The organism is Acidocella sp., assembly GCF_036489515.1.
Lineage (GTDB): Bacteria > Pseudomonadota > Alphaproteobacteria > Acetobacterales > Acetobacteraceae > Acidocella.
Genome location: NZ_DASXFO010000005.1, coordinates 1 through 57,127, shown reverse-complemented (window position 1 = coordinate 57,127; position 57,127 = coordinate 1). Strand labels below are relative to the sequence as shown.

Genomic DNA, 57,127 nt, shown 5'->3' with positions numbered 1-57,127 from the left:
GGATTGTTCATGTATACCGGTGCACGCGGCGCGATCTGCTTGAACCGCCCACGTTTTGGCCCGCCTCCCTGTGGCCGGGAGCCAGACGCCGCCGGCGCCGCGTCCGGCGGCGACGCCGCGTTCGTCTGGTGTTTGCGCGGCGTGTGGTGCATGTGCGGAGCACTAAAGCGGATGGACGAAGATGACTGACTGGACCGACGGCTACCGGGCTGATGCGACCTACACCACGGAATTTTACCGCCACATGACGCCGGCCTGGCTGTCGCTGGCCACGCTGCTGAGCGGGCACCGGCCGCCGCGCATCGATCGCCGGTTCCGCTGGTGCGATCTCGGCTGCGGTCAGGGATTTACGGCGCTCGGTGTGGCCGCTTGTCATCCGCAGGCGGAGGTGTTCGCCTTCGACTTCAGCCCGGCGCATATCGACAATGCGCGGACCATGGCGGAGCAAGCGGGCATCGGCAACGTGGTGTTCGCCGAGACCTCCTTCGCGGAGCTGGCGGCGGCGCCGCGCGAGGCGTTGCCGCAGATGGACTTCATCGTGCTGCAGGGCGTATGGAGCTGGGTGTCCTCGACGCAGCGGGCGCTGCTGCTCCAGTTCATCCGCGACCGGCTGGCGCCCGGCGGTGTGGTGTATCTGAGTTACAACGCACTCGCTGGCTGGGCGGCGATGGTGCCGGTCCAGCGGCTGATGCGGCTGTACAGCGAAATCCGGCCCGGTCCGGTCGAGGAGGTGATCTCAGGCGGGCTCGGCTTCCTGAACGAGCTGATCCGCAGCGATGCCGCCTTCTTCGCGCATAATCCCCTCGTGGCGGCGCGGCTGGACTATTTGGGCAAGAAGGACCCGCATTACCTGGCCCATGAGCTGCTGCACGCGACCTGGGACCCGATGTCACCTGACGCCGTGGCGCGCGACCTGGCGGAGGCGAAATGCGGCTTCATCGGCAGCGCCACGCTGCTCGAAAATTTTGACGCGCTGTCCGTGCCGCCGAACATCGCCGCGACCATCGCGCAGACGGGAGATGCGCGCATGAAGGAGGCGCTGCGTGATCTCGGCGCCTCACGCACCCTCCGCCGTGACCTCTTTCGCCGCGGCGCCGAAAAGCCGCTCGAGGGCGAGGTCACGGCGCTGCTCGACGAGATCGTGCTCACGGATTTTTGCGGCAAGGACGAAGCGGACATCACCATCGCCACCGGTGGCGGCACCAGCCGGACGCTCGACAGCAATGTCTACGGTGCGGTACGGGGGCGGCTGCACGCGGGGCCGCTCTCCGTGGGAGAATTGCGCCGGAACCTCGGTGACCTGGCCACGACCAGGGAGGTTGTCAGCGTGTTGTGCGAGACCGAGCTGGCCCATCCGCAGCTGCCTCCACAGACGCGGGCGCAGATGGCGCGGGCTGCCGCGCTCAACCGCGTGATCGGCCAGCATAACCGCCACGGGGGCGCCCTCAAATGTCTGGTGGCGCCAAAACTCGGCACTGGGCTGCCGGCGGACACGTTCGAGACGATGGTGTTCGAGGAGTTTTCCGCCGGGATGCCGGATGATCTGGCGCCGGCCATCGACCGTCTGATGGCAATGCTCCTGGCGCGCGGGCTGCTGCCGCAGCAGGACGGCAAGCCAATCGATCCGGCCGGCATGCGGGCCACGCTGGGCCAGGCCCTGGAGCGTTTCATCACCACGCGCCTGCCGGTCTTCCAGCAGGTCGGGATTGTCCCCGAAGCCGCGGCGGAACCCGGACAGGCGGCGTCTAAGGCCCGGAAACGCTCTCGCTTTCTTGGAGAGAAGAAAGCGGCCGCTTTTTAAAAAAAGCGGCGCAAAAATTTTGTTGTGCTGGACCATGTGCGGTGCCGGCAACACGCCCATGGCCCAGCATTCAAAAAGTAGCCTTCCCTCATTTACGCCCGGCGTGCCGAGCCGTCATGTGCCGGGTTGCCGACCTCGTGACGGATTGCCGCCGCAAGTTCGGGATTGGCCCGCCGGATCTGCTGGATCCGCAGCGCGGCGGCGGGGCCGGGGGTTGGGGTGCGTTCCCACAACTCCAGAAACAGAAAATCCTCTGCGACGCGTTGGTCCCTGGTTGAGGAGATCACCGTTTTCAGAGTTGCCGTCAGGGAAATGTCTGCATCAGCTGTCTTGTCGCCGGACCTCGTCATGCATCTGTCCTTCCGAAAAAGCTGCCGATTTGTTCTGAGCGTCGCTCCGATGCGTCTTCATGCTCGCGGACGCTCAACGCTGATCAACTTCTTATCCGACTCGACAGGCAAACGGTGTGAAGAATAGATGATCGATTAGTACTTGGTCTGTGCGGCGCGAATGGCCGCCCATCCTTGCCATGCGAGCGAATGGCACTAATAGAGGGCCCCATCGTGGCCGCCTTTCTGGTTTGGCGGGGCGGAACAAAGGGCAGCGCATGAGTTATGCGGTAAAGGAGATATTTCTCACCCTCCAGGGCGAAGGCAGCAACGCGGGGCGGGTCGCGGTGTTCTGCCGCTTTGCGGGTTGTAACCTCTGGTCGGGGCGTGAGGAGGACCGTGCCGACGCGGTCTGCCGCTTCTGCGACACGGATTTCGTGGGCGTGGACGGGACGGGCGGCGGCCGTTTCGGCGAGGCCGCACAGCTGGCTGAGGCGATCGCCGCCGCTTGGGTGGGCGGGCCTAAAAACCGGCTGGTGGTGCTCACCGGCGGCGAGCCGCTGCTGCAGGTCGACGCACCGTTGATTGCGGCGCTGCACGCGCAGGGCTTCGAGATCGCGGTGGAGACCAACGGCACGATCGTGCCGCCGGACGGGCTCGACTGGATCTGCGTCAGCCCCAAGGCAGACGCGCCTTTGGCGGTGCGCAGCGGGCATGAGCTCAAGCTTGTCTTCCCGCAGGAGAAGGCGTGGCCAACGCGCTTCGAGGCGCTCGCTTTCCAGCATTTTCTGCTGCAGCCGATGGATGGACCCGAGCGCCAGGCCCATACCGAGGCGGCGATCGCGTACTGTCTCGCCCATCCAAACTGGCGCCTCTCGGTGCAGTCGCATAAATTTCTGGGTATTCGTTGATGTATGAGTTGAGTAAGCAGTTCCGTTTCGAGGCGGCGCACACCCTGCAGCGGGCGGTCGACGCGGAACCCAGCCGGCGCATCCACGGCCATTCCTACCGGGCGGAGGTTGTGCTGCGCGGCGTGCCGGACCCGCAGACCGGCATGATGATCGATCTGGGCCAGCTGGCCCGTATGATCGAAGAGGTGCGCGACGGGCTGGACCACCGCTTCCTCGACGAGGTCGCCGATCTTGGCCCCGCGACGATGGAAAATCTCGCCTCCTGGATCTGGCGCAAGCTGGTGGGCGGCTGCCCTTCCTTGTTCAGGGTCACCGTGTATCGCGACAGCGAGGGCGATACCTGCAGCTATTTCGGCCCCGATGCCGGCCTGCCGCCCGTGAACGCGGCGGCTCCCAACACCAAGGTATAAACAACCTCCTCCTTTAGGTAGGGCGCGTAAGCTGTACGGGGCGATTGGCCACCTACAAGAGTGGAAAACGCGTCCTTTTGTCTAATGGCGTCCGGTTGGCCGGCGGCGTTAGCATTGATCATTGATTACAGGCTTGAAGCCCGGTCAGTGGCGTTTGATCCACCGCCTTTTGCAGAAGTTTGTCGCTCCACGAGGGCGACCGCGCTGCCCGGCACCACGGAATTCTTGGATATTGCGGTCCGATCCGTTTGCGGGCCGCCGCTTGACGAGAGGGACCCCATGACCGCTGAGATCATCGCCTTCCCGGTCCGGCGCGCCGCGGCGCCAACAGCGGTGCAAACCGGCGGCGACAGTGTGGCGTTCGGTCCGTTCCGGCTCTGGCCGGCGGCGCGGCGGCTGGAGAAAGCCGGCCGGCCTGTGTCCTTGGGCGGGCGGGCTCTGGACATTCTCGTGACGCTGACCGAACGGCCCAGCGAGGTCGTCTCCAAACAGGAGCTGATGCGGCGGGTTTGGCCCGGTATCGCCGTCGAGGAGTCAAATCTCCGCGTCAACATCGCGAGCCTGCGCAAGGCGTTGGGCGATCAGACGGAGACGGCGCGGTTCATCGCCAGCGTGCCCGGACGTGGCTATTGTTTTGTGGCACCGGTTGCGGCCGCGTTCGATGCTCCGACGCATTCAAATATGGATGCCGCAGCCGCGCTCACGCTTCCGGCCGGGCTCGGCGTGGACCAGTTCTTGCAGGCCATCGCCGCCCAGCTGGGCGCGGGACAAGTCGTGAATATCGTGTTGACCAACGAGCAGGTCCTGCGGGTCGAGGGCACACACGCCGGCTATCCCTGATTAAGGGAAGTGGCCGCTTTTTAAAAAAAGCGGCGCAAAAACTTTGGCTCCACTGGGCCATGGGCGTTGTCGGCGACAACGCCCATGGCCCAAATTAATAAAGTTTTTTGCTACTTTTTGTTCACAAAAAGTAGCCTTCTCCTTTGCTTCTTTGAGCAGGTCAGGCCGCAAAGCGGTGCAGGACGACGCCTTCCAGCGGATCGGCCTGGGCGGTCCAGGGGGCGGCTTCGAGCGCGTGGGCGGCCTGGGCGTAACCGGCGTCCCAGCGCGCGCTTATGCTGCCGGCGCTGAAATCGAGGTCCTTGGCATAGTCCTCATCCGGCAAGGAAGGCGCCAGCAGGGCCACCACATGCATCCGGGTGAGGCAGCCATAGCCTGCCAGTTCGCGGATTTCGGGGCTGGCGCGCTCTGCGGCGGGGAGCCGGCGGGCCAGCTCGGCGATGACGTGGCGCAATTTGTGGATCTGCTTCTGCCGTGCCACGTGGCTGCGCGAACGGCTGGCATATTGCACGTCCTTTTGCCGGTTGAGCACTTCGGCGATGCTGTGCGGCTCCGCGCCATCGGGGTTCCACACATGCACCGAGAAGATCAGCGAGTCGCGCCGCGGATTGTCGTCAAAAATCGCTTCCAGCGGGGTGTTGGAGAGGATGCCGCCGTCCCAGTACAATTCGCCGTCGACGCGGACCGGTGGGAAGGCCGGCGGCAGGGCGCCGGAGGCGAGCACATGCTCGATCCGGAAGGTGATCTCGCGGCTGTCGAAATAATGCATCTGCGCGGTGCCGACATTGGCGGCGCCGACCGAGATTCTGGGCCTCCGCCGGTTGAGCCAATCGAAATCGATGAGTTCGGCCAGGGTCTGGCGTAAGGGCGCGGTGCTGTACAGCCCGGCCTCTTCCGCCGCCAGAGGCCAGAAGTCGCCGAACATGACCGCCGAGTTGGGGACAAAAAATGCGCCGAGCCCCTGCATCATGGTCAGGAGCCGCGCCATTTTTCCGCCGCCGGGGCAGGCGGCGATCAGGTTGGCCGGCTGGCTGTAGCCGATCCGCTGCCAGAAGCTGCGCAGCCGCTCGACCCGGTCTTCCGGCGCGTTGCCGGCGATCAGGCTGGCATTGATCGCGCCGATCGAGGTGCCGATCACCCAGTCTGGTTCAATTCCAGCCTCGTGCAGGGCCTGGTACACGCCGGCCTGGTAGGCACCGAGTGCGCCGCCGCCTTGCAGGACCAGAACAACCTGGCCAAATCCAGCGGTCAGTTCCGCTGACATGCTGTCTTAGCGGCGCGGCTACGGCGTGGTGATATAGGTTCGCAGCGACGTCACTTCGAACTGCGCTTCCTCCAGCAATTGTTTGACGACGTCGCCGATTGAGATCAGGCCGACCAACTTGCCCTCGTCGATCACGGGAATGTGGCGCGTGCGGTTCAGCGTGATCATCTCCAGCACGTCGCCGATCTTGTCGTCGAGCGCGCAGGTGGAGACAAGGCGGGTCATCAGCGTTTTGACCGGCATCGTCAGCAGCGCCGGGCCGTGTTCGATGATGCCGCGGATCACGTCGCGCTCGGAGATGATGCCGACGAGATGATTTTCGGCGTCGACCACCGGGGTGGCGCCGATCCGGTGCGCGTAGAGGAGTGCCGCGAAGGAGGCGATGCTCTGTTCCGCCACGGCAGTGACGACTTTGTTGCCTTTGTATTTGAGGATCGATCTGACACGGGTCTCCATGAACGGCTCCTGGTCGTTGCGGATATGATTTTGATTTTTGCCGTTCGTCTCGGTGGACGAAGCTTTGCGTCCCGAGGCAAACGGGAATGAAATTTATAGCGCGCTTCGCGGTCAAGCCGATATTACTTTGGGTTAATAGAAAAAAAGGCAAGCAGCCGCTTTTAAAAAAGCGGCGCAAAAATTTTTGTTGTGCTGGGTCATGGGCGTTGGCCCCGACAACGCCCATGACCCAGCATAACAAAGTTTTTTTGCTTCTTTTTGTTCACAAAAAGAAGTCCTTCCCTTCCTTACTTCGCGGCGAGCGTTTTCATCCTGCTCGGACGCTGCGGTGCAAAAATATCGCCGGCGCTGCGCGTGGTCTGTGGCACGAAGCTTAAGCCCGCCACGGTCTGCTGCACGCCGGCGATCATGGGCGCGGGATAGACGCCGAGCCAGACGAGCAGGACGAGCAGCACCGCCACGGTCGCAGCGCCGAGACGTGCGCGGGCCGGGACTGCGGGGCGCTGGGGCAAGGGGGATAGCATGACGACGATGATGCGCAGGTAGTAATACAGGCCGATCGCGCTGCCGATGATCAGCGCCGCCAGCGGCAGCACCAGATGCGTGCCGACACCGGCGGCGATGACATAGACCTCGGCGATAAATCCCATGGTAGGCGGCAGGCCGGCGAGCGAGAGCAGCATTACGGTGAAGGCGCCGGCGAGCCAGGGGCGCTCCCACATCAGGCCGCGATAGGTTTCGAGCTGGTCGGCATCATGGCCGCGATCGGGCTGCGACAGCAGTGTGATGACGCCGAACACGCCGGTCATCGTCACCGCGTAGGCGGCGAGATAGGTGAACGCGGCGGCCAGCGCGGTGACGCTGCCGGCGAGCAAGGCGACCAGCACATAGCCGACATGGGAGATCGAGGAATAGGCGAACAGGCGTTTCAGATTATCCTGCAATAGCGCCAGCAGATTGCCCGCGAGCATGGAGACGATGGCGATCAGCGAGAGCACCCACAGCAAGGACGGCGCACGGTAGCCGTCCAGCAGCACGAAGAAGCGGAACAGCAGCGCGAAAATGGCGATTTTCGACACCACGGCGACCAAAGCCGTCACCGGGGCCGGCGCGCCCTCATAAATGTCCGGCGCCCACATGTGGAACGGCACCAGCGAGAGTTTGAAGCCGATGCCGGTGAGCAGCAGTGCGAAGCCGGCATAGGCATAGATGTCGCCCGCGGGCGCAGAATTCCAAAGCTGGCCGAGGGCGGCGAAGGACATGGTGCCGTAATCCAGATAGATCAGCGCCATGCCGAAGAGCAGGAAGGCCGAGGAGACACCGGCGAGGATGAGATATTTGAGCCCGGCTTCCAACGCGAGCTCGCGCCGCCGGGGATAGGCGATGAGGCCGATCAGCCCGATGCTCAGCGTCTCCAGCCCCAGGAAGAAGGCGGCGAAATGCAGGCTGGCGAGCAAGGCTGCGGCGCCCAGCGCGGTGAGCAGGAGCAGCAGGTAATACTCGTCATAAGGCCCGTCCTGCATGCGTTCGAGATAACTGTAGGAGAGCACCAGCACGGCGAGCGTAGAAGTGAGGACGAGGAACAGAAAAAACAGCGTGTAGCCGTCGACCAGGAAGAGCGGGGTGACCATGACCGTTTCGGCGGGCAGGGCCAAAAGGATCGAGGCCAAAGCGGCGATCAGCCCCGCGGCGCTGACGATGGCGGTGAGGCGATGGTCGCGGCGCCAGGCGATCAGCAGCATCACGATCACCGGCGTTGCGGAAAGGATGAGGAAGGGCAGGGCGGAAACACTCATCACGGGGCTCCGTCGGCGAGTGTGGTGACGGCGCTGGCGCGCAGCGCCGCCAGGCTGGGGGCGGCGGTATCGACCACTTTCTGCGGGGCGACGCCGAGCCAGATGATGGCGACCGCCAGCGCGCCCATGACGGCGATGTGGCGGGCGCGCAGATCCGGTGCTGCGACATCGCGCGGCTTCCCATGGAAGGCGCGTTGTACCAGCAGCAGCGCGTAGGCGGCGGCGGTGACGGTGCCGAACGCGCCGATCACGGCAAACACCGGCTTCACCTGATAGGTGCCGAGCAGGACCAGAAATTCGCCGATGAAATTGCCGAGCCCGGGCAGGCCGAGCGAGGCGATGGCGAAAAACATGCCCCAACTGGAGAGGCGCGGCAGGCTGTTCCAGAGCCCGCCAAGCTGGGCGAAATCGCGCGTGTGCAGCCGCTCCTGCAGGGCGCCGGCGAGGATGAACAGTGCGCCGGTGCTGATGCCGTGGGCCAGCATCTGCACCACCACGCCCTGCAGCGCTAAGGTGTTCCAGGCATAGATGCCGAGCAGGACGAAGCCCAGATGGCTGACGCTGCTATAGGCGACCAGCCGCTTGAAGTCCGACTGACCAAAAGCCAGCAGCGCCCCATAGATGATGGCGATGACGCCCAGCAGCATGGCGGTGGGCGCGAACGCCATCGCCGCGTGCGGGAACAGCGGCACCGCGAAGCGCAGCAGCCCGTAGGCCCCGGTCTTCAGCAGCACGCCCGCGAGGATGACGCTGCCGGCGGTTGGCGCCTCGGTATGCGCGTCGGGCAGCCAGCTATGGAACGGCACGGCGGCGAGTTTCACGGCAAAGGCGATGAAGAAGCCGAGCATGATCCAGAATTCCGTGGACCAGGCCATCTTCGTGCCGAGCAGCGCGAAATAGTCGAAGGTGAACACGCCGGTTTCGGACTGGTGCACGAAGGCCAGCGCCAGGATGGCGACCAGCATCAACAGCCCGCTGCCCTGGGTGAAGAGAAAGAATTTGATCGCCGCGTAGGTGCGGCGCTCATGCCCCCACAAAGCGATGAGGAAATACATCGGCACCAGCATCACTTCCCAGGCGAAGAAGAACAGGAACAGATCCAGCGCCAGGAACACGGCGATGGTGCCGGTGAGCGACATCATCAGGTTGAAATGGAAGAAGCCGGTGCGTTCGGTGATCTCGCTCCAGGAGATGACGACCGCGACGATGCCGAGCAGCAAAGTGAGCAGCACCAGCAGCAGGCTTAGCCCGTCCAGCCCCAGCTCGAAATTGATGCCGAGTTGCGGGATCCAAGGCAGGTTCAGCCGGTCGAGCCAGGCGCCGGAGGGCGCGCCGCAGGCCAGCGCCAGCACGGGCAGATCCAGGATCAGCGCGCCCAGCGAGACCCAGCGCGGCGCATCCGGGTAGCGCCCGCCGCACGCCCAAGCGAGCGTGCCGCCGAGGCCGGGGATGAGGATGAGCCAGAGCAGCATCATCGCAGCACCGCGACGGCGATGGTGACCACCGAACCCGCGGCGAGCCAGCTCGCGTACCAGCGCACCTGCCCGGTCTGCAGTGCGCCCAGACGGCGATGCAGCCAGCGGCAGGTCCAGGCGATGCCGGTGTAGAAACGGTCGATGACGTCATGGCGGTTGACGCGGACCAGCGCCAGGAACGGCGCCACCACCAGGGCGTGATACAGCTCATCGAACGCCCAGCCGCCGTAGAAAAAGTTGCGGCAGGCGGCGATGGCGGGGCGCGCCGCCCAGGCGGCGAAGCGTGGGCCGATGCGCCAATACAGCGCGTAAGCGAGGCCGAGGCCGAGGAGTGAAATCGCCGAAGTGAACAGGATCAGCGTGACCGGGGCGGGCGGTGGGGCGGCGCCAAAGACCGGCGCCAGCAACCGGGAGAATATTTTTGCTCCGCCCAAAACGGGGGGTGTTTCCACCAATCCGCCGACCAGCGCCAGCACCGAAAGCGCGGTGAGCGGCAGGGCGACGCGCCAGCCATAACGGCCGGAGACTTCCGTTTTTGCCGTACCGAAAAACACCACGAACACGGCGCGGAAAATATACAGCGCGGTGACGAAGGCGGTGACGATGCCGCCCAGCCAGAGCAGCCGGGCCGCCCCGCCCGGCGCCCAGGCGGCGGCGAGGATCGCATCCTTGCTGTAGAAACCGGCGGTGATCAGCGGGAGGGCGGCGAGCGAGGCGCTGCCGATGAGAAAACTCCAGAAAGCGAGCGGTAGGCGTGTGGCCAGCCCGCCCATGCGGAAAATATTCTGCTCGTGATGCAGCCGCATGGTGATGGCGCCGGCGGCGAGGAACAGCAGCGCCTTGAAGAAAGCGTGCACCATGAGATGAAAGATCGCCGCACTCCAGGCGCCGACACCCAAGGCCAAAAACATGTAGCCGATCTGGCTGACGGTGGAATAGGCGAGGATGCGCTTGATGTCGCTCTGGTTCAGCGCGGCGAAGGCGGAGACCAGCAAAGTGATGGTGCCGATGACGCCCACGGCGGCGAGCACGGCGGGGGCGAGGAGAAACAGCGTGTGCGTGCGGGCGATGAGATAGACGCCGGCGGTGACCATGGTCGCGGCATGGATCAGCGCGCTGACCGGCGTGGGGCCGGCCATGGCGTCCGGCAGCCAGGTCTGCAGCGGCACCTGCGCGGATTTGCCGATGGCGCCGGTCAGCAGCAAGGCGGCGGTGAGCGTCGCGGCGAGAGAGCCCACAGCCCACGAGTTTGGCGCCTGGACCAGCAAGGTTTGGATCTGCAGCGTGTGCAGCTGCGTGAAGAGGAGAAAGAGAGCCAGCATGAAACCGACATCGCCGATGCGGGTGACAATGAACGCCTTGCGCGCTGCCAGGCCGTTCGCAGCATCCTGGTACCAGAAGCCGATGAGCAGATAGCTGCACAGGCCCACACCTTCCCAGCCGACAAAGAGCGCCAGAAGGTCGCCGGCCAGCACCAGCACAAGCATCGCTGCGACGAACAGATCCATATAGGCGAAGAAGCGGTTATAGCCTTCGTCTCCTTCCATGAATTCGGCTGCGTAGAGCAGGATCAGGCTGCCGATGATGGTGACGATGAGCATCATCACCAGTGAAAGCGGGTCGAGATAGAGGCTGACCGTCGGCGCGAAATTGCCGATATGGACCCACTGCCAGAGCGTCAGCGCCACGCTTTGCTCTTGCTGGTTGAGAAACGTGATGGCGATGAGCGTGGCGATGACGGCGGAAAGCACGACGGCGCCGACGCCGACCAACGCGATGTTCCGTTGCGACATGCGGCCTTCGCTCAGGACCAAAATCGCTGAGGCAAGGAGAGGAAGGGCCGGGACCAGGAGCAGAATCATGGCGCGTCACCCGTGCATGAGGTTGGCGGCGTCGGCGTCGAGCGTCGTCAGCCGGTGTCGGATGCGGATGATCACGGCCAGGCCGACGGACACCTCGGCGGCGGCGAGGGTGAGCACGAACAGGAACATCACCTGCCCGTCCGCCTGGCCCCAGCGGGCGGCGGCGGTGATGAAGGCGAGCCCGGCGGCGTTCAGCATGATCTCGATCGACATCAGGATGAACAGCAGGTTGCGCCGCACCAGCACGCCGGTGACGCCGAGCGCGAACAGAATAATGGCCAGGAACAGCGCGTGTTGCACGGGTACGGTCATCATGACGCGATCCCCCGCTCGCCATGGGCGATGCGATAGGCGCCGACCAGGGCGGCGAGCAGCAGCATCGAGGCGAGTTCGACGCAGAGCAGATAGGGGCCGAACAGCACGATGCCGACCTGCTGCGGCGGCACCACGTTTTGCGCCAGCGGCCAAGCCGTGTGGTGCGCGAGGGTAAGCAGCAGCTGCAGGGCGAGAATGGCGGAGAGGATCGAGGGGCCGATCCAGATCTGCGGCACGATCCATTGCGCCTCGCGCCCCTCCGCCTTTTCCCCGAGATTGAGCATCATCACCACGAACACGAACAGCACCATGATCGCGCCGGCATAGACGATGACCTCCAGCGCCGCGGCGAAGCCGGCGCCGAGCGTGTAGAAGACCACCGCCACGGCGAGCAGCGAGACGATGAGATAAAGCAGCGCATGCACGCCATTGGTGCGGGTGATGGTGAGGAGTGTGGCGACCAAGGCGATGAAGGCGGCGATATAGAAGGTGGTGTTCACGGGCTTGCTCCTCACGGCAGCAGCGAATGAATGTCGACCGGCGGTCGCTCATGCTCCGCCTCGCCCTTGTCCTTGCCGGGAATCGCGAGGCCGGAGACGCGATAGAAATTATAGCCCGGATATTTGCCGGTGCCGTTGATGAGCAGATCCTCCTTCTCGTAGATCAGGTTCGGCCGCTCATATTCGGACATCTCGAAATCCGGGGTGAGCTGGATGGCGTTGGTCGGGCAGGCCTCCTCGCAAAAGCCGCAGAAAATGCAGCGCGAGAAATTGATGCGGAAATATTCCGGATACCAGCGTCCGGCCTCTTCGGTTTTTTGCAGGCTGATGCAGGCAACCGGGCAGGCCACGGCGCACAGATAGCAGGAGACGCAGCGTTCCGCGCCGTCGGGATCGCGGCTCAGCACGATGCGGCCGCGATAGCGCGGTGCGAGATACGGCTTCTGCTCGGGATATTGCACGGTTTCGCTGCGGTGGAAGAGGTGCAGAAACGTCAGCCAGAGTGTTTGCAGCGCGCTGAGCATGAAACCCTCCTATCCCCCGGACCAGGCCAGCATGATCGCCCCGGTGGCGGCGATGTTGAGCAGAGAGAGCGGCAGCATGAGCTTCCAGCCGAGCGCCATCAGCTGGTCATAGCGCGGCCGCGGCAAAGCGGCACGCAGCAGGATGAAGAAGGCGACCAGCACGGCGGTTTTCACAAAGAACCAGAGCAGCGGCGGGAGAAACGGTCCCTGCCAGCCGCCCAAGAACAAGATCGTGATCATTGCCGCGATGACCAGGATGCCGACATATTCGCCGATGAAGAACATGCCGAATTTCATGCCCGAATATTCGGTATGAAACCCCGCGCCGAGCTCGTTCTCGCCTTCCGGAAGATCGAAGGGCAGGCGGTGCGTTTCGGCGATGCCGGCGATGAGGAAGACCACAAACCCCAGGAATTGCGGCAGGATGAACCAGACATGGCGTTGCGCGCGCACGATGTCGGCGAGGCTGAACGAGCCGGCGAGCATCACCACGCCGATCAGCGACAGGCCCATGAACACCTCGTAGCTGACCAGCTGCGCGGTCGCCCGCATGCCCCCGAGGAGCGAGAATTTGTTGTTGGATGCCCAGCCCGCGAGCACCACGCCATAGACGGAGAGCGAGGTCACGGCGAGAAAGAACAGCACGCCGATATTGAGATTGCCGACGATGCCGATGGACGGCGTGACCGGCACTACCGCGAAGGCGAGCAGCGCCGTCGCCATCACCATCGCCGGGGCCAGCACGAAGACGGTGCGGTCGGCGAAAGGCGGCACCCAATCCTGCTTGAAGAGAATTTTCAGCATGTCCGCGACCACTTGCAGGGAGCCGAACGGACCGACGCGGTTGGGGCCGCGGCGGTCCTGCCAGAACCCCAGCAGCCGCCGCTCAATCCAGGTGAGCAAGGCAGCACCTATGACCAGGGCCAGAAGGATGCCGATAATGTCGAGCAGGTTGAGCAGGATGATGATCATGGCGCCGCGTCTCCCGCATCGGCACGCAGCGTCGCCCGCACGGGGCCGGAGAGCCAGGCTGTCTGCGGCCAGCCGGCGCTGACCAAAGCGGTGCCGGCTGGCAGATCGGTGACGATGGTGACGCTCAGGCGCAGTTTTTCTTCACCGATTGAGATCTCTGCCGCGGCGCTCTGGTGCAGGCCGAGCGCACCGGCGTCGGCTGGGTTCAAGGAGAGTGAAGCGGCGGGAATAAGTTCCGCAACGGAAGGGGCGCGTGCAGAAAGTTCATCGCTGCCGAAAACATGGTGCTGCGGCAGGACCAAAAGCGCGCCGTTCGCATGGTCCGGCGCGGCTTCCGGAAGCGAGAGCGGCGTGGCGGCCCGTCCGTCGAACAGCCTGGTGCCCGCCGGACCGCCCTGCATCGCCCCGGTCTCCTCCTGGAATTTGTGCAAAGACTGTCCGGAATTCCAGCCGGGCGCCCAGAAATAGGGGATCAGCGCCGCCGGCATGGCGCCGTAATAGCCTTCCATCGTGCCGGTGAACGGTGCCGCCTCCGGCCGGAAAGCCTGCGGCTCGTGCACGGTGCGCGCGGCATCCACGGCGGTGCGGCCGGTATAGCGATGCGGCTCGCTGCGCAGGCGCCGCCCGGCGACGCGGAAGCCGGCGCCCGGGGCAGCGTCGACGATGCCGGCAAATTCCGGCAGCGAAGCGGCGAGTTTTTGCATCACCACGTCAAAATGTTGCGCCGGGAAGGGGTGGCCGATGGCGGTGGCGATGTCGCGCAGCCAGATCCAGGCAGGGGCGGCTTCGCCCGGAGGTGCTGCGACCGGAAATCCACGCTGCGCCCGCCCTTCGGCGTTGACATAGGTGCCCTCGCATTCGGCGAAATTGCCGCTGGGCAGAAGAAAATCCGCCCGCGCGGTGGTCGGCGTCGCCATATGGTCGAGCACCACGAGCGGTTTTTTGGTGCCGGACAAGGCGGCGACTTCGTGCGGGGGGGCGCGGCGAGACAGGTCGTTCTCCAGGACGATGACGGCGGTATCGGGCTCTGCCGCCGCGCGCAGCGCCGCTTCGACATTTTGCGCCTGCATCATCGCGAGCCCGAGGCTGTTGCATTCGGCGACGGCGAATGCCACGCGCGCTTCGATGTTTTGAGCCCGCAGCGCCTGCACGATCATCGCCGCCATGGCGGGCAAGTCTTTCATGCCGAGCGCGCAGCCAGCGACGATCACGGGATTCTTGGCCGCGCGCAAAACCCGGGCGATGTTTTGGACAGAGCCCTCGCCCTCTCGGACGGATGTGATCGCCTCGTGCAACGCCCGCGCAAAATCAATGTTTTGCGCCGGTGTCATGCGCAGGACCGAACAGGCGATGTCGTCCAGCTGCGTGGGGAAGGGGGAGACGATGAATAGCGGCGTTCGCGTCTCCTGCGCCGCCGTGCGGATCGCCGCGTCCTGCCAAAGGGAGAGTTTCAACGTTTCAGCAACTTCGTGCGCGGCGGTCCGCGCGGCCTGGCGCAGCGCCAGCGCCAGGCGCGGCGCGGTGTTGGTGACATCCTCGCCCAACACCAGAACGGCATCGGCCGTCTCGATCTCGGCCAGGCGCGCGGCCGGCAGTCCGGCGCGGTAGGCTGCGAGGATTTCCGCGAGGCATTCCGCCTCCGCGGCGGCGATGCCGGCGAAGAAGGAGTCCGCGCCGACCAGTTCGCGCAGGCAGAAATTCGCTTCCAGCGAGGCGCGCGGCGAGCCGATGCCGATGGTTCTGCTCCTCCCGTGCAAAGCTGCAGAAAGCTGCTCGAGCACCAGTTTTTTTGGTGCGGCCCGGACCACGCCCAAACCATCGCGCATCATCGGCACGTTGGGGCGATGCGCATCGTTGGCGAAACCATAGCCGAAGCGGCCGCGGTCGCAGAGGAAGTAGCCGTTCACCTCCTCATTGAAGCGGTTGAGTATGCGTCGCAACTGGCCGCCGCGCTCGCTTACCTGGGTGTTGCAGCCATGGCCGCAATGCACGCAGATGGCGGGCGCGCTGCGCAGATCCCATTTGCGGTTATAGGCGGCGGAGAGCGTCTTGTCGGTGAACACCCCAGTCGGGCAGACTTCCACCAGATTGCCACTGAACGGGCTTTGCAAAACCCCATCGGCGTCGCGGCCGAAATAGACGTCGTTATGGGCGGCATAGACGTCGAGATCCTCGCCGCCGGCGTAGTCGCGGTAAAACCGCACGCAGCGATAGCAGGCGATGCAGCGGTTCATTTCATGCTTCACGAAGGGGCCGAGATATTGGTTGCGATGCGTGCGCTTGGTGAAGCGGTAGCGCCGGCTGGCATGTCCGGTCATCACCGTCATGTCCTGCAGATGGCATTCGCCGCCCTCTTCGCAGACCGGGCAGTCATGAGGATGATTCGTCATCATCCATTCGATGACGCTGGCGCGGAACGCTATGGCTTCCGGGTCCGCCACGGAAATGCGGGTGTTATCGGCGGCGGGCGTCATGCACGCCATGACGATTCTGCCGTGCTGATCTTCAGGCGCAGAAAATTGCTTGACCGCGCATTGCCGGCAGGCGCCGACCGAGCCCAGCGCCGGGTGCCAGCAGAAATAGGGCAGGTTGATGCCGTGCGCGAGCGCCACCTGCAGCAGATTGTGCCGTGGATCGGCCTGAAAATCCCGCCCGTCGATCTGGATGCGCGCCATACTCAACTCCACGGACAATGTTGGTCGTGAACATGCTGTTCAAAATCGGCACGGAAATATTTGAGCCCGGTGGCGAGTGGCGCCATCGCCCCCGGCGCATGCGCGCAAAAGGTGCGGCCGGGGCCGAGCAGGCCGACATGCTCTTCGAGAATCGCGAGATCCTCTTCCGCCCCCTGACCGGCCTCGATGCCGGCGAGCAGACGCTCGACCCAGGGCAGGCCGTCGCGGCAGGGCGTGCACCAGCCGCAGGATTCCTGCGCGAAAAAATGTTCGAGATTGCGCAGCATGCCGACCGGGCAGGTGCGCTGGTCGAGCACGATGGCCGCCCCGGTGCCGAGCCGGCTGCCGCATTTTTCCACCGCGGCATAGTTCATCGGTACGTCGAGATCGGCCGCCATGATGAAGCCGGTGGAGGCGCCGCCGGGTAGAACGGCGCGCAACTCGTACCCGTCCTGCATGCCGCCGGCATGCTCTTCCAGGATCTCGCGCAGCGGCGTGCCCATCGGCAGCTCCCACGTGCCGGGCCGGCGTACGCGTCCGCTGGCGCCGAAAATCTTCGTGCCGCTATCGGTGTCCTTGCCGAGGCCGATGAACCACGCAGCACCATTATTGACGATATGCGGCACATTGCAGAGGGTCTCGACATTGTTGACCACGGTCGGCCGTCCCCACAGGCCGCTGATCTGCGGGAAGGGCGGCTTGGCGCGGGGGATCGCGCGCTTGCCCTCCAGCGCCGTGAGCAGGGCCGTTTCCTCGCCGCAGATATAACGTCCGCCGCTGGTGTGCAGATGCACAGAAAGGCTGAATGCCCCGCCGAAACTGTTGGGACCGATGTACTGCCGCGCCGCCGCCTCGTCGATCGCCCGCTGCAACCGCTTTGCCGCGAGATGGTATTCGCCGCGCAGGAAGATAAAGGCGCTATCGGCCTGGATCGCATAAGCGGAGATGATGATCGCCTCGACCATCTGGTGCGGATCGCCCTCCAGCAGCAGCCGGTCCTTGAAGGTGCCGGGCTCCATTTCGTCCGCGTTCACCACCAGATAACGCGGCGGCGGCGTAGCTTCGAGCTTGGGCACCAGGCTCCATTTGAGGCCGGTGGAAAACCCGGCGCCACCGCGGCCGCGCAGCTTGGATTGGGTGACGAGATCGATCACCTCCGCCGGTGTCATCTGCGTCACCGCCTGGCGCGCCGCCCGGTATCCACCGGCGCGCTCATAGGCGCCAAGGTCGAGCGGTTCGCCGGGGCGGATATTGGCGGTAAGCGGCGTTTCCGTCATGCGCAGCACCTCAGGAAAAGGCTACTTTTTGAGAACAAAAAGTAGCAAAAAAATTTTATTTTTGCTGGGCCATGGGCTTTGTCGCCGACACAGCCCATGGCCCAGCATAACAAAAATTTTTGCGCCGCTTTTTTTAAAAAGCGGCCGCTTTCCTCTATCCCAGAGTATGATTGATCCATGGGCATCATGCTCTAGGACCGAAGATTGTATCGAGTTGGGCGGCGTCGACATCGCCGTAGAGCGTCTCGTCGATCAGCATGGCCGGGGCATGGTCGCAATGGCCGAGGCAGACGATCGGCAGCAGCGTGTAGTCGCCGTCCTGCGTGGTTTCACCCGGGGAGATGCCGAGACGATGCTGCAATTGCGCCGCCACGCGCTCCCTTCCCATGATCCAGCATGACACGCTGTCGCAGAGAAAAATCACGTGTTTGCCGACGGGCTTGCGAAAAATCAGATTGTAGAAGGTGGCGACGCTGTCGAGCTCGGCGGCCGACATGCCAAGCAGGGCGGCGATCGCGGCGAGCTGCGCGTCATTCACCCAGCCATGACGCGACTGCACGTATTTGAGCGCGTCGATGCAGGCCGAACGCGCCGTCTCCCCGTGCGCGGCCAGGGTCGCGATGTGTTCCCGCTCCTCCGCGCTCAGGGGGAGGAGCAAAAAATCAGCGGTCGACATCGGCCATCACGAAATCGATGCTGCCGATGAGCGCGATCAGGTCGGCGACGAAGCTGCCGCGGCTGATCAGCGGGATCATCTGCAGATGCGGAAAGGACGGGGTGCGGATGCGCGTGCGGTACGACATCGTGTCGCCGTCGCTCACCAGATAATAGGCGTTCATGCCCTTGCTCGCCTCGATGGTCACACAGGCCTCGCCGGGCGGAATCACCGGCCCCCAGCTGACATTCAGAAAATGCGTGATCAGCGTTTCGATGTCGTGCAGGGTGCGCGCCCGCACCGGCGGCGTCGTCAAAGGATGGTCGGATTTGTAAGGGCCCTCCGGCATGTTGTTCAGGCATTGGCGGATGATGCGCAGGCTCTGGCGCATCTCCTCGAGATGCACGACGACGCGGTCGTAGCAATCGCCATGGGTCGCGGTCGGCACATCGAAGTCGAACTGCTCATAGCCGGAATAGGGGCGGGCCTTGCGGCAGTCCCAGTCGAAGCCGCAGGCGCGCAGGCCCGGCCCGGTGACGCCCCATTCGATCGCCTCGTCCAGCGTATAGGCGCCGACGCCGACCGCGCGTGCCTTGAAGATGCGGTTGCGCATCACCAGGCGGTCATATTCGTCGAGCCGCTTCGGCAGATAGTCGCAGAAATCGGCGATGAGCTTTTGCCAGCCCTGCGGCAGATCCGCGGCGACGCCGCCGATGCGGAACCAGGACGGATGCATCCTGAACCCGCAGATCGCCTCGACGATCTCGAAGGCGCGCTCGCGGTCGGTGAACATATAAAACACCGGCGAGAGCTGGCCGACATCCTGCGACATGGTGCCGAAGAACACGAGATGGCTGATGATGCGGAACAGTTCCGCCAGCATGACGCGGATCGTCTGCGCGCGCGGCGGGATTTTGATGCCGGCAAGCTGCTCCACCGCCATCACGTAAGGAAAATTGTTCATGACACCGCTGAGATAGTCGATGCGGTCGGTGTAGGGGATGAACGTATGCCAGGATTGCCGCTCGCCCATCTTCTCGGCGCCGCGATGGTGAAAGCCGATTTCCGGCACCACATCGACGATCTCTTCGCCTTCCAGCTGCAGAATCAGGCGGAACACGCCATGCACACTGGGATGGTTCGGGCCCATGTTGAGGAACATGAACTCGCTGCTCCCGCTGCGGCGGGTCAGGCCCCACTCCTCGGGACGAAAGCGCAGCGCCTCCTGCTCGGCGATCTCCTTGTCCTCCGTGAGATCATAGACCCCCATTTCCGTGGCGCGGGCGTAATGCTCCTTGCGCAGCGGGTGGCCGGTCCAGCTGCGCGGCGTGAGGATGCGTGTGAGATGCGGATGATCGTCGAAGACGATGCCGAACATGTCCCAGACTTCGCGCTCGTACCAATTGGCATTCGGCCATAGGCTGCAGATGCTGGGCAGATGCGGTGTGCCGGTGAGTGCGACTTTCAGGCGGAAATCTTCGTTGCGGCCAAACGAGACGAGATGATAGACGGCGGAAAAATCCGCCGCCGGCTGGCCCTCGCGATGGTTACGCGAGCGCTCGTCGATCGCGGTGAGATCGAACAGCAGCCGGTAGGGGTTGGGCAGTTCGTTCTTCAGCAGATGTAGCGTCTGCCGCAGCCGGTCCGGCGTCACCCAGATGGTCGGGATGCCATCGACGGTTTGTTGCGCCGTGAAGGCCTCGTTGCCGAGCCTTGCCGCAAGTTCGCGGAGAATTGAGGGTTCGGCGAAGCGGCCCGGAACGGTCTGCAACATCGCCCCTCTCCTCTATACGTGGTCCGGCGGATCGAGCGTGGTTGCCTGGCGGCGCCAGATGCGTTTCTCGTCGCGCTGGCTGGGCCGCGGCGCGCGCTCCACCCCTTGCGGCCCGACCACCCAGCTGAGCGGGCGCCGGTCGCTGGCCACCGCCTTCTGCAGCAGCATCAGCCCTTCGAACAGCGCGTCGGGGCGCGGCGGGCAGCCCGGCACATAGACATCGACGGGGAGGAAACTGTCGACGCCCTGCACCACGCTGTAGATGTCATACATGCCGCCGGAATTGGCGCAGGAGCCCATCGAGATCACCCAGCGCGGCTCCAGCATCTGGTCGTAAAGATACTTGATCACCGGCGCCATTTTCACGAACACGGTGCCCGAGATGACGATCACGTCGGCCTCGCGTGGGGTGGCGCGCAGCACCTCGGAGCCGAAGCGCGCGATGTCGAACTTGCTGGTGAACGACGTGGCCATTTCCACATAGCAGCAGGAGAGCCCGAAATTGAACGGCCAGAGCGAGTTTTTCTGGCCCCATGACACCAGGTCCTGCAATTTGCCCAACACCAGGTTGCGGCGCACCGCCTCGGTGAACGAGCCGTGCTCAACCGGCTTTGGTGCCGGCGGAACGTCGTGGGTCCGGCTGAGGGTCCAGGCCATGCGGTTCACCGCAAACTGCTGACGGGGTGCAAGCGAGGCTTCGGCCCCCACTCCAAGGCGCCGATGCGCCAGAGATAGGCGAGGGCGGCCAGCAGAATCACGATGAAGGCGAGCATCGCTCGATAGCCGTCCCATCCGGCCGGGCGCAGCGCGACCGCCCAGGCATAGATGAACACGCTCTCCAGGTCGAAGACCACGAACAACATGGCCACGAGATAAAACTGGATGGAAAATTGCAGCCGCGCATCGGAAGTCGGCAAAATGCCGCTCTCGAACGGTTGGACGGTGGCCCGCGCCACATGATGCTGGCCCAGAACAAAGGAGCCGCCGATCATCAGTGCAACGAGCGCCAAAATACCGCAGGCGTACACGACCAAAAGCCAGAGTTCTGGTGCGTTTCCCATTCGTTGAGCTCCCGCTCGTTTGTCAGGAAACCGCCCGCTGCGCTATTCTCCGACCAGCGGACGGATTCAGCACGAACTTCAATAGCGTAACGTAATAGTAGGCGCTATTCGAGGAGTGTCAAGAATTGTTCTGGCGTCTTGGCCGGCTATCTTAGATAGAAGAAAGCAGCCGCTTTTTGAAAAAAGCGGCGCAAAAACTTCTTCTCTGCTGGGCCATGGGCGTTGTCGGCGACAGCGCCCATGGCCCAGCATAAAAAAAGTTTTTTTGCTTCTTTTTGTTCACAAAAAGAAGCCTTCCTTTACTTACTTGCTGGGAATGACCTGCGCCCGTGCTTCGCCCATCGGATAGGCGGTGGTGTGCAGGTTCACATAGGTGTTACCGGCGAGCAGGACGGTGGCGGTCGCCGCGTTTGCGGTCAGCGTGCCGTGCATGCCGCTGTGATAGGGGCCGGGGATCGGCAGCAGCACGCCGGCTTCCTGGCCGGGGGCGGCCGGGCCATGGAAATGGGCCGCGATCACCGGGCCGGACAGGTGCGCATAGACAATATGATAGGTGACCTTATCCGTCACCGTGTCGAAGGTGCCGCGCACGTGGCCGGTGGGCTTGGTGGTCACAGCACCTTCGAGGCCAAAGGTGCCGGAGAATTTCACCAGCTTGGCCTGCGCCAGCGGGGCGGCGGCGAGCAGCAGGACGGCGGCCAGAGGGGTTATCGCGCGGGCACTGAGATGCATAATTTGACTCCTGGTTGATGTGAGCAGCATGGCTGCGAGCATCATATGGTGTGGTTCGGCGCCAGGTTAAGTCTGCGCAACGATTTGGTCAGCCGGTCGTGCTGGAGGTCCAGGTGGCGTTTTTCACCAGCGGCGAACGTTCCAGGGTTGTAACCACCTCGTCCAGCTCCGTCAGCCGCGCGCTGGAGGCGACCAGCGTGGCGCCGAGTTCGACGATGTCGTCATTCTCGGTCAGGACCTCGACCTCCCGCACCGGGTAGTGTGCCCTTTCCAGCACATCGAACAGCAAATCGCGGACATCGGCCACGGCGGCGGGCCGGCACAGCGCATGGATGGTGTATTGCGCCTCGCTGAAGCGGGCGTCGACCGGGATCCGGTTGATGTAGTTTACCAGCGGCCGCAGCAAGGTGTTGCCGGCCAGCACGAAGACGGTGAGGGCGGTCGCCTCCGCGGGATAGCCGCAGCCCGAGAAGGCGCCGACCGCGGCGGAGCACCACAGCGTCCCGGCGGTGTTGAGGCCGCGTATGTTCGTGCCGTCTTTTAAAATGACGCCGGCGCCGAGAAACCCGATGCCGGAGACGATATAGGCGACAATGCGTGTGGAACCGGCCGGCCCGGCCAGTTGCACGCCCAGCTCGGCGAAGGCTGCCGAGCCGAGCGCCACCAGCACCGTGGTGCGCAGCCCGGCCGAGCGCTGCCGCCATTGCCGTTCGGCGCCGATCAGCGTGCCGAGCACGAAAGCGACTGCGAAACTGGCCAGGGTATGAAGGAAGGGGACCGGACTTGTCATGAAGAACCCGCGATTTGGCGGGGTCAGGACAAAGGCCATACTTGCGGCGGTGCGGCAAGATCAAGAGAGGCCGGCACCGCGGAGCCGGCAGATGCTGCGCAGGGAACCGCCGAAGTTTATGCCGTTGACATATTCATGGCATGGGCGTTACGACTGAAATGAATAAACAGTCGTCCGTATTGTCGAATAATACGTAAGAACCATAAGCACATAAAAGCTAAAGACCGACGTAAGATCCAACAACAAAATCGACCAACCGCAAACCAAAAAATTAAAAAAAAGAGAGGTAGCGTTCAGATGGAAAAGTCTAGGCGTTCAGCGTTGACGAGATGGTTTTCGGGCCTCTCCTGTGCGGCTGCGGCCCTGGCGCTCAGCTCTGCTGGGCTGCACGCGGCCCGGGCCGATGGGCCGCCTTTGAAAATCGGCGTGATCGGCGAAGCCTCGGCGGTGGCCGGCGCCTCGATCACCAAGGCGGCGCAGCTGGCGGTGGACCAGATGAACGCCCAAGGCGGGTTTAACGGGCAACCGGTTCAGCTCTTTGTCTACGACGACCATTCCTCGGCCTCCGACGCGGTGCGGGCGTTCCAGCGCGCGGTGACCCAGGACCACGTGAACGCGGTGATCGTCAGCTATATTTCGGAAGTGGCGCTGGCGGTCGAGCCCTGGGCCGCACGGCTGCACATGCCCACCATCACGCCCGGCGCCGCGAGCACGGCGATCGACACAATGGTCCATGCGGATTACAGCCGGTACAAATACATGTTTCATGGCTGGATCAATTCACAGGCGCTCGCGGATGTCATTTGTTCCGGCATCGACGACCTCCTGGTGAAGCCGTATAACGTCAAGAGCGCGGTGATCATGAGCGAGGACGCGGCCTGGACCACGCCGCTCGACAATGAATATCTGCAATGCCTGCCGAAAATAGGCGTGCAGGTGCTCGGCCATGTCCGCTTCAATCCGGACACCACGGATTTCACACCGATCTTTAACGATATTGAAGCGAAACATCCGGATCTGATCGTCACCGGCATCAGCCATGTTGGCGTGCAGCCGACCGTGCAATGGCACGACCAGCAGGTGCCGATCCCGATGGCCGGGCAAAGTTCGCAGGCCACGACGAGCACGTTCTGGGATGATACGCATGGCGCGACGGAAGGGGTAATCACCGCCAGCGCCGCCGCCCCGGGTGTCGCGATCACGCCGAAAACCATTCCCTTCACCGAGGCCTATCAGCAACGCTATGGCGCCACCCCGGCCTATGACGGCTATACGGCCTATGACGACGTGTTCATCATCGCCGACGCGGTGAAGCGCGCCGGTTCGACGGATCCGGACAAAATGGTCACGGCGCTGGAGCAGACCAATTATGTCGGCACGCTGGGCCGTGTGCAGTTCTACGGCAAGGACAACCCCTTCACCCATGCGATGAAAGTGGGGCCCGGCTTCGTCACCGGTGTCGACATCCAGTGGCAGAACGGCAAGCAGGTCTGCGTGTGGCCGAGCGATATCTGCCACGCCAAGCTGGTCTTCCCGTCCTTCATCAAGCTGGCGGCGCAATAGCAACCGAGCGGCGGCCCGGATAACCGGGCCGTCCACCGGGTCAGAGACCATCTGGTACGGGCTCCTGCCCTGGAGAGCGCATGCACCTGTTTTGGCAAATCCTCATTGATGGTTTCGCGATCAGCGCGCTCTACGCGCTGGGCGCCACCGGCTTCACCCTGATGTTCGGCGTCTCCGGCGTGCTGAACCTGTCGCATGGCGCCATCATGGTGGTGGCCGCGGTGGTCGGCTGGCTGGTGGCCGGCAATACCGGGGCGGGCGCAGTGGGCGGCACGCTGCTCGGCATCCTGGCCGGGCTGCTCACCGCCTATGCCACCTATTTCGTGGTGGTGCGGCCGATCCAGCGCTCGAAAGCCATCTCCTCCGATGAAACCGAGATTTTCGTGCTCACCGCCACGCTGATCTGGGGCATCATGATCCAGTCGGGCCTCGATTATCTGTTTACGGATAATCCGGTGGCGATGCGGCCGTTGATCGGCGGCGTTACGTCGCTCGCCGGGGTGCGCACGCCGACCAACGAGATCATGATCGCGGTGATCTGCTGGGTCGTGATCGGCCTGCTCTGGCTGCTGGTGAACCGTACCCGCATCGGCAAGGCCCTGCTCGCCGCGGCGATCAACCCGCGCGGTCTCACCATGCTCGGCTTCGAGCTCTCGAAAATCCATTTCCTGGTGTGGACGATCTATGGCGTGCTGGCGGGTCTCGCCGGCGTGCTGCTCGCCTCTTTCCTGGGCACCAGCCCGGCCGATACCGGCACGCTGACGGCGAGCGCCTTCTCCATCGTCGTGCTGGGTGGGCTCGGCAGCGTCTCCGGCTCGCTCATCGCCGCTTATGTCGTTGGCTATCTGGAGACGATCACCGCCTATCTTGTGGCGCCAACCCTGCGGCCCATTCCGGCGCTGCTGCTGCTGGTCATCGTCGTCTATCTCCGCCCGCAAGGGCTGCTCGGCCGGCGTTAGGGCATGATCGCTCATCCGGGTTCTCAAAGCGAAGCAAGCGGCCGCTTTTTGAAAAAAGCGGCGCAAAAACTTCTTTTATGCTGGGCCATGGGGGGTGTCGGCGACAAAGCCCATGGCCCAGCATAAAAGAAGTTTTTTTGCTTCTTTTTGTTCACAAAAAGAAGTCTTCTCCTTCCTGTCCTGTCTAAGGGAGCTGCAATGGGTTTCTTGAAACAACCGCGTTTCTGGCTCGTCGTGGTGCTGGCGCTGTTCGCGGCAGTGGCGCCGCTTTGGATGTCCGCCTATTTCCTCGGCGTGTTCACGGTCGCCTATTATTTCGGCGTGTTCGCGATGAGCTGGGACCTGCTGTTCGGCTTCGCGGGCGAGGTGAATTTCGGCCCCACCGCGCTGATCGGGCTAGGCGCCTATGGCGCGGCCATGCTCAACAGCATGGCCGGTCTGCCGATCGTGGTCTGCCTCATTTTCGGGGGGCTGCTCGCGGTCGCCGGCGGGGCGCTGCTGGCGTTGCCGGCGCTGCGGCTTACCGGACCGTATTTCGGTCTCGTCACCTTGGTCGCGGTGCTGCTGCTGCAGAATTTCATCGTCATCTTCGCCGGTGTCACCGGCGGGGAGATCGGCATGACCGTGCCGAGCGTGCTCTCCATCGACGCCGGCGTGAACTACGAATACGCGCTCGGCTTCCTCGTCATCTGCGCGGTCATCCTCTATGGCCTGTCGCGCTCGGCGCTGGGGCTGATCCTGCAGGCGAGCGGCCAGGACGCCACCGAGGCGGCAGCACTCGGCTTCAACATCACCAAGCATAAATTCGCCGCCTTCTGCATCAGCGCGCTGTTTTCCGGCCTCGCCGGGGGCATGCTGATCTTCTACATGGGCACCGTCTCGGTGGACACGGTCATCGACATTTCCATCGACGTGCAGATCATCATCATGGCCGTGCTGGGCGGACGGCGCACCATTCTCGGCGGCATTCTCGGCGCGGTGTTCATCATCCTTGCCAATGAGCTGCTGCGGCCGCTGGGGCAGCTGAACAATTTCGTCGTCGCCGGCATCGCGCTTGCCGTGATTCTGCTCTTTCCCGATGGATTTCTCGGTGTTCTGCACCGCGCGAGGCGCGCCTGATGCGCGACGTGGTGATCAAGGACGCCTGCCTCAGCGTCAGCGGCCTGACCAAGCGTTTCGGCGGGCTGGTGGCGGTGAAGGATCTCGGCTTTCGCATCATGCCGGGGGAAATTCTCGGCCTGATCGGCCCGAACGGGTCCGGCAAATCCACCGTGATGAAGCTGATCATGGGCATCATCAAGCCCAATGCCGGGTCGATCAGGCTCGACGGCACGGACGTCGCCGGCTGGCCTTCGCACCGTGTGGCGCGGGCGGGGGTGGGCATCGTGTTCCAGCATTCCCGCCCGCTGCACCGCCAGACGGTGTTGGAGAACATCAAGCTCGGCCTGCTGCCGGATTCCCTGCTGCGGCTGATGCATGACCGCGCGGTGGACCGCAAGGCACGCGAGATCGCCGAGCGCGTGGAACTGGACCGCGTGCTCGACCGTTATCCGTCGACGCTGCCGTTCGCGGATCTGCGCCGGATGGAGCTGGCGAAAGCGATCGCCCGCAACCCCAGGCTGGTCCTGGTCGATGAACCTTTCGCCGGTCTCACCGCCCAGGAAGTCAGAAGTTTCTCAAGCCTGATCGAAGGGTTTCGCGGTGAGGGCAGGGCGGTGCTGCTCGTCGACCACAATGTGAAGAGCGTCGCGGCCATGGCGGACCGCGTGCTCGCGATGTATCTGGGCGAATACGTCGCCGAGGGCACGGCCGAAGAGGTGATGCGCAACGAGACGGTGCGCCGGGTCTATCTCGGCGGCGCCATCGAGGTCGCGGCCCGGCCGCAGATCAGCCAGAAAGCGGGCCCGCCGCTGCTGGAAATCGCGGATGTCAGCGTGCTCTACGGCAAGGCGCAGGCGCTGGACAAAGTCTCGCTCCACGTGAAGGAGGGAGAGTTTGTCTCCGTGGTCGGCCTCAACGGCGCCGGCAAAACCACCTTGTTCAATGCCATTTCCGGCCTGGTGCCCTATTCCGGCACGATCAAATGGGGCGGGCAACCCCTCGCCGGGCGCACCGCCGCTTCCATAGCCCGCGCCGGCATCGTGCAATGCGCTGAGACGCGGCAGCTCTTCGGCGATATGAGCGTGCGCGAAAATCTCGATCTCGGCGGCTGGCACCTACCCCCGGCGGAGGGCGCAAAGCAGCTCGACTGGCTGTTCGGCCTGTTTCCGATCCTGCGCAGCCGCCAGACGCAGATGGCCAAAACCCTCTCGGGCGGTGAGCAGCAGATGCTGGCGATCGCCCGCGCGCTGATGATGCGGCCGAAATTTCTGCTCCTGGATGAACCGACGCTGGGTCTCGCGCCGGTGATCTTGGAGCAGATCTCAAAGGCGCTGGAAGTGTTGCGCAACAGCACGCCGATCACCGTGCTGCTGGCCGAGCAGAACGTGACCTTCGCGCTCCCCCATGCTGACCGCGTCTATGTGCTGGAGCATGCGCGCATCGTCTGGGAGGGCGACCCTGAACGTTTCGCCCGCGAGGCCGGTACAGGGTATTTATAAGTAAAAAGAAGGAAGACTACTTTTTGTGAACAAAAAGTAGCAAAAAAACTTTGCTATGCTGGGCCATGGGCGCTGGCGCTGACAACGCCCACTACCCAGCATAGCAAAAAGTTTTTGCGCCGCTTTTTTTAAAAAGCGGCCGCTTTCTTCACCGTAAGCTCACCGATGCGCTTTTCATTAATCGTGCTCTGCACGAGCCGGTCCACATAGATGCCCGGTGTGTGGATCTGGTCGGGATCGAGCGCCCCGGCCTCGACGATCTCCTCCACCTCGGCGACGGTGATTTTCCCCGCCGTCGCCATTTCCGGGTTGAAATTGCGCGCGGTCTTGCGGAACACGAGGTTCCCCGCCGGATCGCCGCGCCAGGCTTTCACGATCGACAGATCCGCCCGCAGCCATGTTTCGCGGATATAAAGCTGTCCCTCGAACTCTTCCGCCGGCTTGCCCGCCGCGACCACGGTGCCGACCCCGGTGCGGGTATAGAAGGCCGGAATGCCGGCGCCGCCGGCGCGGATGCGCTCGGCCATCGTGCCTTGCGGGTTAAGCTCGAGCTCGATCTCGCCGGCCTGGCATTGCTCCTGGAACAGCCGGTTCACGCCGAGATAGGAGCAGACGGCCTTGCGGATCTGCCGCTGCGTCAGCAGGAACCACAGGCCGAAATTCTCGTTGCCGCAATTGTTGGAGATGACAGTGAGGTTCTTGGTGCCGGCGCGATAAATCTCTGCGATCAGGCTTTCCGGATTGCCGGCATAGCCGAACCCGCCGGACATGATGGTCATCCCGTCAAACAACACGCCCTCCAGCGCCACCGCCGGACTTGGGAAAATTTTCTGCACCATGTTCCGCGCCCCGTTTGCGGCGCTCTTACTGGGCTGGCCGGCTTCTCGGAAGAGGAAGAGGCCGCTTTTTGAAAAAAGCGGCGCAAAAACTTTTGCTATGCTGGGCCATGGGCGGTGTCGCTGATAACGCCCACGGCCCAGACTAATAAAGTTTTTTTGCTACTTTTTGTTCACAAAAAGTAGTCCTTCTCTTCGCTTTGGCTGCGCTTATTCCACGCGTGGCCGGGCCGCCTGGGGTTTCGCGTGTTTACAGAAATCGAGGCTGAGATCGGCGCAGTAATCCTCCAGCACCATCACCGAGCCGGATAATTCCGCCACGCCCACATAACCGTCCGGCCGGAGCAGATACACCGCGTCGGGCTCCAGCCCCGCGGCCTCACACTCTTCCCGCCAGGGGAACAGGTGCAGCGGGATTTCGCGCGCCTGGCACCAGGCGATGAGGTCGTCGTCGGCCTTGCCGTATACGTGGGCTTGCCAGTTCAGCGCGCACAGGCTGGTCAAATTATCCTGCCCGTCCACGATCACCCACGGCAGCCGGTCACCGCTATGCACCTGCCCCGCCATGCCCCGGCTCAGCTTACTGCCGCGGTAATCCACGTTGAGCTGCGACACGGCGCGGAACATATAGATTCGCATCGCCTCGAGGCGCGTCATGCGCTGGAGCAAAGGCGGCGCCAGCCGGGTGCGCAGGAGGTCGGCAAATAGCCCCGGGGCGGTGGCGAAACGGAACCCCCGGTCGCTCGTCGCCACCAGGCGCCGCGCGAAACGGATGCGCTCGCTCTCATAACTGTCCAGCAGCGTGTCCGGTGCCTGGCCGCGCAGCACGGCGGCGAGTTTCCAGGCCAGGTTGATGGCGTCGCCGATGCCGGTATTCATGCCCTGGCCCCCGGCCGGGCTGTGGATATGCGCCGCGTCGCCGAGCAGGAAAGCCGCCCCCTTGCGCATCTGGGCACAGACCCGGTGATGCACGTGAAAGGTGGAGAATGACCCCACCGAGGCGATCTCAAGCTGAAAATTCTGGATCGCCCGGGGGCTGACATCGGCGAAAGTCAGTGTCTCCGGCCGGTTCACCCGCTCATCGCGCAAAGTGCCGACCAGCCGGACCTGGCCCGGGCTGGGCAGCGGAAACAACGCGAGAAAATCCGCCTCGTCGAGGTCGACATGCAGCTCGCCATCGAAGGCCCGGCCGTGGCCCGTGACGTCGGCGGCATAGAAAAACTGCCGGTAGGTGCGGCCGGCGAAGCCGATGCCCAGGTTCTCGCGCACCAGCGACCCTGCGCCATCGCAACCGGCGATGAACCGCGCCGCATAGAACTCCTCGCCGCCGGGGCCGCTTATGTGCGCCGTCACATGGCCGCCATGGTCAATAAAGCCGAGCAGTTCGTGCCGCCGTTCCACGGTGATGCCGGCCTGTTCCAGCTGCTCGATCAGCAGCCGCTCATGCTGGTCCTGCGGAAAGATCAGCAAAAACGGGTAGGGGGTCTGCCTGCCGCCGATCTGTTCGAATGGCAGGCGCGCTTCCGGTGCGCCTTTCACCCAGAGATTGATCGCTGGCACTTTGTGGCCGCGCGCCACCACGGTGTCGGCAAGGTTCAACTGCCGGTAGAGTTCCAGAGTGCGCGCCTGCACGGAGAGGGAGTGGGACGTGGTGGCCGGCCCGGTATTCCTGTCGATGATGCGCGGACGAATCCCCTGCTTCACCAGCCACAGCGCCAGCACCAGCCCGGTAGGCCCGGCCCCGACGATCAGCACATCATGGCGCATCGCTAACCCCTTTCCGCTCCCGCGGCCGTTTGGCGCCGCGTGACGCCCGACAGAGATTGGGCATTATAGACGGAATTCTACTTACATAGGGCGTTTTTAGACGGCGCGCCGCTGAGGCAAGGGGGGCGTGATCAAAAACTGGCGAGATCGGGAAATGACCCAAGATAAACGCTCACCCTCGAAGTTCTGGAGTGACGATGTCGATTTCCCCCAATGCGGACAGCCAAGCGCTAAGGCTTCTCGCGCGGCTGGCCTGCGCCATGTTTTTCACCTTCATGACCATCGGCCTGCCCTTGCCGGTTGTGCCGCTTTATGTCGGTCATGATCTAGGTTTCGGCAATGTGCTGGTCGGCATCTCGGTCGGCATCCAGTTTCTCGCCACCATTCTGACGCGCAGTTATGCCGGCCGGACGGCTGATGCCGAAGGCGCGAAAGGCGTGATGCTGCGCGGCATGTTCTTTTGCGGCTGCTCGGGCGTGGCGCTCATCCTGTGCGCCGTCCTGCCTTTGCCGGACGGTCTGCGCCTCGCGGTGCTGATCGCAGGCCGGCTGATCCTCGGTTTTGGCGAGAGCCAGGTGGTGGTCGGCATGCTTGGCTGGGGCATGGGCACGGTCGGCCCGGCCCGCGCCAGCACCGTGCTCGCCTGGACCGGCATGGCCATGTACGGCTCGATGGCGGCGGCGGCGCCGATCGGGTATCGGCTCTACCGCCAGGGCGGGCTGGTGTTTGTCGGCCTGGCCGCCATCGCCGCACCGCTCATCGCCGCTGCTTTGGCGTTCCGGGTGCCACATGTCGCCCCGCATCCGGGCCAGCGCCAATCCTTCCTGAAAACCGTCGGCCTGATCTGGCAGGCCGGGCTTGGCGTGCTGCTGCAGGGCGTGGGCTTCGCCGGGATCGGGACCTTCGTCTCGCTCGATTTCGCCGCGCATCACTGGTCCGGGACCGGCGTGGCGATGACCTGCTTCGGGGGCGCCTTCGTGCTGGTGCGGATTTTCTTTGGCCGCGCGCCGGACCGCTTTGGCGGGGGACAGGTCGCCATGGCCTCCTTCGTCGTCGAAATCATCGGCCAGTCGCTGCTCTACCTCGCGCCCTCGGCGCCTGTAGCACTGCTCGGCGCGGCCGCGACCGGGGCCGGCTGCTCGATGATCTTCCCCTCGCTCGGTGTGGAAATCGTCAAGCGCGTGCCGGCGCAGATCCGCAGCACCGCGCTGGGCGGCTTCGCCGCCTTTCAGGACGCCGCTTACGGGCTGACAGGACCGCTGACCGGCATCTTTGCCACCGCTTACGGCTATCCTTCCGTGTTCGCGGTCGGCGCTGTGTGCGGCCTGGGCGGGTTGTTCGTCACCGGCGCCATCGTCCGCGGTGCGTTGGGCTGGGGCTCAGCGACAGAAGAAAGACTACTTTTTGTGAACAAAAAGTAGCAAAAAAACTTTGTTAATCTGGGCCTTAGGCTTTGTCGCTGACACAGCCCGAGGCCCAGCATAAAAGAAGTTTTTGCGCCGCTTTTTTCAAAAAGCGGCCGCTTCCTTTCTATTTCTAGCTCGAGGGCAGGCCGGGGATCGGCACACCGAAGGTCTGCAGCAGCAGCACGGCGTTGAGCGCCAGGATCACCACGGTGCCGCCGATCGCCAGCGTATTGGTCAGACGGCTGTTGACGAATTCGCCCATCAGGTCGCGCCGGCGGGTGAACAGCACCACTGCGATCATCGGCAGCGGCAAGGCGAAGGACAGCACCACCTGGCTGATCACCAGCGCGTTGGTCGCGTTGGCGCCATAGCCGATGACCACGAAGGCAGGGACCATGGTCACCAGGCGCCGCACCGCGATGGGGATGCGGAAGTTCACAAAACCCTGCATGATCACCTGTCCGGCCATGGTGCCCACGGCGGAGCTGGAAATGCCCGAGGCCATCAGCGAGATCAGGAACACGGCCGCCGCCCCGGCGCCGAGCAGGGGCGTCAGCGTATGATAGGCGGTCTGGATTTCCGCGACATCGCTGTGGCCGGCATGGAAGGCCGCGGAGGCCATCATCACCATCGCCATGTTGACGGCGCCGGCCCCGGCGAGGGCGATGATGCATTCCCGGTTCGAGAAGCGCAGCAGCGCCCGGCGTTCCTTCACGTTCCGGCCGGGCGCGCGCGCCTGGGTGAGGGCCGAATGCAGATACACGGCATGTGGCATGATGGTGGCGCCGATGATGCCGACGGCGATGGTCAGGGCCTCGGCATTCGGCAGCGACGGCACCACGCTGTGCAGCCCGGCCTGGCCCCAGGCGACCGGAGCGATGAACATTTCTATGAGAAAGCACAGGCCGACCACGCTGACCAGGCCGCCGATGATGAGCTCGAGCGGGCGGAAGCCGCGGCGGTCGAACAACAAAATGCCATAGGTGATCAGCCCCGTGACCACCATGCCGGCGAGCAGCGGCATCTTCAACAGCAGCGACAGCCCGATCGCGCCGCCGAGAAATTCCGCGAGGTCGGTTGCCATCGCGGCGATCTCGCTGACGACCCACATCGCATAGACGACCGGGCGAGGGAATTGCGCACGGCACATTTCGGCGAGATTCTTACCGGTCACGATCCCGAGCTTGGCGGACAATATCTGGAACAGCATGGCGATCAGGCTCGCCATCAGCACCACCCAGAGCAGGCCATAGCCGAATGCGGCACCGGCCTGAATGTTGGTGGCGTAATTGCCCGGGTCCATATAGGCGATCGAGACAATCACCGCGGGCCCCGCGAACAGCAGGGCCGACCCCAAGCCGCGCCGCCGGCCAGCCAGCACCTCGCGGATGCGGAGCGTGGTTTGATCCGTCAGTGAGGGTTTCGCCAGGTCGGTGAAGTCGCTCATGGTCGCTCCGCAGCATTCACGCCACAATGTAGCTAAGGCTACATTTTTGACAATAGGCTTTATCCTTATGCCGTGGTTACAATTGGGTGGCTGGGTATGAAGCATGCCTGACAAGTGCTCGAACGATTCGATTGCTCCAAAAAGTGAAGGGGAAGGCTATTTTTTGTGAACAAAAAGTAGCAAAAAAACTTTGTTAATGCTGGGCCTGGGGCGTTGTTGCTGACACAGCCCATGGCCCAGCATTAACAAAAATTTTTGCGCCGCTTTTTTCAAAAAGCGGCCGCTTGGGTTCAAAAACCCGTGAATGCAGACTTTATGGCTCCGTCTTGACTCGGAATTCTCGGGGGTATACGGGCCGCGTCGGCCAGACGGCAGCGTGCCGTTGGCCAACCATGTTTTGTCACTCCAGCAAGGATCACATGAACCCGCGATCTACCAGCCAGCCCACGGAGGGCGATAGTCGGCGCTGTGCGCTGATTGTCTCGCCGCTGTGTGGCTTTGACGCCTGGGATTGCCAAGTGACCGCGAGGGTTTCAGCCGGCTAGGCTGACCCGCCCGGCCTCGGCCTCCCTGGCTTTAGCAACAGCTTTAGCAATAGGAGGCCGTGATGGCCGAGATTTTGAAATTCGTCCCACGTCGTGGGCGTCTCGACATGTTGAATTCTGGCCGGAGCGTTGCGGCGGCCGGCAGGATGCGAATGGCCGCCTGTTCATTCAGTGGAAGATCGATAACGACGCCGCGCTCTAACGCGCCGTCGCCGCTGTTTAGGTAAAGCCCCTCCACCCGGAGATCGACCATGACTGTCATCACGTCAGTCAGCCGCCAGGCTGACCGTGCGCGCCGCGCCGCGCCTGGGCGCTTTTTAAATCCGTTCGTTGGACAACCACCACAAGGGCGCGCCCGCGCCATGAGATGCGACAAATGAGCCTTATGCCCAAGATCCCGACCGAACCGGCGACCGCCGTTCTCGACCAGGCGCATCTCGGCGACATCCGCGGCGCTTTCGGCACCATTGCCAAAGGCGATATCGCCCCGCGCCGCACCTGGAAGACGCGCCTGGTCACCTTAGCTGCCATCGTCGGGCCAGGCCTGATCGTCATGACCGGCGATAACGATGCCGGCGCTTTCAGCACCTACAGCCAGGCCGGCCAGAATTACGGTTATTCGCTGCTATGGACGCTGCTGCTCATGCTGCCGGTGCTCTACGTCAACCAGGAGATGGTCATCCGGCTCGGTGCCGTCACCGGCGTCGGCCATGCTCGCCTGATCCTCGAGCGTTTCGGCAAGTTCTGGGGCGCTTTCAGCGTCATCGACCTGTTCCTGCTGAACGCGCTGACCATCGTCTCCGAATTCATCGGCATCAATCTCGGCCTGCAATATCTCGGCGTGCCGAAGATCGCGGGAGTCTTCATCGCCGCCTGCGTCATCATCGGCGTCGCCAGCACCGGCGATTTCCGCAAGTTCGAGCGCTTTGCGATGTGCCTGATCGCCTTCAGCTTCCTGCTGGTGCCACTGTTCGTCCTCGTGCATCCGCCGCTCGGCGCGGTCGCGAACGGCTTCTTCGTGCCGCAGATGCCGCATGTCCCGTCCGATGGCCTGGCCGCCGTGCTGCTGCTGGTGATCGGCATCATCGGCACCACGCTGGCGCCCTGGCAGCTCTTCTTCCAGCAGAGCTATGTCGTCGACAAGCGCATCACGCCGCGCTTCATCCGTTATTCGCGGGTGGATCTTGCGATCGGCTTCATCATCGTGATCGGGGGCGCCATCGCGCTGATGGCGGCTGCCGCCGCGATCTTTGCGCACCACCCGGAGTTCGGCAACTTCACCGACGATCTCGGCGTGGCGGATGGGCTGCAGAAATATGTCGGCCGGGTGCCGGCGGTGGTGTTCGCGCTCGCTCTGATCGACGCCAGCATCATCGGCGCCTCGGCGGTGTCGCTATCCACGGCCTACGCGATCTCCGACGTCTTCAAGTTCAATCATTCGCTGCACCGCAAGCCCGGCGAGGCGAAGTTCTTCTACGTCGTGTATGGCGCTTTGCTGTTCGGCGCCGCGGCGCTGGTGCTCACCCCGGGCATGCCGCTCGGGCTCATCACCAACGCGGTGCAGGGTCTGGCCGGCGTGCTGCTGCCGAGCGCCACCGTTTTTCTGCTCCTGCTCTGCAATGATAGGGCGGTGCTTGGTCCCTGGGTGAACGGGCGCTTCATCAACCTCCTCACCGGGGTCGTCATCGCGGTGCTGCTGCTGCTCTCGGTCATTCTCACCGCGGCCGTGGTCTATCCCGCGATCACCGGCACCCAGATCATCGCGATCCTTGGCGGCGGCAGCATCCTTGCCGTGATCATCGCGCTCGTCATGTTCGTGATGCGGCGGATGAGCGGTGCTGCGAAGGCGCCGCCGGTCGATCGCTCCGGCCAGGATGACTGGCGGATGTCGCCGCTCCACAAGCTGGCACCCGGCGGGTTCACGCCCGCGATGCGGGTCTGGATGATGGCGCTCCGTGGTTATCTCTTTCTTGCCGGCGGCCTCGTGGTCGCGCGCATCATCGAACTCGCCCTAACGGGCGCCTCCTAAACCCTAACTGCGAAGTGACGCCATCGCCAGGCTACCGCGACCGGCCTCAGCCGGTCGCGCCAGGAGGTGCGCGTTTTCTTCTCTTCTTCATGTTCCTTCCAATCCGTTCCGTGTAAGGCCGATCATGCACATGCAGTTTGCTGGACTCTCGAACGCGTCTAAATTTCCTCGCCTGACCTTGTTGTCCGGGGTGTTGTCAGCAGGCTTCGCGGCTCTGCCCATCGCTGCGCATGCGCAAGAGGCGGACCCCACGCCGCAGCCTGCGCCCACGCCGATTACCGCCGGCCAAACGGCGTCGGCACCGGTCACGCAGCAATGGGCGGTCCATGGCCAGCTGACCAGCATCTGGATGGCGCAACCCGCCTTCCACGCGCCCTATACCGGGTCGCAAAGCCTGAGCCCCGCCGCGAACGGGCGGGAGACCGTCCAGGCCACGGTCTTTCTCGGCTTCCGCCCGTGGCAAGGCGGTGAAATCTGGTTCAACCCGACGATGGATCAGGGATACGGCCTCGATGACACCACCGGCCTTGCGGGGTACATCAATGCCGAGTCCGCCAAGGTGGGCGAGACCTACCCGTACTACCAGATGCCACGGGCCTTTTTCCGCCAGACCATCGATCTCGGCGGCCAGACGGAGGCGGTGGCCCCGGATCTCAACCAGCTCGGCGGCACGGAGACGGCGAACCGGCTGGTGTTCACGGTCGGCAAGTTCGCGGTCACCGACATTTTCGACACTAACGCCTACGCGAACAATCCGGCCAGCGACTTCCTGAACTGGTCGGTGGTCAACATGGGTGCGTTCGACTACGCGGCGAATGCCTGGGGCTACACTTACGGCGCGGCGGCGCAATGGTATCAGGGCCCCTGGGTTTTCAGCGCCGGCGCCTTTGATCTGTCGCAGATCCCGAACGGCAATAAACTCGATAACCGCATCGGGCAGCAGATGCAGTATGTGGGGCAGATCACAAGGAACTACGCGCTCTGGAGTCAGCCCGGGGCGGTCAGCGTGCTCTATTTCCTTTCGCGCGGGATGCTCGGCAGTTATGGCGATGCGCTGGCCCTCGCGGCCCAAACCAACACCGTGCCCAACACTGCTAACGTGCGGGAAGAGCGCAGCAAGGGCGGCTTCGGCATCAACATCCAGCAGCAGATTATCCCGGGGCTCGGCGTTTTCGCGCGGGCGAGCGCCAATAATGGTGGGGTCGAGGCCGACGAGTATACCGATATCAGCCAGTCGGTCTCGGCCGGCATCTCGGTCCAGGGCGGTTTCTGGGGCCGGCCGGATGACACGTTCGGTCTCGCGGGGGCGGTGAACACGATCTCGCACACGGCCAAGGAGTATTTCGCCGCGGGGGGATTGGGCATCCTGATCGGCGATGGGCAGTTGGAGCAGGCGGGGCCGGAGCAGATCCTCGAGACCTATTACAGCATTCCCATGTTCCACTACGCTGCTCTCTCGGCAGATTACCAGTTCATCAACAACCCCGCCTATAACGTCGAGCGTGGTCCGGTTTCGGTTTTCCAGCTGCGGCTGAACATCCAGATCTAAGTCGGTTTCTCGGAGAGAGGAAAGTGGCCGCTCTTTGAGTCAAGCGGCGCAAATGAACAAAGTTTTTTGCTGGGCCATGGGCGCCGTCGCCGCCAACGCCCACAGCCCAGCTGAGTCAAAAATTTTTGCGCCGCTTTTTTCAAAAAGCGGCTGCTTCCTCAGTTAGCAGCCTGCAGCAAAAGTATCCGGGCTCGAAATGCACCCCGAATATGCGCGCGTGCCGCTTGTTCCGCTCCGTCCGGATCCCGTGCGGCGATTCGGTCGACGATTTTTTCGTGTTCGTCGATGGATTGTTCGGCCCGTTCCTTGGAGCCCAGTGTGGTTTGCGCCAGCAGCGCCAGCGAGAGCCGTAAGTTTTCGAGCATGCTGCTAAGGTAACGATTACGCGCCGAATTCCGAATTTGCTGATGGAAGCGTCGGTTCGTGCGGGCGAGTTGATCCGGGACCATAAGACGCTGCCGATCCCTGGCGACCATCTCGCGCAACAGCTCGATCTCCACCGTGGTCGCATGGATCGCCGCCAGGTGAGCCGAGGTTCCCTCAAGGACCTCTCGCATAAGGTACATTTCCGTGATCTGGGAATAGTCGAGGGTCGCCACGACGGCGCCATGATGAGGCTCGTGAGCAACCAGCCCGTGCGTCTCCAGGCGCTTGAGGGCTTCTCGGATCGGCGTGCGGCTGACCGCAAAACGCTTCGCCAATTCGGTCTCGGGAAGCCTGGTTCCCGGGGGCAGCTGCCCCGCTTCGATGGCCTCAAGCAGCATGTCGTACGCGCCTGTGGCGCTCGATCTGCCCTGCTGAAGAGGTATTTTTTGTGACGATTTTTGTGCGGCGACGCGTTCCATTTGTATCCCGGATCATAAGGACGGTCCAAAGGACGCGGCTGAGTAATCTCGTCAGCCGGCCAATGTCCCCTCATTTGCGGCACTATCTTGCCGTTCTCAAGATTGTACGCTAATGGATCCTGCAGGATACTGTCAATCCGGCACAAGATTACGCGCCGGAAAGGCCAGTTATTGATAAAAAAGAGGAAGGGCCAAGAGTTATGAGTGTTTCCGTGGGTACGGGTGTCGCCGTAGGCAGGCCGACGACTCGACAGATCTATCGGGTGGCTGTCGCCAGCATCGTGGGGTCGGTGATCGAGCAATACGATTTTCTGGTCACCGGCATCATCGCGGCAACGGTCTGGGGTGGCATTTTCTTCAAAATGCAGGCGCTCGGCGCCGCGGCCGCGGCGATCAGCGTCTACGGCATCGGGATCATCATCCGCCCAGTCGGTGCCTACATCTTCGGCAATATAGCAGACCGCAGCGGGCGCAAGAATGCACTCGTCTATGCCCTCGTGCTGATGGGCGTCAGCACGCTGCTCATCGGCCTGACGCCGACCTATGATAAGATCGGCATTCTCGCGCCAATCCTGCTGATCATCTTCCGGCTCATGCAGGGCATCAGTTTCGGCGCGGAATTCGGCACCGCCGCGACCTGGGTCGTCGAGCAGGCGGCGCACTCGAAGTATCGCGCCTTCTGGGGCGCCTGGGTCGGCTTTGCGATTCCGCTCGGCCTCCTGCTGGGCTTTACCTCGGTGATTTTCGTGAAGTCCTTGATGTCGGAAGCGGCGTTCAACGCCTGGGGCTGGCGCATCTTCTTCTATATCGGTTTCGTCGTCGCGATCGTTGGTCTCATCATCCGCCTGCGGACCGAAGAGAGCTTCGTTTTCGAGCGTCATTCTGCGAAGGCGGCGGTTCTCGATCACCCCGCCCGTCGCGTGTGGCGGGAAATGCCGCTGCGCATCCTGCGCACCTCGCTGGTGAATGCGATGTTCGGCGGCGCCTTCTTCCTCTGCTTCGTCTTTGGCACGAGCTACATGAGGGCCGTGGGATTCACCGCGTTGCAGGCGGAGTCGATTGGCCTGATCGCGGCCGCCTCCATGCTCGTGTTCATGATCATCGGCGCGTTTCTGGCCGACTACATCAACCGCCGGGCGATCCTTATGGCCTCCGCGATCGTGTTTCTGGTCTTCGCGATCCCGTATTTCTACATGATCAACACGGGGAACTTCGCTCTCGCGGTCGTCGCAGAGGTGATCGGTTTCGGCTTCGTGTTCGGCTTCGGTTATGGCGCGATCCCGACCTTCTACACGGAGAATTTTCCGACGCGCTATCGCGCCTCGGGAGCGAGCGCGGGCTACCAGGTTTCCCAGGCTTACGGCGGTGGACTGATCCCGATCCTGGCCGGCCTGATCCTGCGCGCCGTCGGCATCCACCACGCCTTTATTTATATCGGCCTCATGGTGATGGTCTATGCGCTCGCTGCCATCGTGGCGATTCTGCTGACGCCCGAGACCAAGGGCGTGGACCTGGAAGGCGTTTCCGAGCCTCAGCGTGCATAGGGAGCTTGATAGGATGAATGATACGCAAACCGTCGATGGCATCGTTTGGGATGTCGTCGTCGTCGGCGGCGGCAATGCGGCCTTGTGCGCGGCGATTGAAGCGCGCGAGGCCGGGGCGTCGGTCTTGTTGCTGGAGCACGCCCCGCGCGAATTCCGCGGCGGCAATTCACGTCACACCCGCAATCTGCGGGCGATGCACGACGCGCCCGCCGGCGTGCTCGTGGACTCATACCATGAAGACGAATACTGGGACGATCTGAAGCGCGTCACCGGTGGCGAGACCGACGAAGCGCTCGCCCGCATGACGATCCGCGCCTCCGCGACGGCGCCGGCCTGGATGGAGGCGCATGGCGTGCACTTCCAGCCGTCACTCACCGGCACGCTGAGCCTCGGGCGGACCAACGCTTTCTTCCTCGGCGGCGGCAAGGCGCTGGTGAACGCCTACTTCGCCGCGGCCGAGCGCCTCGGCGTGAAAATTCTCTACGACACCGAGGTCACCAATCTCGCGCTTGAGAATGGCGTGGTGCGCGAAATCCATGCCACCAGCCACGGCTTTCCGCTCACGCTCCGGGCCCGCGCGGTGGTGGCGTCGAGCGGCGGTTTCCAGGGGAATATCGAGTGGCTCCGCGAATCCTGGGGCGAGGCCGCGGACAATTTCCTCATCCGCGGCACGCCCTATGCGAAGGGCACTGTCCTGCGCAATCTGCTTGACCAGGGCGTGCAGCCGGTCGGCGATCCGACCCAGTGCCATGCGGTGGCGATCGACGCGCGCGCACCGAAATTCGACGGCGGCATCGTCACGCGGTTGGATTGCGTACCGTTCAGCATCGTCGTCGACCGCTCCGGTGAGCGCTTCTACGACGAAGGCGAGGATGTCTGGCCCAAGCGCTACGCGATCTGGGGCCGGCTCGTTGCCCAGCGCCCGGATCAGATTGCCTATTCGATTATCGACAGCAAGGCCGAGCGGCTCTTCATGCCTTCCGTGTTCCCGGCGATCCGCGCCGACAGCATCGCGGAACTCGCGACGAAACTCGGCCTCGATCCGGCCGCGCTGGAGCGCACCGTGGCGGCCTTCAACGCAGCGGTGCAGCCTGGCGATTTCGACAGCTCGAAACTCGACAATTGCCATACTGAGGGGATGACGCCGCCGAAGACGAACTGGGCGCGGCGCATCGATACGCCGCCCTTCATAGGCTATCCGCTCCGACCCGGCATCACCTTCACCTATCTCGGCGTGCGCGTGAACGAGCGCGCACAGGTACTGATGCAAAACGGCACGCCTGCGACCAATCTCTGGGCGAGTGGAGAAATCATGGCAGGCAACATCTTGGGCCGCGGCTATCTCGCGGGATTTGGCATGGCGATCGGCACGGTGTTCGGCCGCATCGCGGGAAGGGAGGCGGCGCGCTATGTCCACAACTGAGATTTTCGCCGATGCGCGGCAGGCGATGGATATCTGCAACGCCTGTCGCTATTGCGAAGGGTTTTGCGCGGTGTTTCCGGCGATGGAGCGCGAGCGCGCTTTCACCAATGCCGACCTGACCTATCTGGCCAATCTTTGCCACAACTGTCGTGGCTGTTATTATGCCTGCCAATATGCACCGCCGCATCCGTTCGGCGTGAACGTGCCGCGTACGCTCGCACTGCTGCGCGACGAGAGCTACGCCGAGTACGCCTGGCCGCGGCCGCTGGCGCGGGCTTTTGCCGCGAACGGTGTCGTTGTCGCACTGGTCACCGCCATCGCGCTCGCGCTGGTGTTGCTGCTCAGCTTCGGCCTCATCAACCCGGATGTGCTCGTCCATGCCTGGACCGGGCCGAACGCCTTCTATCGCGTGATTCCGTGGAGCGTGATGGCCGGCGTTGCGACCGTGACATTGCTGTTCTCCGTCCTCGCGCTGGCGATCTCCGGCCGGCGCTTCTGGCGTGACGCCAGTGCGTCGGGCAGCAAGGCCAAGGCGACATCTGCCGCCGTGATGCGCGGCCTGCACGATGCTTTCACGCTGAAGAATCTTGGTGGCGGCGGCCATGGCTGCAACGACCGCGACGAAACATTCTCCACGGCGCGGCGGCATTTTCACCACGTCATGGCCTACGGCTTCCTTCTTTGCTTCCTGGCCACCATCATCGCATCATTCGAAGCCTATGCTCTCTGCATACCGGCGCCCTATCCGCTGCTCAGCGCCCCGGTGATCGTCGGCACGCTCGGCGGAATTGGCCTGATAATCGGCACCGGCGGCCTGGTATGGCTGAAGATCACCGGCGATGCGGCGCTCACGGCGCGCCGTCTGTTCAATGCTGATCTCGCGCTGCTGGCCCTGCTCTGGCTCGCCGGCGCCTCGGGCCTGGCGCTGCTCGCCTTCCGCGCCACGGAAGCGATGGGCGTGTTCCTCGCACTCCATCTAGGCATCGTCCTCGCGCTGTTCGTGCTGCTGCCCTACAGCAAGTTCGTTCACGCGGTGCTGCGTACACTGGCACTCATCCGCAACGCGGCGGATGACACATTGCCTAACGTTTGAGGCAAAGGAAGGAAGTGGCCGCTTTTTAAAAAAAGCGGCGCAAAAATTTTGCTATGCTGGGCCATGGGCGTTGTCGATGACAACGCCCATGGCCCAGCATTAACAAAGTTTTTTTGCTACTTTTTGTTCACAAAAAGTAGTCTTCCTTTTCCTTGCCTTCGCCTTACCTGCGTGCGCCGCTCGCCGCATCGAACACGTGCAGAAGGTTGTTCGGTAGATCGATCTGCAGTTCGCTGACATCGGGAGGTCCGCCCGGGCGCTTCAAAGTGAGGCGCTGGCCGCAAGGTAGCGTGCCGTGGATCAGCGTTTCGGCGCCGAGCGGCTCGACCAGGTCGATCGTCAAGGTCCGGCCATGATCGACGACCTTGATGTGTTCGGGACGGATGCCCACCAGTGTTTTCACCGGCACGTCGGAAATCCCGGCGCGCTCGGGCTGAAGAATATTCATGGCAGGTGCGCCGATGAACCCTGCGACGAACAGATTGGCCGGCCGCTCGAACACTTCCATCGGTGTCGCGATTTGTGAGACACGTCCGGCCTCCATCACGATGAGCCGATCCGCCATCGTCATGGCCTCCAGCTGGTCGTGGGTGACGTAGAGCGAGGTCACTTTAAGGCGCTGCTGCAGGCGGCGGATTTCCGCGCGCATGGTCACGCGCAGCTTGGCGTCGAGATTTGAGAGCGGCTCGTCGAACAGAAACATTTTCGGCTGGCGCACGATGGCGCGGCCCATGGCGACGCGTTGCCGCTGGCCGCCGGAGAGGTCGCGGGGATGACGCGCCAACAAATCGCTCAGGCCCAGCTGCGCAGCGGCCTCGGCCACTTTGCGTGTAATCTCCGACTGCGTCTCACCGCGCAGCTTCAGCGCATAGCTCATATTCTGCGCGACCGTCATATGCGGGTAGAGTGCGTAATTCTGAAAGACCATGGCAATGTCGCGTTTGGCTGGATCTTGCCTGGTGATATCCACGCCATCGAGAAGAATTTTTCCGTCGCTTGGTGTCTCGAGCCCCGCCACCAATCGCAACAGGGTGGATTTGCCGCATCCGGAGACGCCGACGATGACCAGCATCTCTCCCGACGCCAGCGTCAAATCGATTGATTGCAGCACCTTCGTCGCGCCAAAGTCCTTGCGCAATCCGCGTAATTCCAATGTCGACATAACAATCCTTCAGAAATTATTTATCGACCTCGGCGAGGCCCCGCACAAACGCACGCTGCAACAACAAGACGACCGCGATGGGCGGCAGCAGCGCTAACGTTGTGATCGCCATGATCTGGTTCCAGGGCGTCATCTGGTCGGGCGCCATCATCTGCACGATCCCAAGCACCACGGTGGTATAGGCCGGGTTGCTGGTCGCCAACAGGGGCCAGAGGTACTGGTTCCACCCGTAGACAAACAGAATGACGAACAGCGCGGCGAAATTGGCGCGCGACACCGGCAGCACCATGTCGCGCAAAAATTGCAGGGGGCGTGCGCCGTCCAGCCGTGCGGCCTCCACCAGTTCATCGGGGAGTGCTGTAAACACCTGACGGAAAAGCAGGGTCGCGGTGGCTGACGCCATCAGCGGTAGAGTCAATCCGCTGAAATTGTTAACCATGCCCAGAGTGGAGACGACCGCATAACTTGGGATGATCCGCACTTCGATGGGCAGCATGAGTGTCAGAAAAATCGTCCAGAACGCCAATTTCCGGAACGGAAAGCGGAAGAACACCACCGCGAAGGCCGAGAGCACGGAGATGAAAATCTTGCCCACCGCAATGGCCACCGCCATGACGAAGGACACCAAAAGCATATGCCAGACCGGATCACCTTCGCGGCTGGTGCCGCCGGCGAACAAGGCCTGCCAAAAAATGCCGATATGCCGGAAATCCGGCATCAGCGAGAGGCCGCCCCGCGCGATGGCCCCGGCATCCTCCGTCGCCCCCGCAAGCATCACCCACATCGGCAGGATGAACAGGGCCACGCCGAGCAGCAGGATGCCGTGAGCCAGATAGTCGGGCTTGCTCTTCACGTGGGTGTCTTCCGACCAAGAAACCGGAATTGCAGCGCCACCAGGGCCATGACCAACAGCATCAATACGACCGACTGCGCCGATGAGCCACCGAGGTCGTTACCGACATAACCATCTTCATAGACTTTCACGACCAATGTTTCCGTCGCTCCCGCCGGCCCGCCGCCGGTCATGGCATAGATGAGGCTGAACGTGTCGAAGGCCGCGTAAACCAGATTGACCACGAGCAGAAACATGGTGGTCGGAAACAGCATGGGCCAGACGATGCTTTGGAAGCGCTTGCGAGCGTTAGCGCCATCAAGCGTTGCCGCCTCGATCAGGCTGCGCGGGACGGTCTGCAGTGCCGCGACGTAAAAGATGAAATTATAACTCACTTGCTTCCAGGCGCTCGCGAAAATCGCCAGCCCCATGGCCTGGTTTCCGTTCAACGCGTAATTCCAGCGCGCGCCAAGATGCCGGCCGATCAACCCGATCGCGGGGTCGAACAGAAAGACGAAGAGCACCGCCGTTAGAGCGGGTGCCACGGCATAGGGCCATATCAGCAGCGTGCGGTACCAGTGGCGGCCGGCAATAACGCGCTCCGCGAACACCGCGAACAACAGACCGAGTGCCATCGCGATGCCGCTCACGGCGGCGCAGAAGAACACCGTGCGCCAAATCGCCGCCCAGTATAGAGGGTCCGCGAAAAGGGCTGCGAAATTGGCGAGCCCGACAAAAATAGTCGCGGTGCCAAACGGATCGGTCGCGGTTACAGCCTCCTGTAACGCGCGCGCCGCCGGCCAAAGAAAGAAGATGCAGGTCAAGGCCAGTTGCGGCGTTACCAAAGCCAGCGGTAACGCCCAACCGGAAAAAATCGTCCGTCTGTCCATAAGTTAGAAAACCAGACTGGGTCTAAACTCGGGAAAAGGACTTGATCACGTTGTCGCCGCGTGTTTGCGCGTCCGGCAGCACGTCAGCAGCCGATGCGCCGCTGGCGATGGCCCCTTCCCATGCGGCCTCGATGATCGTGCGAATTTGCGGCATGCCGGCCAGGCGGATCCCCCGGGAGAAGTTCGTGACAGGCTGGCGTGCCAACTGCTTGACCGCCACATCGGCGCCCGGATTCGCGGTATAATAGCCCGCGGCCACGTTTTTCTCATAGCCTGCCTGCGTGACCGGCACATAGCCGGTGGCCTGGCTCCAGGTTGCGTCGGTAGCCGGCAGTCCCATGAAGGCGAAGAATTCAGCGACGCCCTTATATTCCGCCGGCGTCCGGCCTGGCGCCGTCATCGCCCAAAGTGATGCCCCGCCGATGATCGAATTGATCGGCCGCGCGATGATCTCCGGATCATACGGCAAATAGGCGGCAGCGTAACGGAAGGTCGCGGAGCTCTTGAGCTGCCCGCGAATGCCTGAGCTGTCGAAGGTGATTGCCGCCTTGCCGGAATAGAAAGTCGGGCTCGGTTGCCCGTCGCGGCCGAGATATTTGAAGATCCCCTCTTTCTCGGCATCGAGCAGGCGCTGCAGGTTGCGGATGAACGGCGCCGAGTTGATCGTCAGCCGCGGATCATTGCCAGCAAAGCCGTCATTGAGCGTGGCGTATTCCACGTTATGGATCGAGGCGAATTCCTCAAAATGCGCCCAGGTCGGCCATGCGGTCATCATCGGAATGGGCGCGGCGTTCTTCTCTTTGATAGTGCGTGCGGCCGCGATCACTTCAGGCCAGGTCTGGGGCGGCTTGGTCGGATCGAGCCCAGCGGCCTCGAAGGCGTCCTGGTTGATCCACATAACGATCGTCGAAGAGTTGAAGGGCAGGGCGCCCATCTTGCCGTCGTTCAGAGCATAAAAACCGCGGATCGAGGGGATATAGGCGTTCGCATCAATCGCCACGCCGGTCTGCGCCGCAAGCGCGTACACATCCACCACAGCGCGGCGCGCCGAAAGCATGGTCGCGGTGCCGACATCGAAAACCTGCGCAATATGTGGCGCCGTGCCGGATCGCCATGCGGCAATCGTGGCCGTCAGGGTATCGGGATAAGCCCCTTTATAGACGGGTTGGACAACGTAATTCGTCTGGCTCTTATTGAAATTATCGGCGAGCCCGATGAGTGTATCGCCCAATTGCCCCGACATGGCATGCCAGAACTCGATACGAACGGGAGCCGCCGCGGCGCGAGCCATGGCGGGCAGCATCACAGTCGTTGCAGCGGTTGCGATGATTTGACGGCGTTTCATGCTTTAGTTAATCCCCACTTTTCTGACAGTCTTACTCGATTTGAGCGCCATATTCATGATGAATTAATTATTAACAAATGACAATTCAATGAATGCGTTGGCGCATGTCCGGGTCGGTTATCGCAGATAAGGAAGGCAGCCGCTTTTTGAAAAAAGCGGCGCAAAAACGTCTATTATGCTGGGCCATGGGCGTTGTCGGCGCAAAGGCCCATGGCCCAGCATAATAAAGTTTTTTTGCTTCTTTTTGTTCACAAAAAGAAGTCCTTTCTCGACTGAAGATGTCCGCGGGAACTCCCTTCCAACGAAAACCGGCGTCCCCCGCACGTGCGGGGAACGCCGGTTTTGCCTCCGCCGTGATCGCGATCAGGCTTGGCTGGCAGCGAGCTCCATCTCCCGGCTGATGTCCTCAAGCGAACGCTGCTTGGTCTCGGGAACCAGGACCATCGTGAGGACGGCGCCGGTGATGGCAAGGAGCGACAGGAACAGCAGCGCCGTTTCGAGCCCCGTCTGCACGAACAGGAACGGGAACAGGAAGGCGCTCGTGGAGGCGCCGATCCGGCCGCCCAGCACCGAGAAGCTTTGGCCGACGGTGCGCACCCGGGTTGGGCTCAGTTCCGCACCCAGAAAACTGGTCACCACATTTGGCCCGTTCAGGGCAAAGCTGTAAACGCCGAGAAAGGCCATCCCAAGGGCCGGCATCGCCATCACCGTGTTGTGCAGCGTGGCGAAGAGCAGCAGCATGACGGCGCCGAAAAACAAACCGCCCGCCTGCAGCCAGCGCCGGCCGATACGATCGACCAGAAAACTCGCGACCAACGCGCCCGGGAGAGAAAACAGGCAGCTCAGGACAAGCACGAACGTCACCGGTCCGAGCCCGAGCTTGGACGCGATCAACGACGGTCCGAACAACGAGGTCGAATAGGCGACCAGATCGAAGAGCATCCACAGCAGCCCGGCGGCCAGAAAATGTGGCGCATGCTGGCGCAGCACCGCGCCGAACGGGCGCGCGTCGTGCCCGGGCAGCGCCAGCTCGGCCTCGCCATTGATGCTCTTGACGACTTTGACAGCGCCCTCTTGGTTATCGGCGAGTCGCGCCAGATAACGCGCGGTCTCCGGCATGCGCCGGCGCAGATAGAGAACGCAAAGCGCCGGTATGGCGCCGGCGCCAAGCACGATACGCCAGGTCAGGTCGTGCGAAACATGCAGCCCGCTCAGCAGCAGCAGCGCCAGCAGGGCGGCGACGATCGGGCCAAGTTGCGACATCGTTGCGAAGCCAAGAGCCAGAAGTTTGCCACGATCTTTCTGGTTCGCATGCTCCGACATGATGGTCGGCGACAGCACATAATCGCCGCCGATGCCCAGACCGAGCACGAAACGCACGGCCACCAGCCACCAGATCCCGGGCACGAACACCTGCGCGACCGCCGCGATCGCCATCACCAGCATGTCGAGCCCGTAAAACCGCTTGCGCCCCCGCTGTCCGAGCATGCCGAAAATGAGCGCACCGACGCCCATGCCGACGAGTGCCGATCCTGCCAAGGCTCCGGCCTGCAGGCCGCTGACGTGCTTGATGCCGAACGTGACAAGGATCATCGGGAGTACCATGCCAATGGTGGTATTGTCGTAGAAATCGGTGAATACGCCTAAACCCGTCGTGAGGACGGCGCGCCAATGGAAACTTGAGAAGCGTTGGTCGTCCAGTGCTTGGAATGAAGCGGCTTTCGACATGACGGATGCTCCGAGATGAATCTGCCCGGAGCCCTGCCATATAAGGACCCGAAGTTTAAGAGATGGTTCAGTGACGTTGCGATTCCGGGTTAATCGGTTCATGGGCACCGGTGAAGGAAGTAAAGGGAAGATTACTTCTTGTGAACAAAAAGTAACAAAAAAACTTTCTTAATGCTGGGCCATGGGCTGTGTCGCCGACACAGCCCATGGCCCAGCATTAAGAAGGTTATTGCGCCGCTTTCTTCTGCCATCACCCGCTCTGCGTTCCCATCATTGACGGCCCGCCTGCTACGGCGTCAGAATTCCTGCGCTGTGGCGGCAGCACGGCGAGCGGTGACGCGCCGGTCATGGGCTTATCGTCGTTATTGCAATTGGCTTAAATCATGCTGCCGGGCCCGGTCTCGGGTCGCTGGCACACTGCAGGGGACCTTCACATGGATTACACCACCTTCGGACGGACGGGCTTACGCGTGAGCGTCGCGGGGCTCGGTTGCGGCGGATTCAGCCGGCTTGGCACGACCACCGGCAACAGCGAGGCGGAAGCGGTTGCGATCGTGAAGCTTGCGATCGAGAGCGGCATCACCCTCATTGACACAGCTCCGAGTTACGGCACCGAGGAGATCGTCGGCAAAGGCATCGCGGGAGTACCGCGCGACAGCCTGGTGGTCGCGACGAAATGCTCAGTCGAGCGCAACGACGAGGCGTACACGCCCGAGCGCGTGATCGAGAGCCTGCATGCGTCGCTGCGCAAGCTCGGCACCGATCATGTCGATATCTTCCAGCTCCACGGGGTTGCGCCCGCACAATATGACCGCGCGATGACAGAGATCGTGCCGGTGCTGCTGCGCGAGCGGGAGCGTGGCTCGTTCCGCTTCCTCGGCATCACTGAAGCCGGCCCCACCGACCAGGATCATACGATGCTGAGCCGCGCCGCGGCGGACGGCGTGTGGGATTCTGTGATGGTCGCCTTCAACATGCTGCACCGGACCGCGATGGACCGGCTCTACCCGCTCACCCTCAAGAACGGTGTCGGTACGCTGGTGATGCATGCGGTGCGCAGGATTTTCGCGCATCCTGATCTGCAGGTCGAAGCTGTGCGCGCGCTCGCGGCGCAGGGGCTCGTGCCGCCGGAACTCGCGAACAATCCACACCCGCTCGACTTCCTCGTGCATTCTGGCGGGGCGGAGAGCGTGACCGATGCCGCCTATCGCTTCGCGCGCTACACGCCGGGGGTTGATGTCGTGCTGTTCGGCACCGGCAGCGCCGAGCATCTGCGCGCGAACGTCGCCTCGCTCAGCCGTCCGCCGTTGCCGTCGGAGGATGTCGCAAAACTGCTCGAGCTTTTCGCCAATGTCAGCGGGCTTGGGCTCGAGCAACACGGACGCGCCTCCGTGGCCTGAACGCACGAAAAGGAAGGCTACTTTTTGTGAACAAAAAGTAGTTTTTTGCCCCTTTGGGCCATGGGCGTTTGCGCCGACAACGCCCATAGCCCTGCATAAATAAAAGTTTTTTGCGCCGCTTTTTTCAAAAAGCGGCTTCTTTCTTACATCAACCGGCGCCGCGCGGCGCCGGTCAGCGCGTCGATCAGCATCACCGTGAGCACGATCAGCAGAACGACCAGCGAGGCGCTGTGCCAGTCGTCGACGCGGATGCGGTCGAACAAAGCGAGGCCGATGCCGCCCGCGCCGACCACGCCCAGCACGGTTGCGCTGCGCGTGTTGCTCTCAAAAAAATAGATGGCGTTGCTGAGGATCACCGGCAAGACCTGCGGCATCACGCCGTAGCGCAGCGCCAGCAGCTTGCCCCCGCCGGCCGAGAAGACGGTCTCGGCCGGCGCAAAATCCACCGCCTCGATCGCCTCGCCGTAAAGCTTCGCCAGGGCGCCCGTGTCGTTCACCATGATGGCAAGGATGCCGGCGAACGGGCCCAAGCCCACCACGGAAATGAAGATGAGGGCCCAGATCAGAACATCCACCCCGCGGAGCACGTCGAGGAAGCGGTGCACAAGGAAATGTACGGCCGGCAGGCCCACCACGTTGCGTGCCGCGAGCACCCCCAACGGCAGCGCGAAGATGTTGGCAAGGACGCTGCCGGCGAGCGCCATGCCGAGTGTCTGTCCGACCGCGCCCAGCAGCTGGCCCATCTCGTCGAAACCGCGCGGCGGCAGCATGAAGCCGAGAATGCCGCCGAACCGCGCCAAGCCGCGGCCGAGCATCGCCGGGTTGAAGAAGCCAAAGTGCCAGAACAGCGCTAGCAGGATGCAAAAACCGCCGCCCCACAGGAAAGGCGCCGCGCGCCCAAGGCGCAGGCCGCCAAGGCCGTTTCCGCTCATCAACCCGTGCCGCAACCGTTCGGAGCCGAGGTCGAGCAGCATCACGGTCGCGATGATCATCAGCACAATGGCGCTGACATCGGTGTAGAGAAATTCCCGCGTGGCGAACATCAGATCCTGGCCGATGCCGCCCGCGCCGACAAAGCCGAGAATTGTCGCCGAGCGCACGTTTATTTCAAAACGCAGCAGCGCGTAGCTGGTCCAGTTCGGCAACACCTGCGGCAACAGTCCGTAGCGGATGACCTGCAGCCAACTGCCGCCGCTGGCGCGCACGCCTTCCATCGGGCCCGCCGCGGAATTCTCCGCGACTTCGGCGAAGAGCTTGGCGAGTGCGCCGACCGAATGCAAAGCCAGCGCCATCACGCCGGCGAAGGGCCCGATGCCAAACGCGAAGACCAGGACCGTCGCGCTCACCAATTCCGGGATCGCCCGCAACAGATCGGAGAGGCGGCGTGCGACAATATAGGCGCCGCGGCTGGGTGCCAGGTTGCGGGCCGCGAAAATCGAGATCGTGACACCGCCCGCAACACCCAGCGCCGTCGCCACGATCGCCATCATCACGGTGTCAAGCAATGAGAGCGCCCAGTGGCCGGCATCCCAGTACCAGGCGGCAAGATCAGGCCCCAGCGTCTTGACGTGCAGCTCCGGCGTGGCCTGGACAAAATAGTCAGTGAAGCTTGGCAGGCCGGCAATCAGCGTGGAAAGCCGGACCTGGCCCACCTGCAAGGCGGCCGCGAAGGCAAGCAGGAACAGCGCCAGCCAGACGAGATCGCGGCGGCGACGGAGGCGGCGGTGTTCCCGCCACCTCCCCTCAAGAGCGGCGATATCGGTCGGGGGCAGGGGGACGATAGGCATGAAGGCTCAGCCGTTCTGGCCGATATGGTGCTCGGCGTTGTACTTCACCATTTCAATGATCGGCGCATAGTCCTTGACGTCGCCGGGCGCGAAGCCGGTGGACAGGCCGCTGGTGAGCACGGCGAAGGCCTCTTTGCCCTTCGTCGGCATATCCAGCACCACCTTCGTGACATCATCGCGCATCTGCTGCGGCAGCCAGGTCGGCATCGCCCACGGGTCGGAAGGGAGCTGCGGCGATGTCCAGATCACCCGCCACCAGCCGTTCGGGATCATGCCCTTCTTGGCCATGAGGGAGGGGTTGGAGAGCGAAGCATTGTTATACCAGGTCGAGCAGGCATCGATATCTTTGTGGTACAGCGCCATCACGCTGTTCTCATGGCTGCCGGAGAACAGCGTCTTGCCGAAGAACGTGGTGGGCGGGTAGCCCTCCTTGGTCAGGAAATAGCTTGGGGCCTGGAAGCCGGAGGTCGAGTTGGGATCGGCGAAGGCATAGGTCTTGCCTTTAAGATCGGCGATCGAATGATAGGGGCTATCCTGACGGACCAGGGTGACCGAGTAATAGCCCTTATTGCCGTATTGATCGAGCATCTCGGCGACTGGCACAACCTGACCACGCGACAAAATCCAGGCTTTCGCGAAGGAAGCCGGCCCGAAATGCGCAAGCTGGACCTTATGCGAAATCATCCCCTGGATGATGCCGGCGTAATCCGTGGCCTCCGCCCAGCCAATCTGCACGCCGAGGGAAGAAGAAAGATAGTCCTCGACCGGCTGGTAGCGCTTGATGCGGTCCGCCGCGTTTTCGCCCGTGACGGTGCCGAACACGATTGTGGGGTACTGCTGGCGCCAATCCCCGGCCGCCCGTGCGCCGCTGGAAATGGCGCCCGCGCCGAGCAGGGCGGGCAAGGCAATATTGAAATTGCGTCGCGTGAGCATGGCGATTTGTCCTTGTGTGGTGTTAGGGAAAGTCAGGCGAGGGCGACGGCGGCCTGAGGATCGCGGCGCGCCGGAAGGGGCTGCCGTTCGCTCACTTCGTCATGCTCGATGCCGTAAATATTTTGCACCTGGCTCTCGCCGAGTTCGCTGGGGACGCCGTCAAACACGATGCGGCCATGCGACATCGCCACGATTCGGTCGCAGAAGTTGCGGGCCATCTCGACGGAATGCAGATTGACCATCACCGTCATTCCATCCTCGCGCGCCAGTGAGCGCAGCGACTCCATCACCCGTGCTGCGTTGCGCGGATCGAGTGCGGCAATCGGCTCGTCGGCCAGCACGATGCGCGGCTCCTGCACCAGCGCGCGGGCGATCGCGACGCGCTGTTGCTGGCCACCCGAGAGCTGGTCCGCGCGTGCCATAAATTTCTCGGCGAGTCCCACCCGCGCGAGCGCGCGCAGCGCGCGTTCGCGATCCGCCTGCCCGAATTGTTTGCAGAGCGTGGGTAGCAGCGGACTATGGCTGACCCGTCCCACCAGGACGTTGGTCAGAACGTCGAGCCGTCCGATCAGATTGAATTGCTGAAACACCATGGCGCAGTGCGCGCGCCACGTGCGCAACGCCTGGCCGCGCAGGGCCGCAACATCGGCGCCATCGCAGATGATTTTTCCACGCGTCGGCTCGATCAGTCTGTTGATCATTCGCAACGTGGTCGACTTGCCCGCGCCGGAGGGGCCAATGATGCCGACCATCTGGCCATCCGGCACCTGCAGGCTGATGTTCGTCACGGCCTCGGTGTTGCCATAACGTTTGGCTAAGCGATCCAGGGTCAGCATGCGCGCTCCAATCGAGGTGCGCATCATAGGCGGAAAATGTGACAGGCCGATGAAATGCCCTGGACGTTTTTGTGACGATACGATTTATGTCGATTGTGTTCAGTCCGGGTTCTCAGATAGAAGGAAGTGGCCGCTTTTAAAAAAAAGCGGCGCAAAAATTTTTGTTAATCTGGGCTATGGTCGTTGTCGACGACAACGCCCATAGCCCAGATTAACAAAGTTTTTTTGCTTCTTTTTGTTCACAAAAAGAAGCCTTCTAAGATATATTGACGGCTTGAAAAGCCTGCAGATTTTGCATTGGTGGGCTGTGTCTAACGGCCAGATCACGGCGCAGCGCGGTGTCGAGGTGGCCCAGCAGGCCCCTGCCGCCGCATCCGCTGCCGGGGCGATGGCCGTCCATCTGGACAAGTTGGTTTAAATGACCATTTGGCTCAAAAGTTGTTATCCGTTAAAGGCCTCTCGAGATACCATGAAGTCTATTTCCTCCGCCCCGGACGCCGCACTGGCCTTCGTGGAATTGGCCTCCGATTTGGACGCCCTTCTGCGTGCGGCCCGAGAGCATCTCGGCATGGAAGCCGCCTTCATCAGCAAGTTTGCCGAGGGCCAGCGCGTGGTCATCCATGCCGATGCCGCGGGTCCCAGCCCCATCGCGGTCGGCACGTCCGATCCTCTGGAGGAAACTTATTGCCAGCGCGTGGTCGACGGCCGCCTGCCCGAGCTCATCCCCGATACCGCCTTGGTACCCGCCGCAATGACCGTACCGGTCAATAGCAGGATGCCGGTGGGCGCGCATCTGAGCCTGCCAATCCGCCTCGCCGACGGCAGCGTCTACGGCACTTTCTGCTGCTTAAGCCGCGCCGCCGATCCTACGCTGAACATGCGGGATCTGCAGGTGATGCGCTTCTTCGCCGATCTCGCCACGCAGCGGATCGAGCGGACGCTTGCGGCCCAGCGCGCGCACGACGTCAAGACAGAGGCGATCCGCGGCGTGTTGGAGGGGGAGCGGCTCGGCATTGTCTTCCAGCCGATCCACGACCTGCAAAAAAACCGCATCGTCGGCGTGGAATGCCTGGCGCGGTTTCTGGGGCCGCCGCAGCAGGGGCCGGACATTTGGTTCGCCGATGCTAACGAGGTCGGCCTGGGCAGCATGCTCGAGAGCGCCGCCATGAGCCGGGCGCTGCGGGCGCTCGATGTGCTTCCCGCCGACATCGATCTCAATATCAACGTCTCCCCTGCCACGGTCCTCGACGGTACTGCCGAGGCGGCGCTGAACGGCTGGGACCCACATCGAATTGTCCTCGAAGTCACCGAACATGTGGCCATCGACGATTATGCCGCCTTCGTCGCCGCCATCACGCCGCTGCGCGCGCGCGGCATCCGTCTCGCGGTCGACGATGCCGGTGCCGGCTATGCTTCTTTCCGCCACATCCTTCAAATTCGCCCGGATACGATCAAACTTGATATCAGCCTGACTCGTGGCATCGATGCCAACCCCGATCATCGGGCGCTCGCCGCGGCGCTGATCGGCTTCGCGCATGAAACCGGCAGCACAATCGTCGCCGAGGGTGTCGAGACCGTTTCCGAACTCGACCAGTTACGGAAGCTCGGCGCGCACACCGCGCAGGGCTATCTGCTCGGTCGGCCGATGGGCCTGCCCGATCTGCTGTCCTTGCTGCAGAAAGCGGCCGCTTTTTAAAAAAGCGGCGCAAAATTTTTTTGTTGTGCTGGGTCATGGGCGTTGTCAGCGCCGACGCCCATGACCCAGCAGCAGAAGGCTTCTTTTTGTTCACAAAAAGAAGCCTTCCTTTCTGACGCTTTCCACTGAAATTGGCATTAATCGAACCTGAATTTCATTTAGAATCAAGATGGAAACTATGACGCGATCTGTGGTGTACCACACACGAGATTTTGCTTGCAGCCGAACCCTTCGGCGTCTGGGGGTCAGGATTTCGCATGACAAAAAATCATTAGGGTTCAATTCCGACGGTAATTCATCCTTTACCGACTTCACATCCGAAAGCCTCCAGACTAGATTTGCGTTATCGCCGCCGACAATGGGCTCGGCCCCGTGGTGTCGAAGGGCCGCCGGCAAGATGTTTCGAACTACTTGATCCGAAAGGTGAAAAAAGGCAGCGACTTGTTTGGTAGTGACGAACTGCTGCTTAAACTCATCCACGGCTCATCCGGACAAGCTGCTTAGCGTCCGTCAGGTTTAAGAACGAGCTTTTTTGAACCACATTCCTCTCAATCATATATTCGAAATATTGTGCTTATCACTCCGTCTCCTCGAAGCCCCGTATCAGGACGCGACGAAAAGTAATTTTCCATTGCTTCCAGTAAAAAGGTTGACGCCGCAAATCCTACGCCACCTCGTTCCGCCATCCGTTGCAAGGTATGAATCGTCGCGACAATCCGCTTACCGCATGCGGCCAATTCTTGACTATATCTACGGCCCTAGCAATTTTGGCGAAGGGTCTTCGACTCCTCCTATACCGTCGGGGACCACGTGCCTGAGTGTCTACAAACTGGGTTAGGCTCATGCGGAAACTTCTTGGGTCTCGGGGGAGAGGCCGGTGCCGGTGATTAGCACCAGATACGCGTGCGGGTCGGTGGCGCCGACGCTGGCCACAGGCAGGTACGGGTAGAGGGTTAGATCGAGCCGGGCCGGCCGGTTCTCGAGCCTGGCCAGCAGCAGCATTTTTACGGCATCGAAGCTGATGGCGCCGAGGCCAAGCGCTTGCGTCACCGCCTGTTCCACCTGATGCTGCTGAAAATCCTCCAGCAGTCGCAGTACCTGGATAAACTCGCGCCGGCCGGGGTTGCCCATGCGCGCTTCCAGCAGCCGGCGCAGGCGGTGGAGGCACTCGCCAAGCTGCCAGCCATCCAGCGGGGCGGCCTGGTCCAGCGCCCGGACCTTGTGTTCCAGAAGCGCCAGGTAATGCAAAGGGTTGTAGATAAAATCAGCAGTCTCATAGCTGCGGGCATGGACGGCGATGGTCGCATCACGGCAGGCGATCTCGACCCGGTCGACATAACCCTTGGCCAAAACCTCCTGGTGGCCATAGCGCGTCGGCACAGAGTAATCGTTGTTGCGGTATCGTACCAGCGACAATGAGGAGACCCGCGTCGCCACCTTGTGACAGGCATCATAGGGGCGCGCAGGCAAGGGCATGAACGCCGCCAGATCCGCCTGCATACGCTCGCCAATCGTTCCGGTATGGCCGCGCAGGATCGCCGCACGCCGCTGGCGGCAGGCATCGATCAATTGTGCATTCAATGCCGCAAAACTCGCCGCCACCGGCATCGGTGTCATGAAATTGCGCCGGACATAGCCGACCAGCCCTTCGACTTTGCCTTTGTCATTGCCTTTGCCAGGCCGGCCGAACCGGTCCGCGAACAGGTAGTGGCTTTGCAATTCCGCAAACATCCGCGAGCGTAGCCGCTTGCCGCCCTTCACGATCTTGGCCACCGCGAGTTTGGTGTTGTCGTACAGAATCGACTGCGGCACGCCGCCGAAATATTGGAAAGCCACGACATGGCCATCGCAAAATGCCTCGGCCGTCTCGGCCGGATAGGCTTTGACGAAGCCCGCATCCGAGTGCGGCAGGTCCATGCAAAAATAATGGAAGCGCACCTTCTGGCCCGCGATCGTCGCATCCGCCTCACCGAAATCCGCCTGGGCATGGCCCGGCCGATGGCTTAGCGGCACGAACATCTCACGGCGCCGCAGCGTTGCTGCCGCCACATACTCCCGCACGATCGTGTAGCCGCCGGTATACCCCTCCTCAGCTCGGAGCCGTTCAAATATCCGCTTGGCCGTGTTGCCGCTGCTTGGCGTGGACGCTGCGGTCGCTCTCAAGAATGCCGTCGATCCAGGCAATATGCGGGCCAAGCTTCGGCGAAACCGGCCGCTCGCGCCGCCGGTAGCCAGGTGGCACCGAAAACTGGAGCATTTTGGATATAGTGTTCCGGTGAACCCCAAATCGCCGCGCCGCCTCACGGTGGCTCAGCCCATCAACCATCACAGCACGCCGCACAGCCGCATAGAGTTCCACCGTAAACATTCCTTCCAGCCCCCCATGCCAACAATAGGCAGAGAGGGGGCTAAGCAGGACCGGTACACTTTTGCGCCGCCATAAAAGCCGCAAATCAGCCGGTTCAGTGGTACACTTTGCCGCCGCTATTTAGA

48 protein-coding genes and 2 pseudogenes are annotated in these 57,127 nt (G+C 62.8%); 17 read left to right on the top strand and 33 right to left on the bottom strand.

Translation table 11 applies throughout. The features are described 5' to 3' along the window. The first annotated feature begins 181 nt into the window (after positions 1–181). Positions 182–1,801, top strand: a complete 1,620-nt coding sequence (locus VGG47_RS00715; protein ID WP_331534935.1) for a class I SAM-dependent methyltransferase — start codon at positions 182–184, stop codon at positions 1,799–1,801. 92 nt (positions 1,802–1,893) lie between these two features. Here the strand turns inward: VGG47_RS00715 and VGG47_RS00710 are convergent, their stop codons facing one another. After that, on the bottom strand, positions 1,894–2,151 hold the full coding sequence (locus tag VGG47_RS00710; RefSeq protein WP_331534934.1) for a hypothetical protein: 258 nt from the start codon (positions 2,149–2,151) through the stop codon (positions 1,894–1,896). A 257-nt stretch (positions 2,152–2,408) separates the two neighbouring features. Here VGG47_RS00710 and queE point away from each other — a divergent pair, with 257 nt between their 5' ends. From queE to VGG47_RS00695, 3 genes are all read left to right on the top strand, one after another. After that, positions 2,409–3,041, top strand: coding sequence for a 7-carboxy-7-deazaguanine synthase (queE, locus tag VGG47_RS00705; protein ID WP_331534933.1), 633 nt, complete (start codon positions 2,409–2,411; stop codon positions 3,039–3,041). Then, positions 3,041–3,451, top strand: coding sequence for a 6-pyruvoyl trahydropterin synthase family protein (locus VGG47_RS00700; protein WP_331534932.1), 411 nt, complete (start codon positions 3,041–3,043; stop codon positions 3,449–3,451). The genes queE and VGG47_RS00700 overlap by 1 nt, the downstream gene beginning before the upstream one ends. A gap of 279 nt (positions 3,452–3,730) precedes the next feature. Further along, entirely contained in the window at positions 3,731–4,291 is a 561-nt protein-coding gene (locus VGG47_RS00695; protein WP_331534931.1) for a winged helix-turn-helix domain-containing protein, read from the top strand. A 160-nt stretch (positions 4,292–4,451) separates the two neighbouring features. Here VGG47_RS00695 and VGG47_RS00690 read toward each other — a convergent pair whose 3' ends face one another. The 17 genes and pseudogenes from VGG47_RS00690 to VGG47_RS00610 all read right to left on the bottom strand — a co-directional run bounded on the left by VGG47_RS00690 (position 4,452) and on the right by VGG47_RS00610 (position 22,419). Further along, complete coding sequence (locus VGG47_RS00690; RefSeq protein WP_331534930.1) at positions 4,452–5,555, bottom strand: patatin-like phospholipase family protein; 1,104 nt, start codon at positions 5,553–5,555, stop codon at positions 4,452–4,454. 18 nt (positions 5,556–5,573) lie between these two features. Further along, the gene (locus VGG47_RS00685) at positions 5,574–6,011 is read right to left on the bottom strand and encodes a CBS domain-containing protein (RefSeq protein ID WP_331534929.1); all 438 of its coding nucleotides are present in this window, start codon (positions 6,009–6,011) and stop codon (positions 5,574–5,576) included. A gap of 383 nt (positions 6,012–6,394) precedes the next feature. Beyond that, a pseudogene (locus VGG47_RS00680) lies at positions 6,395–7,807 on the bottom strand (NADH-quinone oxidoreductase subunit N); the annotation flags it as partial. Further along, positions 7,807–9,282: an NADH-quinone oxidoreductase subunit M gene (gene nuoM, locus VGG47_RS00675; protein ID WP_331534928.1), complete on the bottom strand. Its 1,476-nt coding sequence runs from the start codon at positions 9,280–9,282 to the stop codon at positions 7,807–7,809. The pseudogene VGG47_RS00680 and the gene nuoM, both read right to left, overlap by 1 nt. After that, complete coding sequence (nuoL, locus tag VGG47_RS00670; protein ID WP_331534927.1) at positions 9,279–11,144, bottom strand: NADH-quinone oxidoreductase subunit L; 1,866 nt, start codon at positions 11,142–11,144, stop codon at positions 9,279–9,281. The genes nuoM and nuoL overlap by 4 nt, the downstream gene beginning before the upstream one ends. Before the next feature lie 6 nt (positions 11,145–11,150). After that, positions 11,151–11,459 carry an NADH-quinone oxidoreductase subunit NuoK gene (nuoK, locus tag VGG47_RS00665; protein ID WP_331534926.1) on the bottom strand — a complete coding sequence of 103 codons (309 nt, stop codon included), beginning with the start codon at positions 11,457–11,459 and terminating at the stop codon, positions 11,151–11,153. Then, a complete protein-coding gene (nuoJ, locus tag VGG47_RS00660; protein WP_331534925.1) occupies positions 11,456–11,959 on the bottom strand; it encodes an NADH-quinone oxidoreductase subunit J in 504 nt (167 codons plus the stop codon). Before nuoJ ends, nuoK begins: the two co-directional genes overlap by 4 nt. An 11-nt stretch (positions 11,960–11,970) precedes the next feature. Continuing rightward, a complete protein-coding gene (gene nuoI, locus VGG47_RS00655; RefSeq protein ID WP_331534924.1) occupies positions 11,971–12,483 on the bottom strand; it encodes an NADH-quinone oxidoreductase subunit NuoI in 513 nt (170 codons plus the stop codon). 9 nt (positions 12,484–12,492) lie between these two features. Then, positions 12,493–13,455, bottom strand: a complete 963-nt coding sequence (gene nuoH, locus VGG47_RS00650; protein ID WP_331534923.1) for an NADH-quinone oxidoreductase subunit NuoH — start codon at positions 13,453–13,455, stop codon at positions 12,493–12,495. Further along, complete coding sequence (gene nuoG, locus VGG47_RS00645) at positions 13,452–16,130, bottom strand: NADH-quinone oxidoreductase subunit NuoG (RefSeq protein WP_331534922.1); 2,679 nt, start codon at positions 16,128–16,130, stop codon at positions 13,452–13,454. The genes nuoH and nuoG overlap by 4 nt, the downstream gene beginning before the upstream one ends. 2 nt (positions 16,131–16,132) lie before the next feature. Then, on the bottom strand, positions 16,133–17,407 hold the full coding sequence (gene nuoF / locus VGG47_RS00640; RefSeq protein ID WP_408841230.1) for an NADH-quinone oxidoreductase subunit NuoF: 1,275 nt from the start codon (positions 17,405–17,407) through the stop codon (positions 16,133–16,135). 184 nt (positions 17,408–17,591) lie between these two features. Next, positions 17,592–18,083, bottom strand: a complete 492-nt coding sequence (gene nuoE / locus VGG47_RS00635) for an NADH-quinone oxidoreductase subunit NuoE (RefSeq protein WP_331534920.1) — start codon at positions 18,081–18,083, stop codon at positions 17,592–17,594. Then, positions 18,070–19,836 (bottom strand): NADH-quinone oxidoreductase subunit C/D, encoded by a 1,767-nt coding sequence (gene nuoC / locus VGG47_RS00630; protein WP_331534919.1) that lies wholly within the window; start codon positions 19,834–19,836, stop codon positions 18,070–18,072. Before nuoC ends, nuoE begins: the two co-directional genes overlap by 14 nt. A gap of 12 nt (positions 19,837–19,848) precedes the next feature. Next, a complete protein-coding gene (locus VGG47_RS00625) occupies positions 19,849–20,493 on the bottom strand; it encodes a NuoB/complex I 20 kDa subunit family protein (RefSeq protein WP_331534918.1) in 645 nt (214 codons plus the stop codon). 5 nt (positions 20,494–20,498) lie between these two features. Next, entirely contained in the window at positions 20,499–20,897 is a 399-nt protein-coding gene (ndhC, locus tag VGG47_RS00620; RefSeq protein WP_331534917.1) for an NADH-quinone oxidoreductase subunit A, read from the bottom strand. A 303-nt stretch (positions 20,898–21,200) separates the two neighbouring features. After that, complete coding sequence (locus tag VGG47_RS00615) at positions 21,201–21,629, bottom strand: CHRD domain-containing protein (RefSeq protein ID WP_331534916.1); 429 nt, start codon at positions 21,627–21,629, stop codon at positions 21,201–21,203. 88 nt (positions 21,630–21,717) lie between these two features. Then, positions 21,718–22,419, bottom strand: a complete 702-nt coding sequence (locus tag VGG47_RS00610; RefSeq protein WP_331534915.1) for an MgtC/SapB family protein — start codon at positions 22,417–22,419, stop codon at positions 21,718–21,720. A 321-nt stretch (positions 22,420–22,740) separates the two neighbouring features. Here VGG47_RS00610 and VGG47_RS00605 point away from each other — a divergent pair, with 321 nt between their 5' ends. The 5 genes from VGG47_RS00605 to VGG47_RS00585 all read left to right on the top strand — a co-directional run bounded on the left by VGG47_RS00605 (position 22,741) and on the right by VGG47_RS00585 (position 27,541). Next, entirely contained in the window at positions 22,741–23,982 is a 1,242-nt protein-coding gene (locus VGG47_RS00605) for an ABC transporter substrate-binding protein (protein ID WP_331534914.1), read from the top strand. A gap of 80 nt (positions 23,983–24,062) precedes the next feature. After that, a complete protein-coding gene (locus tag VGG47_RS00600) occupies positions 24,063–24,941 on the top strand; it encodes a branched-chain amino acid ABC transporter permease (protein ID WP_331534913.1) in 879 nt (292 codons plus the stop codon). Between the two features lie 3 nt (positions 24,942–24,944). After that, positions 24,945–25,067 carry a hypothetical protein gene (locus tag VGG47_RS00595; RefSeq protein ID WP_331534912.1) on the top strand — a complete coding sequence of 41 codons (123 nt, stop codon included), beginning with the start codon at positions 24,945–24,947 and terminating at the stop codon, positions 25,065–25,067. A gap of 72 nt (positions 25,068–25,139) precedes the next feature. After that, positions 25,140–26,060, top strand: a complete 921-nt coding sequence (locus VGG47_RS00590) for a branched-chain amino acid ABC transporter permease (RefSeq protein WP_331534911.1) — start codon at positions 25,140–25,142, stop codon at positions 26,058–26,060. Beyond that, positions 26,060–27,541, top strand: a complete 1,482-nt coding sequence (locus VGG47_RS00585) for an ATP-binding cassette domain-containing protein (protein WP_331534910.1) — start codon at positions 26,060–26,062, stop codon at positions 27,539–27,541. The genes VGG47_RS00590 and VGG47_RS00585 overlap by 1 nt, the downstream gene beginning before the upstream one ends. 128 nt (positions 27,542–27,669) lie before the next feature. On the opposite strand, the gene VGG47_RS00580 is transcribed toward VGG47_RS00585, so the two are convergent. After that, positions 27,670–28,380 (bottom strand): CoA transferase subunit A, encoded by a 711-nt coding sequence (locus VGG47_RS00580; RefSeq protein WP_331534909.1) that lies wholly within the window; start codon positions 28,378–28,380, stop codon positions 27,670–27,672. Between the two features lie 207 nt (positions 28,381–28,587). Further along, positions 28,588–30,144 (bottom strand): FAD-dependent monooxygenase, encoded by a 1,557-nt coding sequence (locus tag VGG47_RS00575; protein ID WP_331534908.1) that lies wholly within the window; start codon positions 30,142–30,144, stop codon positions 28,588–28,590. 197 nt (positions 30,145–30,341) lie between these two features. On the opposite strand from VGG47_RS00575, the gene VGG47_RS00570 reads away from it, so the two are divergent. Next, positions 30,342–31,565 (top strand): arabinose transporter, encoded by a 1,224-nt coding sequence (locus tag VGG47_RS00570; protein ID WP_331534907.1) that lies wholly within the window; start codon positions 30,342–30,344, stop codon positions 31,563–31,565. 115 nt (positions 31,566–31,680) lie between these two features. On the opposite strand, the gene VGG47_RS00565 is transcribed toward VGG47_RS00570, so the two are convergent. Together VGG47_RS00565 and VGG47_RS00560 are read right to left on the bottom strand one after the other, a co-directional pair. Then, positions 31,681–32,997 (bottom strand): Nramp family divalent metal transporter, encoded by a 1,317-nt coding sequence (locus tag VGG47_RS00565; protein WP_331534906.1) that lies wholly within the window; start codon positions 32,995–32,997, stop codon positions 31,681–31,683. 588 nt (positions 32,998–33,585) lie between these two features. Then, positions 33,586–33,795, bottom strand: a complete 210-nt coding sequence (locus tag VGG47_RS00560) for a hypothetical protein (RefSeq protein WP_331534905.1) — start codon at positions 33,793–33,795, stop codon at positions 33,586–33,588. A 123-nt stretch (positions 33,796–33,918) separates the two neighbouring features. Here VGG47_RS00560 and VGG47_RS00555 point away from each other — a divergent pair, with 123 nt between their 5' ends. Both VGG47_RS00555 and VGG47_RS00550 read left to right on the top strand, forming a co-directional pair. After that, positions 33,919–35,571 (top strand): Nramp family divalent metal transporter, encoded by a 1,653-nt coding sequence (locus VGG47_RS00555; RefSeq protein WP_331534904.1) that lies wholly within the window; start codon positions 33,919–33,921, stop codon positions 35,569–35,571. Between the two features lie 130 nt (positions 35,572–35,701). Then, positions 35,702–37,120, top strand: a complete 1,419-nt coding sequence (locus VGG47_RS00550) for a carbohydrate porin (RefSeq protein WP_331534903.1) — start codon at positions 35,702–35,704, stop codon at positions 37,118–37,120. Positions 37,121–37,278: 158 nt separating this feature from the next. On the opposite strand, the gene VGG47_RS00545 is transcribed toward VGG47_RS00550, so the two are convergent. Then, positions 37,279–37,965, bottom strand: a complete 687-nt coding sequence (locus VGG47_RS00545; RefSeq protein ID WP_331534902.1) for a GntR family transcriptional regulator — start codon at positions 37,963–37,965, stop codon at positions 37,279–37,281. A gap of 200 nt (positions 37,966–38,165) precedes the next feature. Here VGG47_RS00545 and VGG47_RS00540 point away from each other — a divergent pair, with 200 nt between their 5' ends. From VGG47_RS00540 to tcuB, 3 genes are read left to right on the top strand one after another with little or no spacing between them, the layout of a single operon-like run. After that, positions 38,166–39,509 (top strand): MFS transporter, encoded by a 1,344-nt coding sequence (locus tag VGG47_RS00540; protein ID WP_331534901.1) that lies wholly within the window; start codon positions 38,166–38,168, stop codon positions 39,507–39,509. 13 nt (positions 39,510–39,522) lie between these two features. Continuing rightward, on the top strand, positions 39,523–40,932 hold the full coding sequence (gene tcuA, locus VGG47_RS00535; protein ID WP_331534900.1) for an FAD-dependent tricarballylate dehydrogenase TcuA: 1,410 nt from the start codon (positions 39,523–39,525) through the stop codon (positions 40,930–40,932). Further along, positions 40,919–42,025, top strand: coding sequence for a tricarballylate utilization 4Fe-4S protein TcuB (gene tcuB / locus VGG47_RS00530; protein ID WP_331534899.1), 1,107 nt, complete (start codon positions 40,919–40,921; stop codon positions 42,023–42,025). Before tcuA ends, tcuB begins: the two co-directional genes overlap by 14 nt. Positions 42,026–42,188: 163 nt before the next feature. Here tcuB and VGG47_RS00525 read toward each other — a convergent pair whose 3' ends face one another. From VGG47_RS00525 to VGG47_RS00505, 5 genes are all read right to left on the bottom strand, one after another. Beyond that, the gene (locus tag VGG47_RS00525) at positions 42,189–43,187 is read right to left on the bottom strand and encodes an ABC transporter ATP-binding protein (RefSeq protein ID WP_331534898.1); all 999 of its coding nucleotides are present in this window, start codon (positions 43,185–43,187) and stop codon (positions 42,189–42,191) included. Between the two features lie 16 nt (positions 43,188–43,203). Next, on the bottom strand, positions 43,204–44,040 hold the full coding sequence (gene ugpE / locus VGG47_RS00520; RefSeq protein WP_331534897.1) for a sn-glycerol-3-phosphate ABC transporter permease UgpE: 837 nt from the start codon (positions 44,038–44,040) through the stop codon (positions 43,204–43,206). Further along, positions 44,037–44,909: an ABC transporter permease subunit gene (locus VGG47_RS00515; RefSeq protein WP_331534896.1), complete on the bottom strand. Its 873-nt coding sequence runs from the start codon at positions 44,907–44,909 to the stop codon at positions 44,037–44,039. Before VGG47_RS00515 ends, ugpE begins: the two co-directional genes overlap by 4 nt. A gap of 22 nt (positions 44,910–44,931) precedes the next feature. After that, complete coding sequence (ugpB, locus tag VGG47_RS00510) at positions 44,932–46,254, bottom strand: sn-glycerol-3-phosphate ABC transporter substrate-binding protein UgpB (protein ID WP_331534895.1); 1,323 nt, start codon at positions 46,252–46,254, stop codon at positions 44,932–44,934. 363 nt (positions 46,255–46,617) lie between these two features. Next, positions 46,618–47,982, bottom strand: coding sequence for an MFS transporter (locus VGG47_RS00505; protein WP_331534894.1), 1,365 nt, complete (start codon positions 47,980–47,982; stop codon positions 46,618–46,620). A gap of 434 nt (positions 47,983–48,416) precedes the next feature. Between VGG47_RS00505 and VGG47_RS00500 the strand changes: the two genes are divergently transcribed. Continuing rightward, positions 48,417–49,382, top strand: coding sequence for an aldo/keto reductase (locus tag VGG47_RS00500; RefSeq protein WP_331534893.1), 966 nt, complete (start codon positions 48,417–48,419; stop codon positions 49,380–49,382). Positions 49,383–49,525: 143 nt separating this feature from the next. On the opposite strand, the gene phnE is transcribed toward VGG47_RS00500, so the two are convergent. From phnE to phnC, 3 genes are read right to left on the bottom strand one after another with little or no spacing between them, the layout of a single operon-like run. Then, complete coding sequence (gene phnE, locus VGG47_RS00495) at positions 49,526–51,169, bottom strand: phosphonate ABC transporter, permease protein PhnE (RefSeq protein WP_331534891.1); 1,644 nt, start codon at positions 51,167–51,169, stop codon at positions 49,526–49,528. 6 nt (positions 51,170–51,175) lie between these two features. Further along, positions 51,176–52,102 carry a phosphate/phosphite/phosphonate ABC transporter substrate-binding protein gene (phnD, locus tag VGG47_RS00490; protein WP_331534889.1) on the bottom strand — a complete coding sequence of 309 codons (927 nt, stop codon included), beginning with the start codon at positions 52,100–52,102 and terminating at the stop codon, positions 51,176–51,178. A 32-nt stretch (positions 52,103–52,134) separates the two neighbouring features. Then, positions 52,135–52,938: a phosphonate ABC transporter ATP-binding protein gene (gene phnC / locus VGG47_RS00485; protein WP_331534888.1), complete on the bottom strand. Its 804-nt coding sequence runs from the start codon at positions 52,936–52,938 to the stop codon at positions 52,135–52,137. Between the two features lie 469 nt (positions 52,939–53,407). Between phnC and VGG47_RS00480 the strand changes: the two genes are divergently transcribed. Then, positions 53,408–54,634 carry a sensor domain-containing phosphodiesterase gene (locus VGG47_RS00480; protein ID WP_331534887.1) on the top strand — a complete coding sequence of 409 codons (1,227 nt, stop codon included), beginning with the start codon at positions 53,408–53,410 and terminating at the stop codon, positions 54,632–54,634. 90 nt (positions 54,635–54,724) lie between these two features. Here the strand turns inward: VGG47_RS00480 and VGG47_RS00475 are convergent, their stop codons facing one another. Both VGG47_RS00475 and istA read right to left on the bottom strand, forming a co-directional pair. Next, positions 54,725–55,114 carry a hypothetical protein gene (locus tag VGG47_RS00475; protein WP_331534886.1) on the bottom strand — a complete coding sequence of 130 codons (390 nt, stop codon included), beginning with the start codon at positions 55,112–55,114 and terminating at the stop codon, positions 54,725–54,727. Between the two features lie 360 nt (positions 55,115–55,474). Next, positions 55,475–57,002, bottom strand: a pseudogene (gene istA / locus VGG47_RS00470) (IS21 family transposase). Between the last annotated feature and the right edge of the window lie 125 nt (positions 57,003–57,127).

Excerpts from the sequence above, each read along its gene's own strand:
- VGG47_RS00715 (WP_331534935.1), top strand. The coding sequence starts at position 182 with ATGACTGACTGGACCGACGGCTACCGGGCTGATGCGACCTACACCACG.
- VGG47_RS00710 (WP_331534934.1), bottom strand. The coding sequence starts at position 2,151 with ATGACGAGGTCCGGCGACAAGACAGCTGATGCAGACATTTCCCTGACG.
- queE (WP_331534933.1), top strand. The coding sequence starts at position 2,409 with ATGAGTTATGCGGTAAAGGAGATATTTCTCACCCTCCAGGGCGAAGGC.
- VGG47_RS00700 (WP_331534932.1), top strand. The coding sequence starts at position 3,041 with ATGTATGAGTTGAGTAAGCAGTTCCGTTTCGAGGCGGCGCACACCCTG.
- VGG47_RS00695 (WP_331534931.1), top strand. The coding sequence starts at position 3,731 with ATGACCGCTGAGATCATCGCCTTCCCGGTCCGGCGCGCCGCGGCGCCA.
- VGG47_RS00690 (WP_331534930.1), bottom strand. The coding sequence starts at position 5,555 with ATGTCAGCGGAACTGACCGCTGGATTTGGCCAGGTTGTTCTGGTCCTG.
- VGG47_RS00685 (WP_331534929.1), bottom strand. The coding sequence starts at position 6,011 with ATGGAGACCCGTGTCAGATCGATCCTCAAATACAAAGGCAACAAAGTC.
- nuoM (WP_331534928.1), bottom strand. The coding sequence starts at position 9,282 with ATGATGCTGCTCTGGCTCATCCTCATCCCCGGCCTCGGCGGCACGCTC.
- nuoL (WP_331534927.1), bottom strand. The coding sequence starts at position 11,144 with ATGATTCTGCTCCTGGTCCCGGCCCTTCCTCTCCTTGCCTCAGCGATT.
- nuoK (WP_331534926.1), bottom strand. The coding sequence starts at position 11,459 with ATGATGACCGTACCCGTGCAACACGCGCTGTTCCTGGCCATTATTCTG.
- nuoI (WP_331534924.1), bottom strand. The coding sequence starts at position 12,483 with ATGCTCAGCGCGCTGCAAACACTCTGGCTGACGTTTCTGCACCTCTTC.
- nuoH (WP_331534923.1), bottom strand. The coding sequence starts at position 13,455 with ATGATCATCATCCTGCTCAACCTGCTCGACATTATCGGCATCCTTCTG.
- nuoG (WP_331534922.1), bottom strand. The coding sequence starts at position 16,130 with ATGGCGCGCATCCAGATCGACGGGCGGGATTTTCAGGCCGATCCACGG.
- nuoF (WP_408841230.1), bottom strand. The coding sequence starts at position 17,407 with ATGACGGAAACGCCGCTTACCGCCAATATCCGCCCCGGCGAACCGCTC.
- nuoE (WP_331534920.1), bottom strand. The coding sequence starts at position 18,083 with ATGTCGACCGCTGATTTTTTGCTCCTCCCCCTGAGCGCGGAGGAGCGG.
- nuoC (WP_331534919.1), bottom strand. The coding sequence starts at position 19,836 with ATGTTGCAGACCGTTCCGGGCCGCTTCGCCGAACCCTCAATTCTCCGC.
- VGG47_RS00625 (WP_331534918.1), bottom strand. The coding sequence starts at position 20,493 with ATGGCCTGGACCCTCAGCCGGACCCACGACGTTCCGCCGGCACCAAAG.
- ndhC (WP_331534917.1), bottom strand. The coding sequence starts at position 20,897 with ATGGGAAACGCACCAGAACTCTGGCTTTTGGTCGTGTACGCCTGCGGT.
- VGG47_RS00615 (WP_331534916.1), bottom strand. The coding sequence starts at position 21,629 with ATGCATCTCAGTGCCCGCGCGATAACCCCTCTGGCCGCCGTCCTGCTG.
- VGG47_RS00610 (WP_331534915.1), bottom strand. The coding sequence starts at position 22,419 with ATGACAAGTCCGGTCCCCTTCCTTCATACCCTGGCCAGTTTCGCAGTC.
- VGG47_RS00600 (WP_331534913.1), top strand. The coding sequence starts at position 24,063 with ATGCACCTGTTTTGGCAAATCCTCATTGATGGTTTCGCGATCAGCGCG.
- VGG47_RS00595 (WP_331534912.1), top strand. The coding sequence starts at position 24,945 with ATGATCGCTCATCCGGGTTCTCAAAGCGAAGCAAGCGGCCGCTTTTTG.
- VGG47_RS00590 (WP_331534911.1), top strand. The coding sequence starts at position 25,140 with ATGGGTTTCTTGAAACAACCGCGTTTCTGGCTCGTCGTGGTGCTGGCG.
- VGG47_RS00585 (WP_331534910.1), top strand. The coding sequence starts at position 26,060 with ATGCGCGACGTGGTGATCAAGGACGCCTGCCTCAGCGTCAGCGGCCTG.
- VGG47_RS00580 (WP_331534909.1), bottom strand. The coding sequence starts at position 28,380 with ATGGTGCAGAAAATTTTCCCAAGTCCGGCGGTGGCGCTGGAGGGCGTG.
- VGG47_RS00575 (WP_331534908.1), bottom strand. The coding sequence starts at position 30,144 with ATGCGCCATGATGTGCTGATCGTCGGGGCCGGGCCTACCGGGCTGGTG.
- VGG47_RS00570 (WP_331534907.1), top strand. The coding sequence starts at position 30,342 with ATGTCGATTTCCCCCAATGCGGACAGCCAAGCGCTAAGGCTTCTCGCG.
- VGG47_RS00565 (WP_331534906.1), bottom strand. The coding sequence starts at position 32,997 with ATGAGCGACTTCACCGACCTGGCGAAACCCTCACTGACGGATCAAACC.
- VGG47_RS00560 (WP_331534905.1), bottom strand. The coding sequence starts at position 33,795 with ATGGTCGATCTCCGGGTGGAGGGGCTTTACCTAAACAGCGGCGACGGC.
- VGG47_RS00555 (WP_331534904.1), top strand. The coding sequence starts at position 33,919 with ATGAGCCTTATGCCCAAGATCCCGACCGAACCGGCGACCGCCGTTCTC.
- VGG47_RS00550 (WP_331534903.1), top strand. The coding sequence starts at position 35,702 with ATGCAGTTTGCTGGACTCTCGAACGCGTCTAAATTTCCTCGCCTGACC.
- VGG47_RS00545 (WP_331534902.1), bottom strand. The coding sequence starts at position 37,965 with ATGGAACGCGTCGCCGCACAAAAATCGTCACAAAAAATACCTCTTCAG.
- VGG47_RS00540 (WP_331534901.1), top strand. The coding sequence starts at position 38,166 with ATGAGTGTTTCCGTGGGTACGGGTGTCGCCGTAGGCAGGCCGACGACT.
- tcuA (WP_331534900.1), top strand. The coding sequence starts at position 39,523 with ATGAATGATACGCAAACCGTCGATGGCATCGTTTGGGATGTCGTCGTC.
- tcuB (WP_331534899.1), top strand. The coding sequence starts at position 40,919 with ATGTCCACAACTGAGATTTTCGCCGATGCGCGGCAGGCGATGGATATC.
- VGG47_RS00525 (WP_331534898.1), bottom strand. The coding sequence starts at position 43,187 with ATGTCGACATTGGAATTACGCGGATTGCGCAAGGACTTTGGCGCGACG.
- VGG47_RS00515 (WP_331534896.1), bottom strand. The coding sequence starts at position 44,909 with ATGGACAGACGGACGATTTTTTCCGGTTGGGCGTTACCGCTGGCTTTG.
- ugpB (WP_331534895.1), bottom strand. The coding sequence starts at position 46,254 with ATGAAACGCCGTCAAATCATCGCAACCGCTGCAACGACTGTGATGCTG.
- VGG47_RS00505 (WP_331534894.1), bottom strand. The coding sequence starts at position 47,982 with ATGTCGAAAGCCGCTTCATTCCAAGCACTGGACGACCAACGCTTCTCA.
- VGG47_RS00500 (WP_331534893.1), top strand. The coding sequence starts at position 48,417 with ATGGATTACACCACCTTCGGACGGACGGGCTTACGCGTGAGCGTCGCG.
- phnE (WP_331534891.1), bottom strand. The coding sequence starts at position 51,169 with ATGCCTATCGTCCCCCTGCCCCCGACCGATATCGCCGCTCTTGAGGGG.
- phnD (WP_331534889.1), bottom strand. The coding sequence starts at position 52,102 with ATGCTCACGCGACGCAATTTCAATATTGCCTTGCCCGCCCTGCTCGGC.
- phnC (WP_331534888.1), bottom strand. The coding sequence starts at position 52,938 with ATGCTGACCCTGGATCGCTTAGCCAAACGTTATGGCAACACCGAGGCC.
- VGG47_RS00480 (WP_331534887.1), top strand. The coding sequence starts at position 53,408 with ATGAAGTCTATTTCCTCCGCCCCGGACGCCGCACTGGCCTTCGTGGAA.